This window comes from Rhodococcus sp. 320_ES (assembly GCF_059691855.1).
In genome coordinates, this window is record NZ_JCAWAG010000002.1 from 800799 (window position 1) to 858469 (window position 57671).

Genomic DNA, 57671 nt, shown 5'->3' on the forward strand with positions numbered 1-57671 from the left:
CGGCCCGTCGGCACATTCGACGGCTCCAGCGTCGGCGCTGCAGACGGTTTGGACTACGCGTCCATCTCGCTGAACGACGCCGGCGTGGCCGCCGGTCTCGACCGGCCGACGGTGCGCGGCGCGAACGGCGGGGCGCTGACCATCACCGGAACCGCGGAACCCGTTGTGGGCGCGCCGGTCTGCAAGTCGGGCCAGTCGTCGTCGTTCACGTGCGGCGTCGTCGTCGCCGACCGCGTCGAGACTCAGCTCTTGATGGAAGACGGGACGTCACGCACCATCGACGGCTTCGCCAGCACTGCGTGCACACTGTCCGGAGACAGCGGCGGCGCGATCGTCTCGGGGACACTGGCTTTGGGAATCACCAGTGGCTCCAACAGCGGTGGCGCCCCGAGCTGCTCGGAAGCCAATCTCGCACTCGCGCAGTACGGCGGAACCGCAAGTCTCGGAATTCCAGTGCAGCGAGTCGTGGACGCCACGGGTGCGACGGTCCGAACGGCGTTGTCGCCGGCCTGAGATTCACCGTCGGGAGCCGGGCTCGTGAACCGGACACAGCCCACCGTTGTCGGGTAAGGTTCCGCGTACGAGGTGGACGATCGGTTTGTTTTTGCCGCCTGAAACCTCTCATCGATCGGGTTTCGATACGTGACGTCGGAACCCTACGTACCTAGGAGATTCGCAATGGGCTCATCGTTGTTCGACTTGAGTTGGACCATCTTCCAGTACTCGTGGAACATCGGTCTGAACGCCGGAAAGCTTCTCGGCTACTCCTGACGTGAAGCCGAAGAAAGCCCCGATCCATTCACGATGGGTCGGGGCTTTCTTCTGTGCCGGCACAGCACTTCTCACAGACGAACGAAGCCGCCACCGAACGAGTTCGGTGGCGGCTTCGTTGGTTCGGGTGGAGCGTGTTATTTGGTGGCCCACTGGGTGGTGCCGGGTGCTGCGTTCAGGGTGTTGAGGTAGTCGATGCCGGCGATGACGAGCGTCGGGCCTCCGGCGATGATCGTGCCGAGCACGCCACCGACGCCTGCACCGGTCACCAGTCCGACGCCGGGGAAGACGACTCCGCCGACAACTGCGCCGATGATCGTTCCGGTCAGTCCACCGATCGCAGTGGCCAAGCCGAGCTGCGAGGTGAACGCCTGCTGCGCCTTGAGGTTCTCGTCAGGCGACGCAACCTTGGTCTCGGCCGGCGCGATGGACGGCGCTGCCATGTTGGGGAACAGCGTGACGGTGCGTCCCTCGTTGGTGATCGTGGTCTCGAACGGGAACTCGATACCGTTCAGGTTGAGCGACACCGGGAGAACGAGAACCGTGTTGTCCTTGTTGTCGAGGAGCTCGACCGACTTGCCGTCGTCGGCCACCTTGAAGATGCCCGCGTCAACGGTGGTGACAACGCCTGCACCCTCGACCTTGGTGCTGTAGTTGATGTTGCTCGGGCCGTCGGTGGCCGCGGGCGGTGTCGGGTCTGCATAAGCAGTTCCCGTGTAGACGCCCAGGGAGGCAATCACCAGGGCAGAGGTCGCAACGAGTCGCCGCAGATTCATTCGGGTGTTTCTCATTTCTTCGTTTGTGCAAGCCGTCCCGACTCTGCAGACACAGTATCGGTGCGGTCACGTACTAACAACACGGAGGTTTCGATCCGAAACACATGCTCGTATTGGATGTGGAATCGGTATCCGCGTCCGTTTCGAGAGGTCTCGAGTCTGGCGAACGATAGCAGCAAAGACCGACCACGCGCGCTGTTCTGTCGGCCGGCGTTCCGTGAAGTTAGGAATACCTGCACTGAGGGTGTGTCGTACCCACCACATACCGTGTGCACATTGCCCGGTTCGGTTCGCTTGATTCCGTCGTCCGACCTGGGCAGCACGTCCGTCGAGTGTTATGTTACTGATGAGTAATCGTCCGTTTGTTACTGGTCGGTAACTTTGGTTGGCTTTCGACCACTCGAGGCCGACCCCAGGCGACGCCCGTCGCCAGAACGAAAGGCGACCACATGAATGCGCTGACGATCTCGTTGGGCACGTTCGGTGCCCTGCTGAGCCTCGTGTGCTGGGCGTACTTCTTCCGCGGAGTAGTCACGATCCTGCGGAGCATTGCGTTGGGTCAACCCGACCGCACCCGCATGGGTCCGTTCGTGCCGCGCTTCAAGCAGATGTGCATCGAGTTCGCTGCGCACACGCGCATGAACAAGTTCCGCAGCGTCGGCTGGGCTCACTGGCTCGTCATGGTCGGCTTCATGCTCGGCGCGATCCTGTGGTTCGAGGCGTACGGCCAGACGTTCAACCCAGAGTTCCACTGGCCGATCTTCGGCGATTGGGCGATCTACCACCTGATGGACGAGATCCTCGGCATCGGCACCGTCGTAGGCATCGTGACCTTGATGGTCATCCGTCAGCGGAACCATCCGCGCAACCCGGAGCGCCTCTCGCGGTTCAGTGGTTCCAACTTCCGCGCCGCGTACTTCGTCGAGTTCGTCGTTCTGCTCGAGGGTCTGGGCATGATCTTCGTGAAGGCCGGGAAGATCGCGACCTACGGCCACTCGAACCCGTGGACCGACTTCTTCACCATGAACCTGGCGAAGCTGCTCCCCGCCAGCGTCACCATGGTGTCGATCTTCGCCTTCATCAAGCTCATGTCCGGCATGGTGTGGCTGCTGATCGTCGGGCGCAACATCACGTGGGGCGTCGCCTGGCACCGGTTCAGCGCGTTCTTCAACATCTACTTCAAGCGTGAGGCCGACGGCGGCGTCGCCCTGGGCGCAGCCAAGCCGATGATGTCCGGCGGCAAGGTCCTCGTGATGGAGGACGCCGACCCCGACGTCGACGCCTTCGGCGCCGGCAAGATCGAGGACTTCTCCTGGAAGGGCTGGCTCGACTTCACCACGTGCACCGAGTGCGGCCGCTGCCAGTCGCAGTGCCCCGCGTGGAACACCGGAAAACCGTTGTCCCCCAAGCTCCTCATCACCTCACTGCGCGACCACGCGAACGCCAAGGCGCCGTACCTTCTGGCCGGTGGTCGTAAGGACATGGCGGGCGACGAGATCGGACTCGTCGACACCGACGGCAAGCCGGACGAAGCCAAGCTCGCCAAGATCTCTCAAGCCGCCCGTGACGAAGCCGAGCGTCAGCTCGTCGGTGAGACCACGCTCGAAGGTCTCGGCGGCATCATCGATCCCGAAGTTCTGTGGAGCTGCACCAACTGCGGTGCGTGCGTCGAGCAGTGCCCCGTCGACATCGAGCACGTCGACCACATTCTCGACATGCGTCGCTACCAGGTTCTGATCGAGTCGGAGTTCCCGTCCGAGCTCGCCGGCCTGTTCAAGAACCTCGAGAACAAGGGCAACCCGTGGGGCCAGAACGCCAAGGACCGTCTCAACTGGATCAACGAGATGGAGTTCGACATTCCGGTCTTCGGACAGGACGCCGACAGCTTCGAGGACTACGAGTACCTCTTCTGGGTCGGCTGCGCGGGTGCGTACGAGGATCGCGCGAAGCGGACCACGAAAGCAGTCGCCGAATTGTTGGCCACTGCAGGTGTGAAGTTCATGGTTCTCGGCGCCGAGGAAACCTGCACCGGTGACTCCGCTCGCCGCGCCGGCAACGAATTCCTCTTCCAGCAACTGGCGATGCAGAACGTCGAGACCCTGAACGCCGTGTTCGAGGGCACGCCCGAGAACAAGCGCAAGATCGTCGTGACCTGTGCCCACTGCTTCAACGCACTGGGCAACGAGTACCCACAGGTCGGCGGCCGCTACGAAGTTGTTCACCACACCCAGCTGTTGAACCGTCTCGTGCGGGCGAAGAAGCTGATTCCCGTTGCGTCCGTGCAGGAAGACGTCACGTACCACGATCCGTGCTTCCTCGGCCGCCACAACAAGGTGTACGACGCTCCGCGTGAACTCATGGCCGCGTCGGGCTCCAACCTCAAGGAAATGCCGCGTCACGGCGAGCGATCCATGTGCTGTGGTGCCGGTGGCGCTCGCATGTGGATGGAAGAGAAGATCGGCAAGCGGATCAACATCGACCGCGTCGACGAGGCACTGTCCACGTCGCCGAAGAAGATTGCGACCGGCTGCCCCTTCTGCCGCGTGATGCTCAGCGACGGCGTCACGGCTCGACAAGAAGCCGACGCTCCGGACGCGGTCGAGGTCATCGACGTCTCGCAGCTGCTTCTGGGGTCGATCTCGCGTGTCGACGCCGCCCAGCTCGGACAGAACATCAAGGTGATCCCGCGCGAGAAGCCGGCCGCGGACAGCACGGTGACGACAGTCGACGCGGAAGAGCCCGTGGGCAACACCGCGACGGCGTCTGTCGCCACGGAGGACAAGGCCGCCGAGCGTGAGGCAAGCCGTGTCGCTCCCGTCGAGGAGCCGGCCGACTCGTCGGCAGACGTCGCCAAGGCGGCGCCTGCCAAGGGTCTGAAGATGAAGGGGCTCGCCAAGGCTCCCGGCGCGAAGGCACCGGGCGCGAAGGCTGCCCCCGCGGAGGCCACGGCGTCCACCGGGGCCGAGGCACCGACCGATACTCCGGCACCGAAGGCCGGCGGACTCAAGATGGCCGGCGGCGCAAAAGCTCCGGGCGCCAAGGGATTGCAGGTCAAGGGCAAGGCTCCGGGCGCAAAGCCCGCTGCTGCTCCGGCTTCGGACGCCGCTGAGGCACCGTCGTCGGAGGCTTCGGCGTCGAATGCTCCTTCGACGGCTTCTGCCTCGACGGCTTCTGCACAGTCTGACGCCACCGAGGTCACCCCCACCGTCAAGCCCAAGGGCCTGGCGGTGAAGTCGGGCTTCAAGAAGCCGGGCGCGAAGGCACCGGGTAAGCCTGCGGCTTCGACCGAGCCTGCTGCGGAAGCTCCTACGTCTGAGGCACCTGCAGAGAAGGCTCCTGCACCTGAGGCTCCCTCGGCTGAGTCCGCTACGACCGAGGCCCCTGCATCCGAGGTCGCTGCGTCCGAGGTCAAGCCCACGGTCAAGGCCAAGGGCCTCGCGGTCAAGTCCGGGTTCAAGAAGCCGGGCGCCAAGGCTCCGGGTGCTGCCGCGCCCATAGCCCCGGCCGAGCCGGCCAAGGCTGACGAAGCTCCTGCTACTGACACGAGCAGCCCGGAGCCTGAGTCCAACGGAGCCGCAGCCGCAGGCGCCGAGTCCAACGGGGCCGAGTCCAACGGCTCGGCGGCTGCCGAACCGGCGAAGGCGGACTCCCCCGCTCCCCCGAAGCCCAAGGCAGGCGGGCTCGGCTTCAAGTCGGGCGCGAAAGCACCGGGCAAGCGAAACTAGACACAGCTACTGCTCAACACCCCTGCCGGTTCACCGGCGGGGGTGTTCTGCTTTCTGCGGCCCTACCCGCTACGCCCCCACCAAACTCGCCCACCACGACCGCTTCGCCACCGGCGCGAACGGAACCGAACAGGCAAGTGCGACGGCCCCTTTCGCGACCACATCAGCCGGCTGGGCCGCGACCAGAACGGGAGTGCGCGTCGTGATGGCCATGATCGATGTGACCGACGGGATCGTCGCGGCGTTACCGTGCACCATGATTCGTTCGGGCCGAGTGTCGAGCCCCGCCACCGAGGCTGCGACGCGCGACGCCATGCGGTTCACGTCGCCGGCGATGAGGTCCTCGTACTCGTCACGGGTCACACGCACCTGATGACCGGGACAGACGCCGACCACCGTGGACGTGCTGACCGTCAAACGATGCCGCGCGCGGACGCAGGAGACCGTGAGGTCGCGTAGCGCGCACCAGTTGGGGTCGTAACTCGGGTCGACGCGGCGCACTTCGGAGACAAGATGGTCGAGCAACAGGCGATCCGCACACGCTGCCCCGAACTCGTCTGCGCCCAGCTCGGCGTTGGATCCGCCCGCCGACACCACGGTGCCGGCGAAATCGATGTCCACGATCACCGTCGGCCCGTCGATCTGCCCACTGCGGCGCAACCACACGTCCGCCGCTTCTGCACGCGAGATCACGGTGGGCTTTCCCGGCACTCCTGCGTCGGACAAGGCCTCGACGAGGGCGCGACGCGGCCACCGCGTGGGGTGGACGGCCACGATGTGGTCGTAGTGTCGCGCCCGGTCGGTTGCCAGCGCGGCGATAGCTCCTGCGGCGTCGCGCGAGCTGATGGACCGCCCGCGGTGCCCGAGCCTGGGGTCGTCACCCACGGGGATGACGGTCAGCGACGTCGACGCGTCGATGGAGGGCACGGAGGAGTCGGAGGATCGGTAGGTGGCGACCGTGAGGGCGTCGGAGCCGATCAAGAAACCGAGTATGTGTCGCATGGCGGATCTCCTTGGTCGAGCGCCGTCGGTGCGCCCGTACCAAGACATTCCACAACTCGGGCTTTCGGTGCTCCTGAAAAACTCCTGGCAAGCTCCTGTCAAAGGTATTGGTTGTAGAACGCCAGTTCCGATTCGCGTGCATCGATGATGGTCTCGACCCGCCGAAAACCGTGGGCCTCACCGGGGTACGCGATGTATCGGTGCGGGATGCCCTTCTTCACCAGTGCGTCGCGGAATCGCTCGGCCTGCGCAGGGGGAACGATGGGATCGTCCAGCCCCTGCAGAAGTAGGACCGGGCAGCTGAGGCCGTCCACGTTGTTCAGTGGCGCCCGACTTCGGTACAGCTCTGCCGCTTCGGGAACGGGTCCGATCAATCCGTCGATGTATCGCGATTCGAAATCGTGGGTCTCCTCGACGAACTTCTCCAGTTCGGCAACCCCGTAATACGAAGCACCGCAGGCGAACACGTCGGACGACGTGAGCGCGGCGAGTACGGTCCATCCGCCTGCCGAGCCTCCTTCGACAGCGAGTCGAGAACCGTCGGCCACGCCTTGTTCGGCCAGACCGCGAACGGCGGCCACCGTGTCCTCGACGTCGACGACTCCCCACTGCCCGCGCAGGCGATTGCGGTACTCCCGCCCGTAACCGCTGGACCCTCCGTAGTTGACGTCCACGACCCCGTATCCGCGGGAGGTGAAGAACGCGTGCACGGCGTCGAGTCGCGGCGCTACATGGGCGGTCGGTCCACCGTGTACGAACGCGATGAACGGTGGCAGCGTCCCGTCCGGCCCGGTGAACTCGGGGTTGCGGGGCGGGTAGACGACGGTGTGCACCTCCCGATGCGGTCCCTGAAACGTCATCTGTTGCGCCACAGGCAGATACGCGACGTCCGGAACCTCGTCGAGAGCAATCCTGATCTCGGTGAGTTCCATCGTCGGCAGGTCGAGAACTCGAATGCCCGACGGTATCGCAGCGCCGCCGGTCCGCAGCAGGACGCGCGTGCCGTCCACCTCGAGCAGATCGATGCTGGTGTGTCCGCCGAGATCGACGTCGGTGAACTCGCCGGTGGCGGGATCGAGAAACGCGAGAGTGTCGGTGCCGAGTGTTCGGACGGTGAGCAGCCGCTCGCCGGCCGGTGCGTACCAGCGAGATCCTAACTGCCACAACGGTGCACCGATGTCGGCATCGACGATCCCGACCGGGGTGCGATGCCCACCGTCGACCTCGTAGCGGTAGAGGTTCCACCACCCGCTGGTGTCGCTGATGGCGTACAGGTGGTCGTCGTCGATCCAGTCCGGCTGGAGCAAGGACTCCTCGACGCCTCCGGTGAGTACTGTCCAATCGCCGGCAGCACTGTCTGTACCGAGGGGGGCGCACCGCAGTTCGGTTCCGTCCCAGGGCATCTGCGGGTGGTCCCAGGCGATCCAGGCGAGGCGTCGGCCGTCGGGAGAAACGCGAGGGTAGGCCAGAAAGCGGGATCCGGAGACCACCGACCGCGCCGGTGAACCGTCCGTCGGAATGACACAAATGTCACGACGAATCCGACCGTTGAGGCTCACAGCCTCACGTACGCACCAGATTTCGTCGCCTCGCGTCGACAAGTCGCCGTAGCGCACCCGGCGGCCGGTGTCGGGCGTCAGAGGCGTCGGAACTCCGTCGTTCACCACGTACACGCGCTGATCAGAGAACTCGCTGAACACCAGGCGACCGTCGTCGGTGACGGTCCAGGACCCACCGCCGTATTCGTGAACGCGGGTGCGCGCGTCCCACGGCGGCGGCAGCACGTCGACGGGACCGGGGCGTCTGATGGCGGTTCGGCCACCTTCGGTCGGACGCGATTCCGCCCACCACACCTCGTCACCGACGAACCGCGCGCCGAACACGGGGTGTCCGCTGGATGCGAGGTCGGCGGCGGTGATCGGTGATGTCCAGGTTCCGTAGGGCGCAGTGGTCACACGGCGAGACTAGCGAAAGTCGGTCGCGTCGAACGTGACGCGAATGCGGGTGATCTTGCCCGGCCGAGCCGTGTTTCGATGTGTTCGAGTGCCGTTTACAGGCTCGATTGCCCTACAGGGCTCGCGAACACGCAGAAGGCTCTCGAACAACCTCACACCGGCGCCAACAACTCCGGCCCGTTGTTGCGCACGCTGTTCACCGCGCTGCTCACCTCGTACGGCTCGAGGGTGGGCTCGGGGATGGAGCGCAACAACTCCTCTGCATCCGGCAGTGTCGGATCGAGCCACTGCGTCCGCAGATCGGCAGGAACGATCACCGGGGAGCGGTCGTGAATGTGACCGAGCGAGTCGGTGGCCGACGTCGTCAGCACCGTGCACGACACCACCCACTCACCCGACGCCGAGTCGCGCCAGAACTCGTACAGCCCCGCCATGGCGAGCACATCGTCGTCGCCGTGCAGGAAGTACGGCACCTTGGCGCCGTCTCGCTTCTCCCACTCGTAGTAGCCGTCCGCGGGCACGATGCACCGCCGCGACGTCGCGGCCTTCTTGAACGCGGGCTTCTCGGTCACGGACTCGGACCGGGCATTGATCATGCGCGCCCCGATCTTCCGATCCTTGGCCCACGACGGGATCAAACCCCAACGCGCCGTTCGTAATTGGCGAACAGGAGGGTCGTCTGGGTGATCCTTCAGGACACGGTCGAGCACGATCCGCACCGGGTTCGTCGGAGCCACGTTGTAGTTGGGCGGCAGTTCGTCGTCGAGCGCCAACGCTATGTCGAACATCGACGTCAGGTCGGCGTCGGATCGGGTGTTGGCGTAGCGACCGCACATGGGATCCATTATGACTCGTTTGCCCGTCGCCTCTTCGGGTATCCGAGCCGTATGACCCAGGACGGACCAGCACAGCAGGCACGACAGGACATCGCGGAAAAGGTCAAGGGGCGCGCCAAGGAGGTGTTCGGCGCGATCACCGGCAAGGACAACTTGGCCGAAGAGGGACGAGCCCAGCAGGCAGAAGTGACGTTGCGCCGCGAGGCCGAAGCCGAGGAAACCGCAGCGGCCGTGCAGGCAGAGGAAGCAAATCAGAATCTCGCGGAAGCGGAGAAGGACGCCGAGGACGCCAGGCAGTCGGTCGAGGACATCACCGACGCCAACGAGGCTGCCGCGCAGAACGACCGGCTCGAACAGAAGCGTGCCGCCGAGGCGCGGGCCATGCAGTCCGCCGAACTCGGCCGCGTCGCCGCGGAGAATGCGAGCGTCCGCAAGATGGAAGAAGCAGTCGTGGATCGACACGACGAGGAACTGAGCGCGTCCGAGGAGATCGACGCTGCCACCAAGGACTACGCGGACGCGAAGGCAAAGGCCGACGCACTCGAACGTCGCGCCGAGGAAGCCCGAAAGAACGCCGAAGAGAAGATCGAAGGAACCGAATGAGCGCGCTGAGCCTCCCCCGTCGCATCCTGCGGCTGCAGTACACCATCGTCCGCCTCCCGTGGGAGGTACTCGAGGCCAAGGTCATCAGGCAGATGGACTCCGAGAACCCCGCACGGGTGGGATACGAGCAGGTCGCGGGCACCGTGGACGGCGTGGTCGGAGCAGTGCTGGGCGACGCCGATCTGAGCAAGCGCGGCGAAGCGATGCGCAGCGCCGCGCGAGATCGCGCACGGGCCGTCGCGCTCGACCTGGAGGCACAGCGACTTCGCGCACAGGCCAAGGCGGACAAGGAGCAAACCGAAGCCGCCGCGAAGGCAAAGGCCGAGAAGGCTCGCAAGGACGCGGCCGACAAGATCGCCAAGGCGGCCGACGACGAGATCGCGGACAAGATCGACGCCGGGCGCAAGGCGACCGAGAAGATGGAAGCCGAGCAGGATCGGGCCGACAAGATCGCCGACGCACGCATCGACGCAGCAGAAGCCGAGCGTGAGGCACTGCTGGACGAGGTCGAGCGCGAGAAACAGGACCGCGAAGAACCGCAGAAAAAGGTTCTGAAGAAAGCCGCTGCCAAGGCCGAGGAGGCCGACGACAAGCGTGACGACGCCGAGCGGCTGTCCGACGTCGTGGAGGCCAACGAGTAAACCGGTGGACAGCGGGTGGAATCATGGGTCGCGTGAGCACAGAGACGACAGACACCGAGACTGCCAACTCCGGGACGGCGAACTCCGGGACAGCGAACTCCGGGGTGGCGCATCCTCACCACCGCGTCCCCCGCGTCTTCGAGCAGTCCGAGAAGCTCCAGAACGTTCTGTACGAAATTCGTGGCCCGGTGCACGCTCACGCCGCCCGGCTCGAGGCCGAGGGCCATCGGATTCTCAAGCTCAATATCGGTAACCCTGCGCCGTTCGGCTTCGAGGCACCCGACGTCATCGTTCGGGACATGATCGCGTCGCTGCCGTTCGCGCAGGGCTACTCCGAATCCAAGGGGATCATCTCCGCTCGTCGCGCCGTGGTCACCCGGTACGAGCTGGTCCCGAACTTCCCCGAATTCGACGTCGACGACGTGTATCTGGGTAACGGCGTCTCCGAGCTCATCACGATGACGATGCAGGCCCTGCTCAACGACGGCGACGAGGTGCTCATCCCCGCGCCGGATTACCCTCTGTGGACGGCGATGACGACCCTCGCCGGCGGCAAGGCGGTGCACTACCTGTGTGACGAGGGGAACGACTGGAACCCCGACATCGACGACATCGAATCGAAGATCACCGACCGGACGAAAGCCCTCGTCGTGATCAACCCGAACAACCCGACGGGCGCGGTGTACTCGAAGGACGTGCTGACCCGTCTCGTCGCCCTGGCCCGCAAGCATCAGTTGCTCCTGTTGGCGGACGAAATCTACGACAAAATTCTCTACGACGACGCCGAGCACATCTCGCTGGCCACGCTCGCGCCGGACCTGCTGTGCCTGACGTTCAACGGTCTCTCCAAGGCGTATCGCGTTGCCGGCTACCGGTCGGGCTGGCTCGTCATCACCGGCCCGACCGATCACGCGGCGGGGTTCATCGAGGGCATCAACCTGATGGCGTCGACTCGTCTGTGCCCCAATGTTCCTGCGCAGCACGCGATTCAGGTGGCACTGGGCGGTCACCAGAGCATCGAGGACCTGATTCTTCCCGGCGGCCGCCTGCTCGAACAGCGTGACGTCGCATGGTCGAAGCTCAACGAGATCCCGGGCGTCTCCTGCGTGAAACCGCGTGGCGCGCTGTATGCCTTTCCCCGCCTCGACCCCGAGGTGCACGAGATCCACAACGACGAGAAACTCGTCCAGGACCTGCTGCTGCAGGAGAAGATCCTCGTGGTGCAGGGCACGGGCTTCAACTGGCCCGACCACGATCATCTACGCATCGTGACGCTCCCGTGGGCTCGTGACCTCGCCACCGCCATCGAGCGGTTCGGCAACTTCCTCTCCTCGTACTCGCAGTGAACGACGCCGAATTCGTCGCGGCCCTGCCGAAAGTCGAACTTCACGTTCACCTCGAGGGGTCCATGTGGCCCAGTACGCTTCGCGCGCTGGTGGACAAGCACGGCCTGGAGGGTTTTCCGGTCGACGAAGCCGGTCTGCGTGAGTGGTTCGAGTTCCGGGATTTTCCGCATTTCATCGAGGTCTACCTGAAATCGATCACGACCCTGATCGACGAGGACGACTTCTCACGGCTCGCGTACGACAGCATCACCGCGCTGGCGACGCACAACACGCGCTACGCCGAGATGCACGTGTCGCTCTTCGGTCACCTGATGCGCGGTGTCGACGCCTCCGTGGTGTTCGACGGTATCGAGGACGGCCGAATCAGGGCCGAGCGCGACAGCGGCGTCGTCGTCCGCTGGATTCCCGACTTTCCGGGTGACTTCGGACTGGACGCGGCGAACCGCACGCTCGACGCGGTGCTCGCCGACCGCCGCGACTCCGTCGTCGCCTTCGGTATCGGGGGCATCGAGGTGCCCCGCGATCCGTTCGGCCCCGTGTTCCGTCGCGCGATCGACGCCGGCCTGCACAGCGTTCCTCACGCCGGCGAAACCGAAGGTCCGGACCGGGTGTGGTCGGCCATCCGCGACCTCGGCGCGGAGCGGATCGGACACGGGATAGCCGTGATGCAGGACCCCGCGTTGGTGGATCATGTTCGCGAACACCGTATTCCGATCGACGTGTCACCCACGTCGAACGTCCGGACCCGCATGGTTCGAGACATCAGGGACCATCCCCTGCCCGCCATGATCGACGCCGGACTGCTCGTCACCCTCAACAGCGACGACCCGTCGATGTTCGGAACGGACCTCACTCGCGAATATCGGGCGGCTCTGGAGATGGGCCTCGACCGACGCACCGTGGCCACTTTGGCGATGAATGCCGTCGACGCGTCGTTCATCGATCCCGATCTCGGGGGCTCGATTCGCGCCGAAATTCAGCAATTCATGTGACTCCACACATACCGCGACCGTAGTCCTGGGGTCCGATACAAAAAAATCGGCTCGAGAGGAGTACCTTCGTACCTAGCACCACGCGTGCTCGAAAGCACCGACCGCGACGCCACCCCCCGGCGGCGCGTTCGGAAGGTGGCGGGGGACACCCCCCCTGCTTCCCCGCCACCGCCTTTCGCACATATCTTCTGGCTCCCACTACTCTCGACGCCGTGGACCACAGCCATTCCCACGGAACCGGGCCAATCCCCGTCGGTCCTGTCGCCTCCCGCATCGTTGTCGGAATCCTCACCGTCGTCGGCATCGCGGCGATCGTCGGAGTTGCGTTGTTGTGGCCCGCGAAGCAGGACATCGCCGTCCCCCTCCCGTTCCAGACGCAGAGCGGTGGCGTCGCCGCGACGGAGAGCGGAACCGTCACCCTCCAGGACCTCGGAGCATGCGGAAGCCCCTCGGCCGGAAAGGTTTTCACGGGCAACCCGACTCCACCGGTGGATGCGGCGTACGAGTGCCAGCGCAGCATCGTGCGCATCGACACCGGCACGAACGCGGGCACATCGACGCTTCTCGAGATCTCCCCCGGCCCCGGTGCGCCCGACCTGCGTGTGGGCGACGAAATTCGACTGGTGCGCGGCGAGGACTCGTCGGGTAGCCCGCAGTATGCGTTCGACGATTACACCCGCGGCACGCCGCTTCTCGTCGTCGGTCTGATCTTCGCCGTGGTGATCGTCGCGGTCGCGCGATGGCGGGGACTGCGTGCGCTCCTGGGCATCGGCGTCGCCCTCGCGGTGCTGGTCGGTTTCATGTTGCCGGCGATTCTCGCCGGGTCGTCGGCGCTGCTCGTCGCGCTCATCGGCGGCACGGTGATCCTCTACTGCGTCCTCTACCTGGCCCACGGAGTGAACCTGCGCACCAGCTCCGCCCTGCTGGGCACGATCGTGTCGATGGGACTGGCCGCGCTGCTGTCCGACCTCGCGATCAGAGCCACCAGGGTGACCGGGTTCTCCGAGGAGCAGAACACCAACGTCCAGGCCTACATCGGTCAGGTGAGCATCACCGGGCTCCTGCTGGCCGGTTTCATCATCGGGTCGTTGGGCGTGCTCAACGACGTCACGATCACTCAGGCGTCCGCCGCCTTCGAGCTGGCGGCGCTCGACGAGGACGCCTCGCGGCGGTCCATCTTCGGTTCCGCGATGCGCGTGGGCCGCGATCACATCGCCAGCACGGTGTACACGCTGGTCCTGGCCTATGCCGGTGGCGCGCTGCCGCTGCTGCTTCTGTTCAGCGTCGCGGGGCGATCGATCGGCACCGTGCTCACCGGAGACGCCGTCGCGATCGAGATCGTGCGGTCCTGTGTGGGCGGCGTTGCGCTCGCGTTGTCGGTGCCGTTGACCACGGGCATCGCGGTGCTTCTGGCGCGGCCTCTGGGCGGCGGCAGGGCGAAATCGTCAGGTGGACGGCACTCGGTGTGAGATCCGTAACGAACATCGACTGGGCCACGAAGTAACAGACGAACGGACCGATGTAGCTTCGCAAAACAAACTTGTGTAATGTTTGGAACGGGTCCGGGGACCATGTAAACGCGTGACCTGTTCAGGATCGGTCGGTGGTCATTGCCGCCACGGCCTCGTCCAGTCAACGCGCCACACACCTGGAGGGCACCTAGATGAACACCCTGACCGCCGACGACGTCGATCGCATCCGAGAGGTCATCGGCAAGTACGGAAAGCTGTCGGTTGCCACCATCGGCGACGAGGACGATCTCTACGACCAGGGCCTCACATCTCACGCGAGCGTGAACGTGATGATCGCCCTCGAGGACGAATTCGACATCGAGTTCCCCGATCGTCTGCTGCAGAAGGCCACCTTCGCCAGCATCTCCGCAATCGCCGACGCCGTCGCGCAGCTGGCGTGATCGACATGAGCATTCTCGACAACACGATCGACGCCACAGCCTCGATCGCCGAAACCGCTGTCGCCGCCTCCCTCGACGAGGTCTTGGCCGTCGTACGAAGCAACGCCGAACTCGTCGATCGGGAAGCCCGCTTCCCAGCCGAGTCCGTCCAGGCACTGCGCTCCGCGGGTCTGCTGGCCGCGTCGGTTCCCGCGTCCTACGGCGGCGGCAACATGACGCTCACCGAGCTCACCAACATCGCACGGGCGCTGGGCGCAGAGTGCGCATCGACCGCGATGATCTTCGCGATGCACCACATTCAGGTGCTGAGCCTCGTTCGGCACGGCCAGTCCCACGCCGCCGTGCGCGACTTTTTGCACGAGATGGTGCAGACCCAGCCCCTCGTCGCATCGGCGACCACCGAGATCAACATCGGCGGGGACGTTCGTTCGAGCGGCTGCGCTGTCGAATACGACGGTGACCGCTTCACGCTGACCAAGAACGCACCGGTGATCTCGTACGGCGAGTACGCCGACGCCATCCTGGCCACCGCGCGTCGCAACGTCGACAGTGCACCGAGCGATCAGGTCCTGGTGGTCTGCCGCCGCGAGGACATCACTCTGCAGAAGACCGGCACGTGGGACACCATGGGCTTCCGCGGCACCTGCAGCCCCGGCTTCATGCTGCGGGCATCGGGTGATCGTGACTGCGTGCTCAGCGACAGCTACAGCGACATCTCCGCTCGCACCATGCTTCCCACCGCTCACGTCATGTGGGGCGGTGCCTGGCTCGGTATCGCCGACGCCGCAGTTCGCAAGGCGCGCAAGTCGGTTCAGAAGCTGGCTCGCAAGAACCCGGGCACCACACCGCCCTCGGCAGCCCGTCTTGCCGAGCTGCTCGTCGTGCACCAGCAGCTCTCGGACACCGTGTTCACCGCGGCCCACAAGTTCGATTCGATCGCCGACGATCCCGATCAGCTCAACTCCATCGGGTTCGCGCTCTCGATCAACAACGTCAAGGTCACGGCGTCGGATCTACTGATCGACATCGTCGGTCGGGCGCTGCTCATCTGCGGCATCGCCGGTTACCGCGAAGACAGCGAACTGCGTATGAGCCGCCATCTGCGTGACTCTCACGGGTCGGCCATCATGGTGAGCAACGAGCGAATCCTAGGCCACAACGCCCAGCTCGCCCTGGTCTACAAGGGGATCTGATGTCCGTCACCGACGCTCGGCCGGTGACCGATCTCGACACCGCCCGCGCAGACTTCCAAGCACAGCTTGTCGACGCCGGACTGCTCGTCCCCAGCTCGATCGACGGACTCTACGGCCGCTCCGGCGAGTTCGAGGACGTCATCGAACTGATCGACACTCGCGTACGCGCAGCTGGTCAGGCGGCTCACGGAAAGTCGTTGCGACGCTTCCGCTTTCCGCCCGTCTTTCCTCGCGAGTCGTTCGAGAAGACCGACTACATCGCGTCGTTCCCGAACCTCACCGGTGCGATCAACACGTTCGGCGGCGACAACAAGGCGCACGCGTCGCTGTTGGCCGACCGGTCGGAGGGCAAGGACTGGGATCACCACCTCGAGTCCGCCGGGACCATGCTCGTCTCGGCCGCGTGCCACCCGTCGTACTCGATGCTCACCGGAACGCTCCCCGACGGGGGCGTCACCATGGACATCTACGGGTACTGCTTCCGGCACGAACCGGCCATCGATCCCGCTCGCATGCAGGCGTTCCGGATGCACGAGTTCGTGCAGGTCGGCACCCCGGATCAGGCGGTGTCGCATCGTGAATCGTGGATCGAGCGCGGCATGTCGGTCCTGACCGACCTCGGCTTGGACGCAACACCCGTCATCGCGAACGACCCGTTCTTCGGTCGGGCCGGCCGGATGCTCGCCGCCAATCAGCGCAACGAGAACCTCAAGACCGAACTCGTGGTGCGCCTGTACGGAGATCTGGACGAGGGCACTGCCGTCGTGTCGTGCAACTGCCACCGCGACCACTTCGGGCACACGTTCGGTATTTCGACGCCCGACGGCGAGGAGGCGCACAGCGCCTGTGTCGGGTTCGGCATGGAGCGCATCGCGCTCGCGCTGTTCCGCACCCACGGGCTCGACACCGGCAAGTGGCCGGCAAGCCTTCGGGTCTAGTTTTCGACGGTCACTCGGCCACGTGCAACCGCATTGAGCGCGCGCACGTGGCCGCTCGGCTTTCTACCGGCGCTCACTGGGTTTAACCGCACCGTTTGAGTCGCACCGGGCGCGAGATGGAACCACGAGTCGGAGGGCACGAACCCGTCGATGTCGACACAGACGTACTGCGCGGTGTACTCCGCTCCCACGTCGAGGGTCCACATCCCGTCGGCCTCTCGGGCGACTGCGGTGAGGCCGACTGTGTTCTGACGGGGCAGCGCGGGACCGCCCACCACCCGAACATCGTGTGCGACAACCTGTCCGTCGACGACGAGTGTGGTCTCGACGGCGTCGAAGGTACGAGCGCCGAAGCGGTGCGCATGCGACAGGTCGGTGAAGCGGCCGATCACCGCGTCCGCCGTCGTCGCCACCGTCGAGCGGGCAGCGACAGTCACGGGGGTGGATCCTTCCGCTGCCGCCACACCGGCGCCGGTGAACGCCCGCACGTGCAGTTCGCCCACCAAGTCGCGCGCCGTGTCGTTGACCGCGTCGATCCGGTAGCCGTCCATGCCGCCGTCGGTGACCAGAAGAGCGACCGGTGCGCTCGCACGCGCGAGGGCGAACCACGGCGCCTTGGGCGATCCTGCCGAATCCGAAAACCCCCATCCTGCACCGGGTTCGAGATCACGCAACGTCAGGACCAGAGCACCCGCACAGTGCGAGCGTGACCCTCGCCAGTGCCCGTACGACTCGGTGACCGCCTCGCAGATCACGGCGCGCCCGAGATCGAGGTAGTACTCCGGATCGTCTCGGCGCACCGAACTCGGCTCCACCTCGAACACCGTGCGCACGTAGTGGTCCCGGACGTCCTCGAAGTCCCACGACGATCCGCGATCGCGTGGCACCGCCGCCTTCCAGCCCGGAGTGTGGCCGGCTGCGGCCGCCGACCCGAACCAGCTGTCGACGGCCCTGCGCTCGGGCGGGACGGCGAACGCCAACGATTCGGCGGCGAAGCGCACGCCGGCGCTGCGGACGTCGGACAGCGGCCGCAGGTACCCGCCGATCCCGAAGTAGTGGGCGACTCCGGATCCGACGTGCGTGTGCAGGTCACCGCCGGACGGCGAGGACGGAACGTACGGCAACCCCGGCGCCAGCTCGGCCGCGACGGCTGGAATGTCGGCGTCCAGCAACGTAATTCGAGACGAGTCGGCGTCGAGGCCCAGCATCGTCGGCTGTTGATAGGTCTCGCTGCCCCCGCTCAGAACCGCGAGACACGGCTCGTTGACCCTGCTGCGCAGCAGATGTCGTACCTCGTCGAGGGTGTCGGCGACGAACACCGGGTCGTCGGGTGGGTCGACGGTCGCGAACATCACGTCCTGCCACACCAGAATGCCCAGCGCCGAACAGGCGGCGAAGAAGGCGTCGTCCTCGTAGATCATCGTGCCGGTCAGGCGAATCATGTTCAGCCCAGCGTCCCGCACAGCCACCAGGGCCGCTCGCAGCGCGGTCGGATCGTTCTGCACGCTCACCGGATCGAGCGGAACCCAGCAACCACCGCGGCAGAAGACCGGATCGCCGTTGACGGACACGGTCCCCGACGCCGGGTCGAGCGCGACGGACCGGAACCCGACCGTGGTCGAAATACCGTCGACATCAACCGAATACACGACGGGCTCACCGTGCGTGTGCGGCCACCACGGACGCGCGCTGTCGACGACGAACTCGTGATTCACCCGACCGTCGTCTGCGACCGGGACATCGAACACGGTCCCGTCGACCGTGACGGACACGGGCGACGACGCCTCGCCGGCGACGTGAAGTACAGCGGTGCCGTCCGCCCACTCCCCCCACACGCGAACATCGTTGGTTTGGCGACGAACGAGACGCACCGGGCGGAACGGCCCGACGATCGCAGGCGCACCGGAAAACACGGGAGCGCGCCCGAGCATGGAGGTACGCACCCATCGCAACCCCTGCCGATCGGTCATCGACGACCGCCACCGGCCGCGGGGTCTGCGCTTGGACAGGTGCGCATCGAGCGAGCGGAACGCGATGTCGACCGTGATCTCGCCCGCCGGCACGTCGATGCGAACCGGTACGAACATGGACGTCGAGGCGGCGACCGGTTTGCCGTCGAGATAGACTTCGGAAAGTGTTGCCAGCCCGTCGAATTGGAGCTGCCAACTCCCCTCCGGCACCGTCAGTCGACCGCGGTACCAGAAGTCGAGCGCGTCGAGGTCGTCGGTCGACACGTCGAGCGAACTCGACGCGACCGTTCCGGGCACGGTCGCGTCCGACCATTGCGTCGCGACGTCGGACGGGACAGTTGAGGCACCCGCCGGCGTTGCGGTAACGGACCAGGAGCCGAACGGGGTTGTCACACCGCAGATGCTATGACAGCCATTCCGTCGGCCCATGCGGAAGCCATCGAATCGAGGGACTCGTCGACGGACACGGCGCGACCCCGCGCTGCGCGTGCCATCTTGAACTGAACCGACTTGGCACCGGTGGCCACCTCGCGGAACGCGTCCTGAGCGGCCCCGGCTCCGTGCACGCCTCGCGCCTCCAGATACGCGGCCACGTCGGCGGCGAGTTCGGCGGTTGCTCCGCACTGACGCAGGGTTCCGAAGGACCACAGATGGAACTGCTCCGGACCGGCCTGACGCACCCACTCGACGTCGCCTCGAATTCGTTCACCCAGTCGGGCAACGGGATTCGATGTCGGTCGGCGTCGGACGTGCGACCGGATGACGTCGAGGTCGCGGTCGTCGTCGGTTGCCCCCCGTCCCAGCCGATCACGGTCGATGCGAATGCGTTCGATGTAGGGAGGAAGCGAGTTTCGCTCGACGTCCCCGATCGCGAGGGCGCCGCGGAAGTCCTCGCCCTCGAGCCCGTAGTAACCGCTGTTGTGGAAGTACTCCATGCGCTCCCCGGCGGCGTCGAGCACGATCGGGACGACGGTGGTCTTCGTGTGCTCGTTGCGGTAGCTGGTGCCCTCGGTGTCGGGGAGATAGAACCCGTCCACCTCGACGGTCGACATGACACCGTCGTCCAGATTTTCCGCTACCTGATCGGCGAACGGCTTCCAGATGTTCTGCTCGGCCACGTCGACGCCGTAGAGGACCCGCAGATCCTCCGGCTGGAACTTCACGAAGTCCCACTGCCGCCCGTCGAAATCGGCACTGAGAACGAAGGCGGTGGCTGGAACCGGATCCGCTCCGAGCGCATGGAGCACCTCGATCCACAGATCCACGTAGCAGTTCGTCTCGGACCAGATTCGCTCCGACCGATGAATCGGGTGCGGTTCGAACCGATCCGTCCGGGGCACCCTGACCAGCGGAACATGTCCGCTTCGGTCTGCATCCAACGGTGGTGACGTCACGAGTGCCTCCTGATGTAGTGGGGCCGATTGTTTTGCCTCGTCGCACGACTGTCAAGCGCGCCGAACGTTCCCGACCGGGGGCCCGTCCGCAACGGTCCAGTCGGTTCGCGATGTCCGGATTGACCGTAAAACCATACCTGTAGTATGTTATGTACGTTCTAATCGGACTTTGTGCGTTGTCGTTGTCACCACGGCGTCACGCGCTCATGTCTACGCCGTCGGGGCAGTTCCAGGGGAGGATCCCGTGACAGATTTCGCCACCGGCAGGCGCGGCGTCACCTACTTGCGCCCGGTCTTGTCGACCCACCGCACAGCCGAGTTCGCCAACGAACCGGCACACCCCAGCTCCGACCAAGCGGTCACCACGTTCGAAACGTGGTTCGGCTCCACCGACGCGCCGCTGTTCGGCAGCGTTCACGTTCCGGCCTCGGGTCGAGCGCGCGGCGCCGCAGTCCTCTGCGCCCCACTCGGCAAGGAGCACATCACCACGTATCGCGGCATGCGGCAGCTCGCCGAGCGGCTGGCGGCGGCCGGTCTGATGGTTCTTCGGTTCGACTACCGCGGCCAGGGCGACTCGTCCGGCGACCAGCTCGACCCCGAGGCCGTCGCCGGCTGGACAAGCAGCATCGCGCAGGCCGTCGACTACGTCCGCGCCGCCGGCGCCGACCGCGTCTCCCTGGTCGGCCTTCGGGCCGGCGCCCTCCTCGCCTCGCAGGTTGCGGCGTCCGTCGGCCACCTCGAATCGGTCGTGCTGTGGGATCCCGTTCTGTCCGGCCGCAGTTACATGCGCGAGCAGCGCGCTCTCTACAAGATGACGATCGGCGACGACGACCCCTCCGACGAGTCCGTCTCGATTCTCGGCGCGGTGTTCGACCCGACCAGCGCCGCGCACTTGGAGTCCCTGCGCATCGCAGCGGACGACATCGCCACCGCTGCAGCGCCTGTCCTCTGTCTCGTCCGTCCCGAGGAACTGGACTCACGACCGGTCCGCAAGTTGGTGGAGGCGACGAACGCCGAACTCGACGTTGCGCCGAGCCAGAACGCATTCGTCAATCCCCCGAGCTTCGTCTTCTCGGTGCCGACCGGAACGGTCGATCACCTCGCGCGGTGGATCTCGAAGCATCAGGGCGCCGGAACGTCGGACGTCACCCCACGTCGGTGGGACACCGCCCGCGTGCACGTCCGTCCGGACGGTGTCGAGGTGTACGAGTCCATCGAGTATCGAGGCCCCGAACAACTTCTCGCGATCAGCACTCATGTCGAGTCGCGCAGCGATTGCGATGCGCAGGTCGTCATGCACGGCACTGCCAGCGAACACCGGATCGGGCCGGTTCGGCTGTGGGTGGAGTCCGCTCGTCGGATCGCCACCACGAGCGTCGGAGCGATCCGATTCGACCGTCGTGGCACAGGCGACAGCGAGACGGTCGCGCACAACGAGAGCACCTCACCGATGTCGGTCAAGGCGCGCGAGGACGTGGCCGGCATCGTGGGCTCCCTCGACGTGCCCGCCACCCGCACCCTCCACGTCGGCATGTGCTCCGGATCGTGGCATTCGGCGTACGCGGCGGATCGGTTCGGGGCTGCCGCGGTGGTTTTGGTCAACACCGTCGCCTGGTCGCTCAAGCGCAAGCGTCTGCCGGTCAAGGCGGCCAACGTGACCGCCATGAATTCCAAGGTGGCCTCCGGGCTGTTCGTCGTCGCCAAGCGGGTGCGCAACGCAGGTCGCACCGCGGCGAAGAAGATTCCGTACCCGGTGTGGCGCGCGATGGGTTCTGCGGGCGTCATCGAGGTGCCCGAGACGATGCTCGACTCGTTGCTGTCCAAGGACATTCGGGTCGAGGTCATGTTGTCGCCGGAAGACGTCGACCATTTTCGGATTCAGCGGGGAGAGTCCGGGCTGCGCCGCCTGCGCGCACGCGGATCCGATCCCCATGTCGACGTCTACGCCGAGGGCGATCACTCGCTGTACCACCGCGACCTGCGCGGCACCGTGGCGAGCCGAATCCTCACGACTGTGGCCGAGGTGTTCGACGCCGAGGTGGACGTGCCGCAGCCGGCGGTTTCGATCCCCGCTCATGCGCTTTGACAGCGCAGTTCGCCTGCAGTCCTCGATCCAGCGTCCTGCACTAGCGTGAGCGACGTGCATACGACTCCAGCCCGTCGCTCGCTCGCCGGCTTCACCGGCGCCGGATACGACAAGGGCCGAGGAAAACTGACTCAGGCGCTGTGGATGCTGATCTCCGGCCTCGTCGTGACCCGGTGGTGGTGCCCCCTGGCGCTACGCGTGGCGATACTTCGTGCCTTCGGCGCAACGATCGGCGACAACGCCCTCATTCGTCACCGAGTGCGTATCCACTGGCCGTGGAAGTTGACGGTCGGAGCAGACTCGTGGATCGGCGAGGACGTCTGGATTCTCAACCTCGAACCCGTCACCATCGGTTCCGACGTGTGCGTGTCGCAGGCGGCTCTCCTCTGCACCGGGAGCCACGACCGCCGCTCACCGACGTTCGAGTTCGACAACGCACCGATCGTCGTGGACGACGGAGCGTGGATTGCTGTGCGCGCCACGGTCTTACGCGGTGTCACCGTCGGCGCGGACGCCGTCGTCGGCGCCAACGCGCTGGTGACTCGGGACGTGGCGCCGGGCGCGACGGTCCTCGCGCCGACAGCAGACAAGAGACCATGAGAATTCTTCAGGTGGTCACCCTGGTGACTCCGGCGGGTTCGTTCGGCGGTCCGGTTCGCGTCGCGATCAACCAGTCACGCGCACTCGCCGAACTCGGCCACGACGTCACCGTCGTCGCCGGCACCTCCGGGTACCGGCAGCCTCCCACCGAGCAGGACGGGGTGCCGCTTCGGTTGTTCCCCGCGCGGCAGGTCATCCCCAAGACCGGTTTCGCCGGGTTGAGCAGTCCCGCGATGGTTCGCTGGTTCCTGTCCCACCGGAAGAATTTCGACGTGGTTCACGTCCATCTGGCCCGCGATCTGGTGACCATGCCGATGGCGCGGCTGGCGTCGATGCTGGGACTCGGCCTCGTGGTGCAGACCCACGGGATGATCGATGCCACGGACAAACTGCTGGCCCGCCCGCTCGACGCGTTCCTGACCAGACCGGTTCTCCACCGCGCTGCGGCCGGGTTGTACCTCACCGAGCGCGAACACACCGACCTCGTATCGGTTGCGCAAGAAGATCGTTCGATCCTGCACTGGGTGAGGAACGGCGTACCGGAGAACACCGTGGATCCCACTCTGCGCACCACGCCGCCGGAGGTGCTGTTCCTCGCGCGTCTGCAGGAGCGCAAACGGCCCCTGATGTTCGTGGCCATGGCGCGCGAGTTGCTCGATCAGGGCGTGAATGCTCGTTTCACCCTGGTCGGACCGGACGAAGGCGAAGGCGGCGCCGTACGCGATGCCATCGACGCGAGCGGACACTCCGAGTCGATCTCGTGGGAGGGCGCCGCGTCCCCGGACGAAACGCTCGCTCGGATGCGACGGGCGTCGGTGTACGTGCTTCCGTCGGTGGACGAGCCATATCCCATGTCTGTGCTCGAGGCGATGTCCGTCGGGCTCCCCGTTGTCGTGACGGACAGCTGCGGCCTGGCGCCCGAAATCTCGCGCACCGGGAGCGGAATCGTCGTCGACGATTCCCAGCGCGCCCTCGTGGAGGCAGTGCGAGAACTTGTCACCGACGACACCCAGCGTGACCGATTCGGCGCCCGAGCGTATGACACCATCGGACGTGATTTCGGCATGGCCACCGTAGCAACACAATTGGAGCAGATTTACCGAGATGCATTCACCTACCGCGATGACTGAACCCACCGCCGACAAACCGAAGAAGAAGAAGCGTCGCGTACTGCGAGCGTTCAAGATCGTCGTCTTGACCCTCGTCGTCGCCATGGTCGCGTTCATCGGGATCGGTTGGTCCACGTACGTCGACCCGGACGAGGACACCCCGGAAAAGGCCGACGCCATCTTCGTTCTCGGTGGATCCCACGACGGCCGGGAAGAATTCGCCCTGTCGTTGGCCGAGCAGGGGTACGCACCGCAGGTCGTCTTCTCCAACCCCTACGAGGACGGGCACTACGCGCGCTACGGATTCGACAACGACGGATACATGGACCGCCTGTGCAACGGCACCTACACCTTCGTCGTCAGCTGCTTCAATCCCAAGCCCGCCACCACCCGAGGCGAAGGTCGCGAACTGGCACGCCGCGCGACCGCAGAACACTGGAAGAAGGTCATCGTGGTGACCTTCACCCCGCACATCGCGCGCGCACGCTTCGTGATCGACAAATGCTGGCCGGGTGAGATCCTCTACGTGGCAAGCCCCACGGAGTTGTCCAACGTCGGATGGGCGTGGAACTTCGTCTACCAGTCGGGCGGCTTCGTCCGCGCACTCTTCGAGGACTGCTGACCCGTCAGAAGCCGGGCACATAAATCCTGGGTATCGGCAACCGCAACGGCGGAATCTGGAACGGGACCGAGATGTCCAGGGACGGGTTCGGCCGCGGCGGCGCCACCCCGCCGGTCGGGACGGAACCGTCGACGTTGTCGTTGGTCGGGTACGTGTAGGGCGAGCGGGTGCGAGTCGGCGCGACGGGTTCGTTTTGCGGACTCGCCGCGGCGACAGTCGATCCCGGGACGCTCGTGGGAGCGACTGCCGTAACGATCGGCGTCGAAGACGCAGAGGGCACTTCGGCCTCTGTGGTCGATCCGCCGACCGACGTGGACGACGGCGATCCCTGGGTCTGCTCCGGCTGTCGGAGCAGCGACTGCCCCGCGGCCCAGAGTCCCACGAGCGCGATGACGACGAACGTCGCGACCACACCCGCGCCGGTGGGTATCCGGTCGAGCAGACGCTCGAGCCAGGACCGAGTACTCGTAGGAACCGTCGCCACCGCGGTGCCGGTGTCCACAGCGGTGCCGGTGTCCACAGCGGTGCCGGTGTCCACAGCGGTGCCGGTGTCCACAGCGGCGGGGACGGCGACGGCGTAGAGAGTCGATCCCGATGCATCCCCGCTGTCGGCGACGAGAGCGGTGGTGATTCCGGGCGCAGTGTCGACGGCCGCAGTGTCGACGGCGGCGGAGTCGACGGGCGCAGAGTCGACCGCGGCGCCGCCGGCCCCTGCCATTGCGCGCGCAGGAGCCGCCACGCGTTCTGCGGCCATCAGAGCGGCGCCCTGCGCGACGACCATCTCGGGGTCGTCCGGGACCAGGACGGGAATGCTGAGCCATCTCGCGAGAATCGTTGTGACGACCGGTATGTGCGCGCCGCCCCCGATCACCACGACGGCTTGCGCTGTTCTGCGGCACCGCAAGCCCAGCTCGCTGACGATCTTGGCGGTCTCTTCGATCGGCAGATACACGGCTTGCTCGAACTGGTTGCGCGACATCAACAGCGTGCCGCCGCCGGGTGTCTGAGCCAGCAGCGACCTCGACAGCGATTCCTTGACGCCTCGGCAGAAGCCGGTGATCTCGGCCTGCTGTTCGGCCGTGGTGGGTTGGGAGAGAACGCCGTTGGAGATCAGGTGCTGCTCGACCTCGCGATCGAAGAGATCGCCACTGGCCAACGTTGATCGGGCCGCTCCGAGTTCGGTACCGCGCTCGGTGTCGACGAGTGACACCGAGAGACCGGTGGCGCCGAGATCGTAGATGGCGACGGTGTCGTACGGCGCGGCAATCTCGCTGTGCACGATCGAGCGAAGGGCGGCGCGTGACTCCGCGGCGATCAGAACCCCGTCGAGGCGTTCGGCTATTCGCTCGTCCGACGTGCGTCGCAGTTCCGGCCTGACGACGGCAGCACCGATCGGCGCATCGGGGCCGCTCTCGGCGCGAATGGTGGCCACCGACTCGGCTGCCGCGTCGAGCAAGGTGTCGTCGCCGCGGGGAGCGGTACGCGTGGAGTATGTCCATCGGGCATCGGGCTGCAGGGAGTCATCGGCAAGCAGGCCGTCGGCGCGGGCCACGCGGATCGACGTGGAACCGATCGAAAGTCCGAAAACAGCCGTCATCGAACCCGGGGCCTCCCGTCAGCGGTGAGGCGCTGGATACGCCTCTGGTACGTGTGCAGCTGGGAGCCCCTGCGGCGATCGCGGCGTGCTCGTCCCCCGCCGAACGGATCATCTCCGAACAACGAGCACACCGCGGCCGCCCCCGAGAGCACCCGGCTCACGGAGAGCGTGCAGAGGTCGGTCACAGACACTGCGACCGAACACCGCACGTTCCCCGCGGTCATCTCGGAAGAGGTTGTGCGAGGAAGGCATCCGCGCACGAACCGACGTTCCCCGCGACGCCGTGCCCGACGGACAAGCCGACCGGGTGACAGAAAGATAGCACACAAACAGACTGAAAGACTGTTTAGTCCTGGGCCGATCAGAGACCCGGAATCACCGGCAGAGGCGGCAGCACGATGTTGGGCAACGTGAACTGCGGCAGGCCCGGAATGACGGGGGCCGGGGCGGGTGCCGGCGCCGGCGCAGGTGCGTCGTTGCCCCCACCGCCGCCGGTGTCGCTCGACGCAGGCGGTGCGACCTCGGCCGGTGGGGGCGGCGGGGTCGTCGGTGGGATCGTCGAGGGCGCAGTCGTCGTCAGCGGCGGATTCGTCGTGGTCGGTGCCGTGGAGACCGCGGTGGGCGCATCGGTGGTCGCGGGAGTCTGCACGGCAGGGGCGCTGTCACGCGTTCCGCCGTAACCCAACGCAAGCCCGATCGCCGCGATCACGGCGAGAACCACAGCGGCGACGATGGGGACCCGCGACCGTTTCGGGGCAGTCTCGGCTCGGCCGTCCGGAGAGCCGGTCAACCACGACGGGGCGTTCGCCGCACGTGGATCCGACACCGGTCGAACATCGGGCTCGGCAGTCCGGTTCCGCGGTGTCGGCGCCGTGCTGGTCGACGCCGTAGTGGCCGACCCGGTGGATGCCGACCCCGTGGATGCCGACCCCGTGACTCGATCGGGTTGCGGACGCGGTTCGGGTTCGCTCGACGCAGCGGGGCGGAACTCGCTGCGGGGCGATCCGAGGGCGCCGTCGGCGGAATACGCCTGCGTCGACACCTCGGGGGACCCGAGCAAATCGGGGGACGCGAAGTACGCGGTATCGGGTTGCGCGACCTCGGAGTACGCGGTCGCCTCCGGCGGCAGCGGATCCTTCAGCGGGTCGTAGGGAGGCTTCTCGGCGGGAGATGTGTCTCGTACCGGCTGACCGTTGGTCGGCGCTGCGGCGTGGCCGTTGGTGGGAACAGCCGCGTGGCCGTTGGTGGGAACAGCCGCGTGGCCGTTGGTGGGAACAGCCACGTGGCCGTTGGTGGGAACAGCCACGTGGCCGTTGGTGGGAACAGCCGCGTGGCCGTTGGTGGGAACAGCGGCGTGTCCGTTGGTCGCGGGAGGCGTATGACCGTTGGTCGGCACATTCACATGCCCGTTCGACGGCACGACCGCCTGGCCGTTGGTGGGCACCGACGCAGCGCCGTTGGTTGCGTGTTCGACCGGTGTGGCGAGCAGCGCGGCACCCTTGGCTGCGACGAGTTCCGGCTCGTCCGGGGTGATGAGGCGCAGACCCGTCCACGACTCGAGGGTGTTGCGCACCAGCGGAATGTTCGACCCACCGCCTACCAGCACCAGCGCGTCCACCGTGCGCCCGCTCCGGTCGACGAGGTCTTTCACCATGCGCGCGGAGTTCTCGACCGGAACGGCGATCATCGCCTCGAACGCTTCACGGGAGAGGAGGATCAGGCCGCCCGAACCGGGCAGGCACACAGCACCGCTGTCGGAGAGCTGCTCTTTCGCGGTGCGGCACCGAATTTCGAAGTCACGAGCATCGACGTCCCCGAAGATGCCCTGCTGCCGTCCGAGTTGATTGTCGCGGATCAACGCGTCGAACATGTTTCCGCCGACGTCGAGGCTTCGCTCGCTCTCGACGATGTCGCCGGTACCGAGGTCGACGATGCTGACGCTCAGGCCTGAGCTGCCCAGGTCGTACAAAGCTACGGTTCGCAGTCCGGCGAGCTCACCCGCCGAGTGCAGGAACCGCAGCGCGGCGTGCACCTCGGGGATCAGGCGATAGTTCGCGATGTGCTGGCGTGCCATGGCCTGCGCCATCGCACCGGCCTGGACGTCGTCCCGATACGCGACACCCGTGGCCGCGATGTTGTTCCGGTCGGCGCCGTCGGACATCTCCACACCGATCGATTCGGCGGCGAGCTGCTCTGCTTCGTCGAAGGTGGTGTCGATGGCGCGGTGCTGGAAGACCGCGGCCGCTCCCGACCGAAGGTCAGCTTTCGGGCGCGCCAAACGTACGGCGCTGGTGCCCACCGACACTCCGAGAACCGAACTCATCCGCCGCCCTTAGCCATACCGAGAACATGTGCACGACCATCCCCGTATGGACGCCTCAACATTCATTGAGTGTAACCAAACGGTACAAAAGGAGCACGTCCGCTGGTCTCGCATCACAATAACCGACTTTTAACCGGTTTTGCGCTCGATTCCGTACGGGGTGCGTGCGGTCTCGGGGTCACCGTAGGTGATCGCACGCTCGCGTCGCGTTCCGGATGCGAGAGTAGCCGCCCAATTGAGTACTGTCCCGGTCCGATTCCGGAAACCGGCTAGAAACGCGATGTGGATGACGCCCCAGGAGACCCATCCGGCGAAGCCCCACATCTTCAAGGGACCGGCCTGCACCAGCGCATTCCTGCGTGCGATGTACGCCGCGGTGCCGAGGTCGCGGTACTTGAACGGGGTGCTCACGCGATGGCCGGTAGTGATGGACTCGGCGATCTGTGCGCCGGCGTGACGACCGCCCTGCATGGCCACTTCCGCGACACCCGCCAGCTTGTTCAGCGACATGATGTCGCCGACCACGAACACTTCGGGATGACCGGGAACGGACAGGTCCGGTTCGGTGGTGATGCGGCCGCCTCCGACCTGCTCCACGCCGAGCGCCTGCGCCAGCGCTCCCACGAACGGGACCGCCTCGACGCCGGCCGTCCACAGCACCGTCCGCGTCTCGAACACCTCGACGTCGTTCTTGTCCTTCTTGGACGTGATCTGAATCGACTTCTCGCACACGTCGGTGACGTGCACGCCGAGATGCGTTTCGACGCCCACCTTGTCCAGCGTCCGCTGTGCGTGCCCCGACAGCTTCGGGTTGAACGACTCCAGGACGCGATCGCCCCCGTCGATGAGCAGTACGCGGGCCTCGCTCGGGTCGACGGAGCGGAACTCCTTGTCCAGTGCCCGCGTCGCCAATTCGCGAATCTGGCCGGCGATCTCGACTCCGGTCGGGCCGCCGCCCGCGACTGCGAACGTGAGCCAGGGCCGCCGCTCCTCCGCGGTCGGAAGCGACTCGGCCATTTCGAAGGCATTGATGAGCTTGCGACGGATGGCGAGAGCATCGTCGACCGTCTTCATTCCCGGCGCCCACTGCGCGTACTCGTCGTGCCCGTGGTACGCCTGCCGCATGCCCGCCGCCACCACGAGATAGTCGTACGGGAGATCGAAGGTCGTGCCGTCGGCCCGCGTGGCGGTCAGGATGCGCGTCTCTGCGTCGACGCGGGTGGCCTCGCCGAGCACCACGTGCGTGTTCTTGTTCCGACGAAGTAGGTGCCGCAGGGGCGAGGTGATCTCGCCCTCGGACAGCAGGCCGGTAGCGCACTGGTACAGCAGCGGCTGGAAGACGTGTGACGTCCCGCGATCGAGAAGTGTCACGTCCGCGTCGACCTTCTTCAATCGACGAGCGGCGTGCATGCCGCCGAAACCGCCGCCGACGATGACCACCCTGGGGCGCGCTTGCTTCATGAACTCGATGGTGCCACGCATACACTTCCGCCATGCACGTGCTGTTCGTATGCACCGGAAACATCTGTCGATCACCTACCGCGGAGCGGTTGCTGCAGGCCTACGCGGCCGAGCGCGGCCTCGAGGTCACCGCGGAGAGCGCCGGAACACGGGCGGTGGTGGGCCACGGAGTCGAGGCGACCGCGTCCGAGGTTCTCTGCTCGCTCGGCGGAACGCCCGACGGATTCGTGGCGCGCAGGTTGACCGCGGACATCGCTGCGCGCGCCGACGTCATTCTGACGATGACCGCACGCCATCGTGATGCCGTGCTCGCCGTCGCGCCCCGCAACCTCCGCACCACGTTCACCCTCCTCGAGGCGTCCGAGTTGGCCGCCCGAACCGGATCGGGAGATCCCGCCGACTGGTACCGAGCTCGAGTCACCGCCCCGGTGACCAGGCTGGACATCGACGACCCGATCGGGCAGTCGGTGGTGGTGTTCGAGAGCATCGGCCAACAGATCGCCGACGCGTTGGGGCCGTTGCTCGAGGTGTGGAAGCAGGCCTGACACTCAGTCGCGAACGAACCAGCGCGAGAAGAACTCGTCGGTGAGCGCGATGGCGCCGGTGATCTGATCGTCGGGTCTGCGCAGGACGACGATCCACTCGCCGTCGTAGGCCTTGTGGTCCATGACGGACCCGGATGCGCCGGGAAGCCCGACCCAGACCGTGTGTTCGCCGGGTCCGCTGGACGTGAGGTCGTCGACCCCGAGTTCGCCGAGCCATGCGACCACGTCGGCAACGTTGGACGCAGTCAGCTGCGCCGCCTCGACCGGGCGACTGACGAACGTGTGGGACAGGGTCTGGGTTGCGCTCGTTGTGGTCATCACCAAAGTATCGCGCCCGAGCCCTGCCCTGGCAGTGCAGTTCACACAGGCTTCACGCGGCGGGAGTCGTTCTCCCCCAACGGCGTTCGGTTTCCGAACCCCGCGACACCGCGACGGTCCGAAATCGGACATTCGCCCCGTTTCTCCGGGTGCACACTGCCGGGTGGACTCCGAGCCAATACGGTGGGTGCGGACAGGTCACGGAACGGAGTACGTGGATGCGGGAGAAACAAGCGGCGGGCATCGCCGTTGCGCTGGCCGGGGTGGCTGTTGCAGCCGGCATCGTCTTCGCCTCGGCCGGCGGAGTGTTCGACGACGACGACGGATACGTCTCGCCGCCTGCGCTGAACTCGGGCGACCTGCAGAACGTCGCGTCGACGCGAACCAGCCCCACCATCTCGGTACCGCCGTCGCCGACGTGGCGGATGGCCGAACCCACGACCGAGCGGCCCACGACCACCGACCCGACCAGCACACGCGCGTCCTCGACCTCGCGCGAACCCACCACCACCCGGACTCGCCCGGGCCGCACCACGACCACCACGACGACGACGACCCCTGGCGGGTAAGAACGTGCACCAGAGCGCGGTGACGTCGAAGGTCCCCGCGGGACGCACAGCGCTGGCCGCATTCGGCGGCGCGATCGGGTCCGCCGCCCGTTACTGGTTCTGGCAGGAGGGTTCGGGTGTCTCGGGGGAACTGCGCGCGACGTTCGTGACGTCGGTCATCGGGTGCTTCGTCCTCGGGCTCGTTCTCGGGGCCACCCGCACATCGCAACCCTCGCGAGCGTTCGCGGTGGGCCTGTGCGGAGGTTTCGCCAGTTTCAGCGTGTACGCCGTCATGGGCGTCGCCTTCGCAACCCGATGGTTCGCCGTGGGATTCCTCGTCGTCACCCCGGTGGCCGCTCTCGGGGCGATGGGCGTGGGCGCGTTGCTCGCCGCCGCGGTGAGGCGTCGATGATCGCCTACCTTCTCGTCGCGATCGGTGGAGCCGCAGGAACGGGACTGCACTACGCCGCCACGAACTCCACGCGCTGGGCATCCGAGCGTGTGGTCGTGGTGGCCAATCTGACGGCCTCGGCTCTGCTCGGCGTGGTGATGGCGATCGGGCCACGGGAATCGGTCCTGGCCCTGGTGGGTCTCGGATTCTTGGCCGCCGCAGCACCTTTCACCGCACTGGGGATCGAAGCCGCGAAGACCGAAGGGCCGGGGCGGCTACGCCGAGTGGTGATGGGCGTCGGGTCCAACATCGTGGCCGGCGCGGCGGTGGCTCTGCTCGGCTACCTGTCCATCCGCTTCGGTGTCGTGCTGTATCGGAAGCTTCGCTAGCGCTGCCGCGGCACCCCCGACCCGGACCCAATGCGACGTTCGGTCCACATACGCGACCCAACGTCACATTGGGTCGGCTGGGTCGGCCACACACGACCCCGACCCCTGCACCGCAGCCTTGACGAAGCCCGCCAATTGGTAGAGATACGTGAACTCCCACTCGGCCAACGAGAAGTCGTAGGTTCGGGGCACGGCCCTCATCGTCACCGAGCCGTCGAAGCACTGGCCGAAGATGTAGCGGGCGCGCGGCAGGTGGTACTGCCAGCTGATCACCACCACGTGCTTCCACCCGTACTGCTGCGCAAGCCTCTGTGTGAAGATCGCCTCACCGCGGGTGGTCGACGGGACAGGTTTCTCGCAGATAACCCTGACCGTGTCGGAGCCGGACGCGCAGAAGGCTCGCATCTTCTTGTCGTAGGGCCCGTACGGGTTCGAGAGCACCACCGTGTCGGCGACGCCCTGCTCGGCGAGCGAAATCCCGTACGCTTCGCGGCCGTCGTGTTCACCGCCCAGCACGATGATGGCGTCGGCCTTGCCGATCGGGTCGATCTGGGCGCGGGTGAACAGCACGTACCCGATGGCGCCGAGCAGAACGGTGATGGCCACCGGGATGGCGACGATCACGATCATCGCGCGCCCCAACCGACCCATGTCTACGTACCGTGACCGGGGAGCAACGTGAACTGCACGACGTCGATTCGGCCGTCGCGGAACCGATCCGCGCACCCTGCGAGGTAATGGGCGTACTTGTCGTAGAGCTCCTGCGAGCCGATCGTGACGGCCTCGTCGCGGTGGGCCTCCAGGTTGGCCGCCCAGGTGTCGAGGGTGCGTGCGTAGTGCGGCCCGAGCGCCTGTTGTCGCTCGATGACGAATCCGGACGCCGACGCCTTCTGCGCCACCATCGACTTGTACGCCAGCTGTCCTCCGGGGAAGATCTCGCGCATCATGAAGCGGACGAAGTCCATGTCCGCGCGGCCGAACTCGATTCCCAACTTCTCCACGACGTCGAGATCCTCGATGACGATGGTGTGCAGCAACATTCGCCCGTCGGACGGCAGGAGCGCGAGGCACCGCTCGAAGAACGCCGGGTACCGATGGCGTTTGAAGTGTTCGAACGCTCCGATGCTGACGATCGCGTCGACGGGCTCGTCGAACTCTTCCCAGCCCTGCAGTCGGACCTCGGCCGTGCGCGGGGTGTCGAGGGTCGCCAGCATACGTCCCGCTGATTCGAACTGGTTGCGGCTCAACGTGAGTCCCACCACGTCGACGTCGTACTTCTCGACGGCCCGCCGAGCAACGGACCCCCACCCACACCCTATGTCGAGCAGCCTCTGGCCGGGCTTCAGGTTCAATTTGCCCAGCGCCAGATCGATTTTCGCGATCTGCGCCTCTTCCAGCGTCATGTCCTCGCGCTCGAAATAGGCGCAGCTGTAGGTCAGCGTGGGATCGAGGAACAGCGCGAAGAAGTCGTCCGATGCGTCGTAGTGCGCCTGCACCCCACTGAAATTGGGCTCCAGATGCGACGCGGAGTCGAGACCCGTCATGACATCACTCCTCGTGAGGATCGTCGTGCGTCGACGACCGCCTCCAGAATTCGGCCGATCGACGCCAATGCTTGGTGCTCACCGAGATGTTCGTGCTCGGCGTCGATGCGGTGCACCGACACGTCGCCCGTCACGAACCGTACCCACTGCCGCGACGCCGTGGACGCTCTGGCGGCGAAGAAGTCGACGCCCGCATCGACCACGGGCGGCGTGTACCGCTCGACCAGACCCGGCGCGTCCCGTACCGGAGCGAACATACGCCCCAGGTACTCCGGTGTGAGGAAGGACAATTCGCTGCGTTGCTCGTGTAAACGCGCCGAGATCGTGTCGAAATCCGTTGCGCCGGGAACGCCGAGCTGGTCGGCGAGATCGGCGACGGTGAACTCCGGTGCGCCGGGCGCGACGTCGAGGTGTGAATCGAGCAGTGCCAGCAGGGCAATTCGATCGCCGCCCTTCTCCAGCTGCGCGGCCACCGCGTGGGCGATGACGCCGCCAAGTGACCACCCGAGCAGGTGGTAGGGCCCCGTCGGCTGTACGCGTCGAATCTCGGCGACGTACCGGCCGGCGTAGCCCTCGATCGTCGATGGTGCACTCCCGTCTCCGTCCAGACCGGGGACCTGGAGACCGTAGATCGGGCGGTCGGGGTGAACGGTGGACGTGAGCCCGGTGTAGCTCCACGCGACTCCGATCGCGGGGTGGATGCAGAACAGGGGTGGCAGTTCTCCCGACGGGCGAATCGGAAGCAGCACAGCGAGTGCGGAGTCGACGGCCGAGGTGTCGCCCGAGTCGATGCGTGCGGCCAGGGCCGCCGGAGTGGGCTCGGAGAAGAGCCAGATCACCGGTATCGGCCGACCCATCACCTCGCGCAACGAATCCATGACACGCACCGCCGCCAGGGAGTGCCCCCCGAGTTCGAAGAAGTTGTCGTCGGCGCCGACTCGGGTGGTGTCGTCCTCGAACAGCACCCGGCCCATGACCGCCGCGACGACGTGCTCGGTCGGTGTGCTCGGCGCCCGGTAGGACGCGCCGCCGAACGTCGGCGACGGGAGCGATGCGGTGTCCACCTTTCCGGAGACCGTCAACGGCAACGACGTCACCGGCGTGATCGCGGCGGGAATCATGTACGGCGGCAGCGTTCGTGCGACCAGGTCACGAACCTCGGCGGGCGAGGCGGACCCGACGATGTAGGCAGCGAGCACCGGCGCCCCTCCCGCCGAGTGATCACCGGTCACGGTGACCTGGTCGACTCCGGGGTGACGCAGTAGGGCCGCCTCGACCTCGGCGAGTTCGACGCGGTGCCCACGGATCTTGATCTGACTGTCGGCACGACCGAGGAATTCGAGTGTCATGCCGGACCCGGCGTCACCGGTGTCGTTCCAGCGCACCATGTCTCCGGTGCGATACATCCTCTCCCCCGGCTCGCCCATCACGTGCGGCACCAAGCGCTCGGCCGTCGAGCGAGGCCGCGAGACATACCCTTCCGCCAAGGCGGGCCCGGCGAGGTACAGCTCTCCGACGACTCCGTTCGGCACCTGTCTCAGGCGAGAATCGAGGACCATCGCGTCCAGCCCGAGTGTCGGCGCTCCGATCGTCGCCGCGTCGCCGGTGTGCAGACGGGTCGAACACGTTGCCATGATGGTGGTTTCGGTCGGACCGTAGGCGTCGTAGACGTCGCGGCCGAGCGACCATCGGCCGACGAGGGCGGAGTTGCTCGGCTCGCCGGCCATGATGACCGTGCGCACCCCCGGCACGGCGGCCGGGTCGGTGGACTGCAGCACCGAGGGGGTGAGGCAGACGTGGGTGACGCCGTGCTCGACGAGGAGCGATTCCAGTTCGCGTCCGGCGTACACCCCGCCCGGAACCACCACCACGGCAGCGCCGGATCCGAACCCGAGCAGCATCTCGAACACCGACGCGTCGAAGCTGGGGGACGCGAACTGCAGCACCCGTGACGCGGGAGTCACTCCGAAGCGCTCGCGCTGCGCTGCAACCAGATTCGCCAGTCCGCGGTGAGTCACGCGAACGCCCTTCGGGGTGCCGGTGGACCCGGAGGTGTAGATGACGTAGGCAGCGTCATCGAGATGCGGCGGCGCGTAATAGGTGCTGTACGCGGCCTTGTCACCCGACCGATAGGCCGAATCCGGCAGAGCCGAACCGTAGTCGACCCAGGTTCCGATCGCTCCGACGAGCGGGAGGTTCAGCACGTCCGTGACACCCACCACGGGGTCGACCTCGGTGAGCATGTCGGTGATCCGACCGATCGGGTAGGACGGGTCGATCGGAAGGAATCCGGATCCGGCCTTCGCCGCCGCCCAGACCGCGACCACGTACTCGACAGACCGGGGCAACGCGATGGCGACGATGCGGCCGGGGCCCGCTCCGTACTCGATGAGCCTGCGCGAGAGTCGATCCGAGAGGACGTCGAGTTGGGCGTAGGTCAGCGTGCGGTGTTCGCCGATGACCGCGGTGGCGTGCGGTGCGATGGCCACCGCGCCGCGCAGCAACTCCCCGAGCGTGACGGCGGTGGCCGACGGCGCTCCCCCGCCGCCGCGGCTGACACCCCGTTCGGCCGAGGTCAGCACGTCCACGTCGCCGACGGCAATGGTGGGGTCCGCCGCGACCGTGCGCAGGACCCGACCGAAGCGGTCCGCCATCGATGTCACTGCCGCACGGGAGAACCGGCGAGAGGAGTACCCGATCATGCCGTCGATGCCCTGATCGGAATCGGTGAGCACGAATTCGAGGTCGAACTGAACGTCGTCCACATCGAGCTGATCGACGCGCACCTCGTACTCACCGAGCCTGAGGGTGGGAGCTTCGATGTTCTGAACGGCGAGCAGCACCTGGAAGAACGGGTGACTGTCCGCGGTGCGTGCCGGGTCCAACGCGTCGACGACATCCTCGAACGGAACGTTCTGGTGAGCGAACGCATCGAGGTCGCGGTCACGCACGTGCGCCACGAACTCCGTCCACGACATCGACGGAGTCACCTCGGTGCGCAGGGCAAGTGTTCCCACGAACATGCCGACCAGCGGATCGAACAGCGGATCGACCCGTCCTCCGACGGGCGTGCCGATCGCGATGTCGGTGGTTCCGCCGAGTTCGGCGAGCAGTATCGCCAGGGCCGCGTGGAGGACGACGAACTGCGTGGCGCCGTGCGTGTATGCGAACGTCTGCAGCGACGCCCGTGTGGCCGCGTCGATGTGGAAACGAACCGGAGACGTCTCGCCTCGAACGGGTTCGGGCCTGCCGGCGCCTCGCGGAGTCGGCGATCCGGTGGGCAGTTCGAGGTACTCGGGGAGACCTCTCAGCGCCTTCTTCCAGTACTCGAGCTGACCCGAGGACGTGGCCGAGACCACGGAGCGTTGCCACACCCGGTAGTCGCCGTAATCGACTGCGAGAGGTATGAACTCGGGTTCGCGCCCACGGGAGCGTGCTTCGAAGGCCGTTTCGATGTCGGCCGCGAACGGAGCGATCGACCCACCGTCGACGGCGATGTGATGGACGACCACCACCATCAGGTACTCGTCGTCGTCCCTTCCCGTCATCGACGACGAATCGAGGAGTTCGATACGCAACGGCACGTCGCGCGTCAGATCGAAACCAGTTCCGCTGATGTCGCGAATCGTGTTCTCGAGTGCGGACGCCGCCACGAAGCGCGGCCGGAGCAACGGCACCGCTGTGTGCGCCGAGACGTCGACGGCCACGGGACCGGAGCTCTGCGCCGGGTACACGGTCCGCAGTGGCCGGTGCCGGTCCACCACGTCGACGACGGCCTGACGCAGAACGGTGAGGTCGGTCGAGCGCGGCACATCCATGCGGAACGCCACGTTGTGCGCTCCCGAACCCGGATCGATGCGACTCTGCAGCCACATTCGGCGTTCCGCCGACGACAGCGGCATCGGACCGAATGTCGGTGTGTGCGTCACCGGCGGCAGCGGAACGAAGCGCTCCGACAGGCTCGAGGTTGCCGACGCCAGCGAGCGCGGCGTCGGGTTCTCGAACAGCAACCGCACCGGAACCGTCAGTCCCAGCGCCACACTCAGGCGCGACGCCGCCCGAGTGGCCGTCAACGAGTCCCCGCCGAGTTCGAAGAAGCTGCTGGTGGCGCCGACGGATTCGGTTCCGAGCACGTCCGCGAACACCGACGACACCACGTCCTCGCCGAGTGTGCGGGTGGGCTCGGTCGAGGACGGGAGCGCCGGGAGGGTGTCCGTCAGTGCGCGACGGTCGATCTTGCCGTTGGTCGTGGTGGGCAACGCGTCGAGCACCACCACGCGCGACGCGACCGCCCACGACGGCACGCGTCCGGCCTGCCATGCCCGCGCCTCGTCGGGGTCGACCGTGCCGGACACCCAGGCGACGACCTGGCCGTCCCGCACGTCCGCGGCCGCGTCGAGCACGTCGGGGTGTGCACGCAGGCTGGCCTCGACCTCACCCAGCTCCAGGCGCTGGCCACGCAGCTGTACCTGAAGGTCGTTGCGCCCCAGATAGATCAGCTGGCCGTCGGGGCGTAGCCGTACGCGGTCACCGGTTCGGTAACGGCGCACTCCGCCGTCCGCGGCCACGAAACGGGCCGCGGTTTCGCCGGCGAGGTCTCCGTAGCCACGAGCGAGCATCGGGCCTGCCAGATACAACTCGCCGATCGCGCCGACGGGAACCGGACGGAGGCGGTCGTCGAGAACGGTCGCGGACACCGAGTCGATCGCACGGCCGATCGTCACGGTCGCGCCCGCGGTCAGGGGGTCGGAGAGGGTCGACACCACGGTGGCCTCGGACAGTCCGTACGCGTTCAGCATGGTTCGCCCGGGTGACCAGGTCTCGACCACCGACGGCGGAAGCGCCTCTCCGCCCACCGCCACCGTCCGCACGCTCGCGACGGGCGGCACCGTGGCCAGGATCGCGGGCGTCGAGAGGTAGTGCGTCACAAGGTGTTCGGTGAGGAACGACGCCATGTCGTCGCCGCCGACCAACTCGGGCGGGGCGATCACCATCGTCGCCCCGGAGGCGAAGGCGAGAACGGTTTCGAGTACGGCGGCGTCGAAGTTCGGGGAATACCCGTGCAGGACACGGGACTTCTTCGTCACCCCGTACCGCGACGGCATCAGCCGTGCCAGCTCGGCAGCCGAACCGTGGGTCACCGTGACAGGTTTCGGGTCGCCGGTCGAGCCCGAGGTGTGCACCACGTATGCCGCGTTGTCCGGTCGCACGGGGTGCGGGCGATCGGCGTCGGTGAGCGCATAGGGGGCCAGCCCCCGGCCCGCGGAGGGGTCGAGCCATTCGATGCCCGCTTCGGGACCCGACCCGATGCCGATGCGGACGTCTGCCAGCATCGCTCGTCGACGCTCGGCGGGATGCCCCGGATCGACCGGCATGAAGGCACCACCGGACTTCACCACCGCCCACATCGCGACCATGTAGTCGACGGAGCGCGGGAGCGACAGCGCCACAACAGAATCGGCAACCACACCGCGGTCGATCAGCACGCGCGCCAACCGCGACGCGCGGCCGTCCAGGTCCGCGTAGGGGGTATCACCGAACTCGTCGACCATGGCGATACCGCCGCGATCGGTGAACACGTCGAGCAGCGTTCCCGTCACCGCGGCGGGGACGTTCGCGACCGCGGGTGGACCGAGGTCGATCAGGTCCACACCGACGTCCGGGTTCGCCGTAGCCGCCGTCAACACCCCGCGCACGAGGTCGGCGAAATTCTCGACGGTCCCGCGGTCGTACAGATCCGTGGCGTAGACGATGCGGCCCACGACGGTCCCCGCGTCGTCGGCGAATTCCAGCGCGAGGTCGTACTCGGTTGCGCCCGTGTCGAGCGGCGTCACGGTGAAGGGCAGCGATGCGGTGGCGGCGGGTGATCGAGGCGCGTTGTCGTACGCGATCATCACCTGGAACAGCGAGTGCCGGTCGCTGAGTCCGTCCTGGTTCAGCGCGGTCACGACTCGGTCGAAGGGCACGTCGGAATGTGCGACGGCGTCCAGGTCCGCCGACTTCACGCTCGACAGGAGGTCGGCGAACGAGGCGGATTCGTCGACGGTCACCGCGAGCGGAACCGTCCCGACGAACATACCCACCACATCGTCGAGGGCGACGTCACCGCGGCCGGCGACGGGTGTGCCGACGACGGTGCGCTCCTGCCCGCCGAGCCGTGCCAGCACAACTGCGACGGCAGCGTGCACGACCATGAAGGGGGTTGCGCCCGACGCGTGCGCCAGCGCGCGCACCTTGCGCCACAGGACGGGTTCGATTCCGAAATCGACGTGACCCGATGCCATCGACTGGGATCGGGGCCGCGGACGATCGGCGGGCAGCTCGGCGGGACCGCCGTACTCGGCGAGCGCGGCGGTCCAGTACGCGAGGCCGTCTTCGGCCCGAGCCTCGACACGCTCGCGATCCCACACCGCATACTGCGAATACGTCACCGGGAGCGCATTCCATTGCGGCGGTTTGCCTTCGAGCCGCGCGGTGTAGGCCGTCAGCAGATCGCGAGTGAGCGGACCGACCGACCATCCGTCGGCATTGATGTGGTGGGCCACGATCACCACGACCAGCTCGCCCGTCGTGACACCGAGAAGTCGGATCTTCAGCGGCACGGTCCGTGCGACGTCGAACCAGGAGGACGCCGCCGCCGAGAGAGCTGCATCGACGGCGTGCGGCGGAATGGTTTCGGTGCGCAGACGAGGCATGACCTCGTCGACGGTGCGCACCACCTGATGCGGACCGGTCTCGCTGTCCGGATAGTAGGTGCGCAGCGCGTCGTGTCGCCCGACGACATCACGCAGTGCGTCGACCAGAACGCCGGCGTCCGCCTGCGCACCCAACCGGACGGCGATGGGGAGGTTGTACGCCGCGGACGTGGTGTCGACCTGGTTGACGATCCACATGCGCTGCTGTCCGTAGGACAGTGGGACGGGTTCGGGCACAAAGACATCGGCGATCGACGACCGGTCGGAGCGGGGCGTTCCGGTGGTCCGCTCCGCCGTCTCGGCGAGGGCGGCGATCGTCGAGCCCTCGAACAGAGACGGCAGCGTGACGTCGGATTCCAGTTCGGCGTTGATCCGAGCGAGTACACGCGTCGCACTCAGCGAGTCGCCGCCCAATTCGAAGAAGTCGTTGGCGCGTCCCACCTTCTCGACACCGAGTACCTGCGACACGATCTCGGCCACGGTCCATTCCGCATCGGTCTGCGGCTCCTCGTAGGCGACGGCGGCCAGACGATCAGGTCGGGGCAGGGCCCTGCGATCGATCTTTCCGCCGGGCGTCAGCGGCATCGCGTCGAGGACCTGCAGGGACGTCGGAACCATCCACGCCGGCAATCGATCCCGAGTCGAGGCCAGAACCTCGGCGGGATCGACGGCTCCCACCACATATCCTGCGAGAACGCCGTCGCGGCGAACCACGACGGCGTCGCGAACCTCGGGGTGTGCGCGCAGGGCCGACTCGATCTCTCCGAGCTCGACCCGTCGACCGTTGATCTGAATCTGAAAATCCGTGCGCCCCAGATATTCCAGCGATCCGGAGCTCCATCGAACCAGGTCGCCGGACCGATAGAGTCGGGCGCCCGGAACGGCGGGGTCCGGCACGAAACGACTGGCACTCGCGCCCGGCGTACCCCGGTAGCCGCGGGCGACACCGTCGCCGCCGATGTACAGCTCGCCGATACCTCCCGCCGGAACGGGACGCAAACGGTGGTCGAGCACCAAGGCGCGGACGCCGCGCAGCGGAGACCCGATGACGACGGGCCGGTCCGGACTCATCGGCTCGGACAACGTTGCGAGAACGGTGGTTTCGGTCGGCCCGTACGCGTTCAGCATGATCCTGGCCGAGGAACTTTCCGACCGGCCTCCGGCTCTATCCGACCGGCCTCCGGCCTGCCCGGAGGCGAACCGGGCCACCAACTCTGGCGGACACGCCTCACCGCCGACGTCGAACACCTCGACACCGCCCAGATCGTGGGGCTCGAGCGTCGCGAGCACGGACGGTGCAGTGATCATGTGCGTGATGCGTTCTCGCACCAGGAAATCGCCGAGCGGTGGGCCCGCGCTGACGTCCGGCGGCGCCACCACCAGCCGGGCCCCGGCGACCACGGCGGCCAGCATCTCTTGCATCGCGGCGTCGAAAACCGGTGCGGCAAGCTGCAACACGCGAGACGAGGCGGTCACCCCGTACCGGCTCACGACCTCGTCGGCCAATGCGGCCAGTCCGCGATGAGTCACGCTGACGCCCTTGGGCGATCCCGTCGACCCGGAGGTGTGGACGACATACGCCTCGTTGTCGACGTACACCGGTCGGACGCGTTCGGCCGGCTCGATGGGACCGTCGGGTCGAGACGACACCGCCGACTCGGTGTCCGGGTCGTCGACGACGATCCATTCGATGTCGTTGTCGGACAGGGCATCGAGACCGCATCTGTCGATCAGGCCCACCGAGACGTTGGATTCGTCCAGCAGGTCCGCGCACCGCGGGTCGAGGGGATCGACGGGGACGAAGGACGCACCCGCGCCGGTCACGGCCCACATGGCGATCACCGATGCCGCCGATCTCGGCAAGGCCACGGCCACCCGATCCTCGGCACCGACGCCACGGTCGATCAGTTCTCGCGCAAGCTGATTGACCGGGGAGAACAGGTCGCACGGCGGAGCGTCGAGCAGAAGGTCGTACATGGTCTTCGGTTCGACTGCGGGGCTCGAATGCACCTCGAGCAGGTCGCGGCGTTCGGAGTCCGTGGTGATGTCGAGCTCCGTGATGGGGGTGCCCTCGGGAGCCGTGACCATCGAACGTAGGAGCTCGAGGAATCGCGCGTGATGGCCCGCCAACTCGTCCGTGGTGTACACGCCGGGGTTGCCGAGGAAGTCGACGCGGGTACTGCTGCCGGCCACACCGGGATACAGGTTGACCATGAGGTCGTCGATGGGCCCGCTGGAGAGAATGCGGTACTCGCCGATCACGTCGCCCAGCCGAATCTCGCTGTCGAACATCATGATGTTCACGGTCGGCCCGAACGCTCCACGTCCGCCGGAGGTGCTGCCCACGAACCCGGAGTCGAGCTCACGCTGCATGTCCTCGACGCGGAAACGCTGATGCCGCAGGGCACCGGTCAGTTCCACCTGAACCTGCGAGAGCAGGTCGGAGGTGGTGACGGCCGGATCGAGCGCGATGCGCAACGGAACGACGTTGGACATCATGCCGGAGGACTCGCGCAGCATGGTCGTCGTGCGACCGGACACAGGCAGCGACAACACCACGTCGTCGGAGTCGGTCATGCGCCCGAAGTACACCGCGAACGCGGCCAGCACAACCGGCACGTCGGACGAGTTGTGATGGCGCGCAACCTCGGCCATCGCGGCAGCGACGTCGGACGGCAGATCGGAACCGACCGTCAGCGCGGCCTGCGAGGGCGCGGTGACGGCGCCGGAGAGACGTCGCGGCTCGGGAAGATCGGCCAGGCGTCCGATCCAGTGCTCGCGGTCGTTCACGTATCGGGTGGACGACCGGTACGCCTCTTCGTATTCGTAGATCTTGCGTACCGAGAGTGCACGCGTCTTCGGTGGCTCCGTGTCGGTGGCCAGCGCGGTGTACACGCTGGCGGTGCGTTCCTGGACCGAGATGGCGCCCAATCCGTCCATCACCACGTGGTGTGCGCGGCTGTACCAGAACCAGCGCTCCTCCCCCACTCGAATGATCTCGCTGACGATCAACTGATCGTTGTTCATGTCGACGGGCCGGCGGTGCGAGGAATCCATGTACTCGCGCGCAGCTGCCACCGGGTCGGACTCGCCGCGAAAGTCGCGGTACTCCATCGCGTAGGGAACGTCCCAGTCGATCCACTGGTACGGCTGACCGTCCACCTCGGTCAGTCGTACGCCGGGCGACTCGAGTCGGCGGCACGCGATGTCGGTCGCGGCGATGAGGAGCTCGGGATCGAGGGGCCCGGTGATGTCGACGTACTGAGCGACGGTGAAGGGAACCGACGGCGCCAGCTTCTGCGCCACCCAGATACTGAGCTGGGCGGGCGACAGCGGGAAGGCAGTGGCGGGCACGGCGTTGTTCACCACCACCGACCTCCTCCGTCGACCGTGTTTCGCCACGGCCCAGCCCCCGAGCACCACTCCAGCACGAGTTTTCTATCTCTTTGCACTTACGCTAATGGTCCACGCCGTCGGTCTCCACTCGACGTCGAAGCACGGTTTGCGAAATGATCGCGTCAGAAGGCGAATATCGAGGGGGAGTGTCCGACGATGACCCAGAGCACCACCGGGAAACGCAGCAGGAAAAAGCCCGTGCTGATCGGAATCGGCGTACTGCTGATCCTGGTGATCGCATTTGTGGCGTGGTTGGGCTACAACGCCTATGCGGCCCAGAAAAGCCTGACCGCGACCCGCGATGCCGCCGAGGGCGCAAAGAATTCTCTCCTGAGCGGCGATATTCCGGCGGCGCAGCAGGCCGCGGCCGACGCCAAGAGCAATGCCGACGATGCCAAGAGCAACACGGACTCCATTCCGTTCGCCATTGCGTCGGCTATTCCCTTCCTGGGCAGTCCGTTCGACACCGTCTCGCAGATCACCGACGTGGTGAGTGGATTGGCCACGGACGTACTGGTTCCGGCCGCCGAGGCCGGGTCGGGCGTGTCCCCACGAGGCCTCGTCGACGGTTCCGGTCGGGTGAATCTGCAGCCACTGCGCGACGCCCAGCCCGTTCTCGAGCAAACATCGACGGCGGCAACCGATCTGGACCGGACCGCGCAGGGCATCGGCGAATCGTCGTACCTGTCGACGGTGAACGACGCCAGAACCAAGCTGCAGAACCAAACTCACGAATTGTCCGGGCTTCTCACCAATACTTATCTCGCGAGCAAGCTCCTTCCTTCGATGATGGGCGAGAACGGCAACAGAAGCTATTTTCTGGCCTTTCAAACAAATGCCGAAGCTCGTGGAACGGGTGGATTGCTCGGCGCTTTCGGAATCGTCGACGCGAACAACGGCGCGGTCTCGGTCCGCGACCTCGGTCCGAACAGTGATCTCGACTACGGACGAGCGCCGGTCGATCTGGGACCGGAATACGCCGCTCTCTGGGGCGCCCGAAACACGACGACGGATTTCCGTAACTCCAACGCGAGCCCCAACTTTCCCTACGCCGGGCAGATCTGGTCCGATCTCTGGCGCCAGCAGACCGGAGAACAGCTCAGCGGCACCATCGGAACCGACCCGATCGCATTGAGCTACATACTCGGCGCCACCGGGCCCGTCACGCTGCCCGGCGGAGAGTCGATCACCGCGGACAATGTCGTGGAGATCACTCTCTCGACGTCCTACACGCGGTTCGCCGACGACAACACGGCACGAAAGGCCTACCTGCAGAGCATCGCCGAGGCAGTGGTCACCAAGATGACCACGTCAGCGTCGTCGAACCCGCAGAAGCTCGCCGAAGCGGTGGGTAAGGCCGCCAGCGAGGGCCGGCTGTCGGTGTGGAGTGCAGACCCCACCGAGCAGGGCATTCTGAGCGGAACCAAGGTCGGTCATGTGTTGCCTGCCGAGCCGGGTCCGTTCGCCGACGTGGTGGTCAACAACGCCGGTGGCAACAAGCTCGACTACTACCTGAAGCGCAGCATCGACTATTCGGCCGAGGCCTGCACAGGGCCCACCCGCAAGAGCACCGTGACGGCGAAGCTCACCAATGCGGTGGATCCGAACGGGTTACCGCCGTACGTCGCCAGCACCTTTCGGGCCGACACCCCGTACGGCACCAACGAGTCGATCGTCTACCTCTATGCGGCGGAGGGCGCCAAGATCGGCAAGGTCACCGTCGACGGGCAGCTCGGGTTCACCGTGCAGAGCGGAACCGAACTCGGTCATCCCGTCAACGCGATCTACCTGACCATTCCGCCGGGTGAAACGCAGACGGTGACGTGGGAGGTCGAGGAGCCGGCCGTGCCGGGAGAAGCCGTCGTGCCGGTTCAGCCGCTGGTCGACACACCCACCGTGACGGTGAACGTCCCGCAGTGCTGACGAGGGTCAGCTGGCTCGCGTCGAGATGTCCGGGCGCGAGCCGCTGACCAGGAAGACGACCCGCCGACCGATGTCGACGGCCTGCGCGGCGTAGCGCTGGTAGAACCGGCACAGCAGGGCGACGTCCACAGCCTTCTGGACGTCGTTCCCGCGGCTTTCGTCGGTGATGGACTCGATGACAGCGTCGTGCAGTCGGTCGACCCGGGCGTCGAGGTCGTCCAGATCGGCAACGGGCTCGACCGCGATCTCGCCGACAGCGCGTCGCACCCGGTCGGCCATCTCGAGGCACAGATTGCCCATCTCCTCGAACTTCGGTTCCAGGTAGTCCGGGACGATCTCGTCGGGAAAGCGGCGTCGTACGGCCTCGGCGATGTGCACTGCCAAACCACCCATACGGGCCAGGTCGGCGCTGATGCGCATCGTGGAGAAGACCTGCCGTAGGTCGGTTCCCACGGGAGCCTGGCGCGCGAGGAGGAGAACGGCCCGGTCCTCGCACTTCGTTCCCAGCTCGGCCAGCGACCCGCTGCGGGCGATGCATGCCTCTGCCCGATGAATGTCGCGCTCGAGCAGAGACGCCGACGCGTCGACCATTGCCTCGCGGGCGGTGGCGGCGAGGGTGCACAGGTCGTTGTTGAGTTCGTTGAGCTCTATCGTGTACGCGTTTCGCATTTTTCAGTCCCCGCTCGGTCGCTTGAGACTACCCGGTATCGAACGGTTCAAGCGGGCGATCTGTCACGCTCCAGGAAACCCCATCGCGTGCAAGTCGAGCATGTCCGGCACCTGCTCGGCCGGAACGGGCCGCGACCACAGATACCCCTGCGCGTGTGTGCAGCCGAGCTCGAGAGCCTTCTCGGACTGGATCGGCGTCTCGCACCCCTCGATGATGAGTTTCTGTTCGGTGTCGGCCGCCAAACCCGCGAGTGCACGAATCATGGAGTCGCCGGTGCGGGTACCCAACTTCGCCGCGATTGCCGTGTCGATCTTGAAACCGTCGACGGGCAGGTTCAGCAGCCGTTCCAGTGACGACCAACCGATCCCGATGTCGTCCAACATGATGGAGAAACCATTGCCGCGCAACGCCTCCACGAAATCGCCGATGTGGTCCATGTCGGTGTGCGCCTGAGTTTCGGTCAGCTCGAACACCACGCAGTCGGGCGACGTGCCCGATGCGCCGACGATCGAGGCCAGCTGCTCGAGCCGATCTCGACGACCGAGATGGCGAGCGGACAGGTTCGAGTTCAGCTGCAGACCGGGCACCCTCCGCTGCCACTCGGATAGGTGTTCGAGGGCTTGCTGCAACACGCTGTGATCGACGTCGACGATGAGGTCCGAGTCCGTGATGGCCGGCATGAAAGCGTTGGGGCCGTACACGTCTCCGGTGGTGCACTCCCATCTCGCCAGCGTTTCCAGGGCGACAATTTCACCGGACCCGAGATCGACGATCGGTTGGAACCACGGAACGATCTCGCGGTTGTCCAGAGCAGCGGCGATCCGGCTCACCGGAGCGTGTCCGACCCGGCGACCGTGCCCACGCATCACCTCGAGCTGGTTCTCGACGACGATCGCGAATCTGCGCAACGTCTCGACGGCGTACTCACCGAGTGGGTGAGGTTCGTAGTCCAGAACGCACAGCGAGCCGATCGGCACGCCTTCGCGCCCGAACAGGGCCACGCCCAGGAAGGACGCGACGCCGATGTCGGCCATACGCCGCGCAGTGGCAGCTTCGAGGCTGTGCCCGTCCTTGGGGTGCGACGCACTGTCCTCGATGCCGATGACGTCAGCACTCTGGACCACGAACCGGCAGTGCGACAAGCCGCTCGGGCTCACCGAGCTGTAGTCGTCGGGCAAACCCACCTCTGCAAGGGTGTACATGGTCGTGCCGTCGAGAATGTTCACCATCGCCATGGAAAAACCCAAGGTTGACGCGGCCAGCGACACGATGGTGTCGAGAGCCGGAGTCGGCACCGAGTAGTCCACGTAATTTCTGGCGGACTCGGTCTGGCGTTGCCCGATCGTTCGGTACATGCGCACTCCTCGCGTCCGCCGGCGCGCTTGACTACACGCCGTGCTTTGTGACATTCGGACCTGAAAAACAGAAAGATTGGTCTGATCACACATGTTTTGCCTCGCCTGACAGCTCAGACGGTTGGTTTTGGCCCCCATCCGCCCCATTACACTGTGGGCGACCCGAACAGGAGATGCCCTCACCATGGCCGCAGACACCGTCCCATCCGACGCCGACGCATTCGAAGTCACGATCAGCCACCATGGCGACACCGTGCTGATGTCGGTCTCCGGTGAAGTGGACCTGCTCACCGCACCCCAGTTGGGTGAGTCGCTCGACGCAGTCATGACCGAGAACCCGACGCGCGTCGTCATCGATCTGTCGGAGGTGGCGTTCCTGGCCTCGTCGGGCATGTCCGTGCTCATCGATGCGAGCACTCGCATGGGCAGCGCCGCCCACTTCGGAGTCGTGGCTGCCGGCCCCAACACCGCGCGCCCCCTCGAACTTGTGGGTCTGGGCAGAACGTTCACGATCTACACCACGCTCGACGCCGCCCTCGCTGCGGCAACGCCCGCCGACGACCTCTCGTAGACACCGTGCGGGGCGTGGAAAACGAGGGCGCTCCGGTCGAGATCGACGCGTTCGTCGTTCTCGACATCTGCGCTGATGCCGCGCACCTCACCCCGGTGCGCCGCGACCTGCTGTCGTGGCTGCGTGGCGCAGGGGTGCCCGATCGGAAAAGCCACGACATCACCTTGGCCGCGTACGAAGCTCTCGCGAACAGTGTCGAACATGCTTACGGCGACGGTGACATTCATGTGGCGGCCGACGCGACGATCGGAATTCGGGTCACGCGCCGCCTCGACTCGGGGGTCGTCGAGGTTCGCGTCTGGGACCAGGGAGTGTGGAACACCACCGACGGTGGACGGACCCGGGGACGGGGACTTCCGCTCATTCACGCACTCGCCGATCACGTCACGATCACGTCCGACGGTGGCACCACCATCGAGATGCGATTCGACGGCGACCAGGCCTCGGGGACGAGCAGTTAAGCGCCGGACAGGTTCCTGCGCAGCGAGGCCTCCGAGTGCTTCACCGCTTCGGCGACGAACGGCGTGACCACCGCGCCCAGCATCTTTCCCGCGATACCGCCGGGCAGGGTGTAGTCGAAGACCACGCTCAGCTCGGTCGTCCCGTCTCCGAGATCGACGAATTCCCACCGTGATGCGTTGGTGAGACCGTCCTCCGATTCGAGGACGATGAGCCGGTTCTTTTCCCATTCGCTGCAGACGACGGTGGAATGCAACGTCTTGGGACCCACGCGCATCGACGCCGCGTAGCGGGACCCGACACCGCGGCCGACGCTGCCGATCGGTTCGAACCGGCTGACGCCGAACATCCAGTCGGGAACCGTGTTCGGGTCGTCGACGTAGTCGAACACCACGTCCACCGGAGCCTCTGCGATACCGCTGTGCCGAACCGTGCCCATATGACCTCCGATTTATGTGGTACCGGAGGTTAACAGCAACCTGTCGTCAGCGTTTCGTGATCCCCGATTTGGCGTGCGAGCCATTGGACGATGCCTGAGGCGCCGCGCTCGACGCCGCCGGCACGGGAACCGCGGGCGTGAGCGACGCCTGCTTGGGTACGGACTTGTCCGTCTCGTAGTAGTACCGGTAGTCGTAGTCCCGCTTGCCCCGTGTGGGTGCCATCGTGAGAATCATTCCGAGGATCGGCGCGCCGACCTGCGTGAGATTGCCGATGGCACGGGTCAGTTCGTCGCGCTTGGTGTGTCCGTGCCGCACCACCACGATGGCGCCGTCGGCGAACGCGGTCATGACCGCGGCGTCGGTGACGGGCAGCACCGGCGGCGCGTCGATGACGACGTAATCGAACGTGTCACGCAGTTGACCGATGACGGTGCGTGCCGATTCGGAACCGAGGAGCTCCGACGGGTTCGGCGGGAGCGGGCCGGAAGCGAGGACGTCGACACCCGCAAAGGCGGTGGGCTGCAGCACTTCCGACACCGATGCCTGACCGGACAGCACGGTGCTGAGTCCGACCGAACCGACGAGGCCGAGGTACTTGCTCACGCGGGGACGGCGAAGGTCACCTTCGACCAGCGCCACTCGGTGACCCGCCTCGGCGAGCACGAGCGCGAGGTTGATTGCCGTCGTCGTCTTGCCCTCGCCGGGAATTCCCGACGTGACGACGAGGACGCGCGGAGGCGAATCCACTTCCAGGAACTGGAGATTGGTGCGCAGTTCGCGAAACGCCTCGGCCGATCCCGACGACGAGTCGGCGAAGGAGATGGTCGACTCCTCCTTGAGCGTCTTGTCGTAGGGCACCACGCCCACCACTGGGGAGCCCGAGAGGTCTTCGAGCCCCTTGCGGTCCTTGACCGTGTTGTCGAGACGGTCGCGCAGAACGGCGAGCGCGATACCGAGCAGAAGGCCGACCGCCACGCCGAGAGCGAGGTTGCGCTTGGTCTTGGGCGAGATCGGCGTGGACGGAGTCTGCGCCGGTTCCACGACGGTGACCTTGGCCAGCGCCGCACCGCCGCCGGGCGGGGTCTCGAGCTCGGAGACGAAGTCGACGAACGTGTCGCCGATGCCGTTCGCGAGGTCGCGTGCCGTACCGGGATTGGTGTCGTCGACGGAGACGTCGATGAGCACGGTGTCGGGTGACGACGTCGCCTTGACCTTGGACGCGAGGGCCGAAGCCGACATCGAGAGTCCGAGGGACTCGATGGTTCGGCGGGCGATCGACTCACCGGTCAGCAGCTGGGTGTACGACGCCACCTTCTGCTGAGAGGCAAGTCCGCCCTGGTATTCCTCCTGAACCGACGAGGACGACGAGCCCGACGTGGACACGTAGAGGCGCGTCGACGCCTCGTACACCGGCGTCGAGACGAGCGAGAACACGAGCGATGCGACCGCGGCGACGACGACGGTCACCAGAATGACGATCCACCGAGCGCGCAACACCCTCACATAATCCGAAATCTCCACCAACAACTCCTCGAGATACGGGCCCCCGACGGCACACACGATCAAAGCGGACAACCAACAGTGGACTTACCCTATCGGGCAGTGGGAGATACGGCACCTCAACCGGAAAGCCACGCCGTCCAGGTATTGATGCGCAGTGGAAATCGGGACGCCTTCGGGCTGTCGAATTGCAATTCGAATTGTTTACCAAAATGGGTGCAGGGCCGGGTTTTTGCCGATCGACAAAACGACGAAACGAAGATTGCGCCCCGAAACGAGCACTCAACGCGCAATGAATCGCGAATTGCCGCCACGTGACTTGGCCGTGTACATAGCCGAGTCGGCTTTCTCCACGAGATCGGTGATGGCGCGAATATCCGCGCGGCGTACGTCCGGGGAATAGGCGATGCCCAGACTCACCGTGATCGGAGTCTCGTCGTCCGGGCGCGACACCACGCCGAGCAACGTGTCGGCGAGAGCGCCCGCCTCAACTTCGTCCGCACGGATGACGATGGCGAACTCTTCACCACCGGTGCGCGCCACGACCGCCGCTTCGCCACAGATGAGGGCGATGCGGTCGGCCATGAGTCGCAGCACCGCGTCGCCGCGCGCATGGCCGTAGGTGTCGTTGATCGACTTGAAATCGTCGATGTCGAGGACGAGAACCGACAGATGGGCGTCGTCGGCAGGCACATCCATCAGATCGACGGCCGCGGCGTGCAGGCCGCGACGATTGCGCAACCCGGTCAGCGGATCCCGATACGACCCGATCGCGTCGTGATGAAGGTTCGCCAGCAGTCCGCGCAGCAGCAGCGGAACCGCCAACACGACCGGGTAGACGCAGAACAGCCGCGACGTGGCGGTGAAGACGTCGGCTTCGCCCTGCACCACCACCACGAGGAACATCGTGGCCGCGGCGGTGGTGGCAATGCCGATGTGAGCCGTGATGAGGCGCGGGCCGTGGAACGCGGTCACGTACACGCCGGTCACCGCATACAACGCCAGGCCCGGCATGGACTCGTACGCAACCGGGACCGACAGCATCACCGCGGCGACGCCGACGTCGGCGAACAGCACGAAAACTGTGGACACTCGCTGACTGGGCCACGGTCCTCGAACCCACGCCGCGGCGATTCCGCAACACGCAACCGCGATCGCGCCCACGACGGCATTGCGCACGAACGATCCGGCCGGGGCCACGGCGCCGGGCAGCGCGGTCAGTGCGGCGATCCCGTCCGCGAGCGCCCAGAGGGCCACGATGTAGCGATAGCGGGTCAGCGATCGCCGGTCGTGCAGATACCGAACGGCCCACTCGTAATCGAAAGGCTGATTCAGCCATTCGCGAAAGCTCGCCACCATGAATTCCCCGCCGATCGTGCTTTCACCGAGTGAAAGGGTGGGCCTTGGACGCTCCCCCGCGTCTCCCACCGTCCGACCACGAGCATTACACAGACTCGAACTTCGGTCAGCACTGTCGCGCTCGGTTTCGAAAACGGGTAATTCGCCCGGTACCGGAGTGGGGCCGAACAAGACAGCAGCTAATCTCGAGTTCATGACTCGACGGCTCGTCCCTCTGCTGGCTGCGTGCGCGCTCTTCGTGACGGTATCGGCGTGCTCGTCCGAGCCCCAGGCCCCTGCAGCGCCCACCCCCGAGCCGCTCCCCACGATCTCCGACGCGGCACTGGCTGCGCGAGGCACCGTGGTCTCGTCGTCACCGCTCGACCTGGCGCCGGAAGTTGCGGCCCGGATCGGATCGGCCGAGCGGGTCGTCTACAACTCGGTGTCTCCGGAGGACGGTGCGACGACCGAGGTGTCCGGCACCGTGTTCCTTCCGAAGGGCACGCCGCCCGACGGTGGGTGGCCGATGCTATCCTACGGACACCCGACCACCGGCACGGAGGTCAGCTGCGGAGCGTCGCTCTACCAGAACCTACTGGGCAGCGCGGAGACCATCGCGGCGATCGTGGAGTCGGGAACCGCCGTGGCGATGACCGACTACGAAGGCCTGGGTCAGCCGGGGCGGGCACATCCCTACCTCGAACCGCGCGCGGCCGCGTTCAACATGATCGACGCGGTCCGGGCGTTGAAGAACACCTTCCCCACCGTGTCCAACCGCTGGTTGGCCCTCGGTGGCTCGCAGGGTGGGTCGGCTGCGTGGGCCGCGAGCGAGTACGCCGGCGACTACGGGTCCGGACTCGATTTCATCGGCGCTGTCGCGGTCTCGCCACCGGCCGAGATCACCGGATTGGCGCAGGAAGCCAAGGACGGCACTCTGACCCCTGCTCAGGTCCAGATCATGCCGCTGGTGATCGCCGGCTTGAAGGCCATTCATCCGGAACTCGTGCTGAGCGACTACCTCTCCGGCGTCGCGCTGAGTCAACTCTCGGTTCTCGGCGGATGCGATCCGGCGCAGGCGGAGGCCAAATCGAGCGCCAACGCGGCCCTCGACGGCACCCAGGTCGTCCCGGTGTCGCAGGAAGCGACCGATCAGTTGAAGACCTGGCTGGGCGAGTTCACACTGCCCAAGCGCCAGGCGGCCGGGCCGCTGCTGGTCATCAACGGCGGTAAGGACGATCTGGTGCTTCAGGACTGGGTCGCATCCGCCGTTCAGCGTGCGTGCAGCTTCGGAGACCAGATTTTGCACCGCGTCAACGCAGACCAGGGACATTCGGACGCCAACGGCGGCGACGAGATGTACAAGTGGATCCTCGACCGGCTCACCGACAAGCGTGCGCCGTCGAACTGTGCGTGAGGACCGCTACATGATCGATTCGACGGCAGCCAGCGAAGCCTTGGGCGTGTAGTCCGTTCGGACCAACCCGAAGTTGTAGTCCTGGGTCGCGCTGCCCGTCGCCACGTCACGGAAGTCGAACAGGAACAGGCCGGCGCAGTACGGGAGCGAGCGCAGGTAAGCAATGCCGTCGACCAGGTACTGCGCCTGCTGAACCTCGGAAAGGTTCGTCGGTCCGCCGGTCGGCACTCCGAATTCGGTGAACCAGATGTCCTTGTCCTCGTCGCCCGCGGCCACCATCTGATCGCGCACGAGGGCGATGTCCGACGCCGATTCGCCGACCTCGGCGGCGGTACTGAGCGGAATGAAGCTGTAGGGGTGCATGGCGATGCCGTCGAACGACCCTCCCGCGCCGAGGCGGTAGAGCTCGCGTACGAAGCTCGCCGGGCTCAGGTCGGTCGCGTTGTCGGCCGTCGGTGACGTGCCGCCTGTGAGCACGGTGAGCGACGGGTCGACGGCTTTGATGCGCCGGTACGACTGGATGAGCATCTGCGAGTAGAGGTCCACGTTCACCTTGGGCCCGAACGCCGCTCCGACGTTGGGCTCGTTCCACACCTCCCAGGTCGAGATTCGTCCGGAGAAGTGCTGGGCTGCTTCGGCCGCGAACTGCGCGAATGCAGCCGGGTCCGCCGGGGCGGGATTGCGTACGAGCTGATTCTCGACGGGAACGGCGAAAGTAGGGGCCCAGGTGACGACGCCGAGCACGCGGACGCCCTTGGCGATGAAGGTGTCGATCTGCGCGTCGATCCACGACCAGTCGAAGACGCCGGGTGAGGTCTCGATGCGCGGCCATTCGATGGGAATGCGCACCGAAGAAAATCCGATTGCCGAAATGTCACCACTCTGACGATCCAACGACTCGCGTGAATCACCGACCGTCACAGCGGTGACTCCGAGCGACCCGTCGCCGCATCCGGTTGAGACCGTTTCAGCACCTCGAGCAGGAACGATGGCCGATTCTCCCAGCTGACCGGGCGCCGTCAACGCCGCAGCGACCGTGGCGAGCGCCAGGCCGGCGATAGCGAGACGTCTCGAAATGGTCACAACTTCAGCATAAACGGTCGAATTGACCGCTAGTCGTTTGCCGACCACGCGAGCATCAAATACGGTGTGAACCGAACGCGTTCCCGGTTTCGTGTAACGAAGCGGGTCGTAGGTTCGAACTAGTCGGGGAGACTGGTAATCGAGTCACACCACAGCGAGTTATGTGAACACGGAGTAGTACATGATTTTCGCGAGATCTGCCCCGACCACGCCTGTTCGGTCTGCGCTGGCACTTGCCACGCGCTCTTTCGAGGGTTCCAAGCCGTCCAAGGGCGTGGACATCCACGTCACGCCGCGCACCACACCTCCGCGCAAGCGCATCGCTCAGCGCGACGACTGGAAGCGCGCGTACCGCAGCAAGTTGCTGGCGACGGACATCGTCGTCGTCGTCTTCGCGGCTCTGTTCGCGCAGTTCGCACGCTTCGGCACTCTGGATTCCAACGTGCAGGTGGGCGGGGCCATCGCGTCCAACCTCACCTTCTCGATCATCGTGGCGCTCTTCTGGATCGTCCTGCTCAGCGTGGCCGGCTCACGTGATCCGGGGCTGGTCGGACACGGAGCCGACGAGTACCGCCGCGTGGTCACCGCGACCTTCTGGCTGTTCGGTGGTATCGCGGTCCTCGGGCTGCTGCTGCAGGCCGGATTCGCGCGTAGCTACCTCGCCATCGCCCTGCCGGTCGGCCTTCTCGGCCTGCTGATCGGGCGTCGGTTCTGGCGCGGTCGTCTCGCGATCGCCCGGGCACACGGCATGTACACCAACGACGTCGTGGTGATCGGCAGCATCGACTCCGTGCGGTCCATCAGCACGAGCTTCGATCGTGCCGCCGACGCCGGATACCGGGTCGTCGGAGCCTGCATCCCGTCTCATACCGGTGACGTCGACGCCATCCGCGCCGGAGCACGCGTCATCCCGGTGATCGGTGACGAGACGGCGATCGACGCCGTCATGGACATGCCGTCGGTCACCACTGTCGCGGTCGCCGCCGTCGAGCACCTCGGATACGAGCGGATGCGCGACCTCGCCTGGACCCTCGACACACACGCCGTCGATCTGGTCGTCGCCCCCGGCTTCGCCGACGTCGCCGGACCTCGTCTCAAGATCTGCCCGATCGACAACCTTCCGCTCCTGCAGGTCGACCGGCCGAACCGCGACGGCGCCGCAAGTATGGGCAAGACCGTGTTCGACAAGGTCAGCGCGGCATTCGCTCTGATCCTGCTGTCCCCGATCCTGTTGGCGGCCGCCGTCGCCATCAAGCTCGAGGACGGTGGACCGGTGTTCTTCCGTCAGGTGCGTGTGGGACGCGGTGGCCGTCTGTTCCGGATCTGGAAACTGCGCACCATGATCACCGGGCCGGCCAACTCGGCAACGGCAGCGCGCGAACAGGCGGGCCAGTCCAGCTCGGTCTTCTACAAGTCCGCCAACGACTCACGCATCACCCGCATCGGCCGCTTCCTGCGTCGAACCAGCATCGACGAACTCCCCCAGCTCATCAACGTCCTTCAGGGCAACATGAGCCTCGTGGGCCCTCGCCCGCTGCTGCCCGGTGAGGGAGCACAGATCCTCAACTTCATCGAGCGGCGTTCGCTGGTCAAGCCCGGACTCACCGGCCTGTGGCAGGTGTCCGGACGATCGGACGCCTCCGAGGAGGAGCGCATCCGTCTGGACCACTACTATGTCGACAACTGGTCTGCCGTGCAGGATCTCGTCATCATCTGGCGCACGGTGGCCGCCGTGTTGACCTCGAAGGGCGCTTACTGACCGTGCAGCAGACCGACCTGACGGGATTGACCGTCTGTGTCGTCGCCTGTCACTACCAGCCCGAGACCACCGGCAGCGCTCCCTACAACACCGCGCTGATCAACGCCCTGTCGGACGCAGGCGCGGATGTTCATGCAGTAGTGGGGATTCCGCACTACCCGCAGTGGTCGGTCCAGGACCCGAAGTACGTACGCGGTATCCGGTGGCGCGAGCAGCACGGCGCCGTCCGGGTGACGCGGGTTCGGCACGCGGTGCCCGCCACCGCGAACCTGGCCGGTCGCGCCCGGATGGAATCGAGCTTCGCGGCCCTGGCCGCACCGCACGTACTGGCGTCGCGTAGCGACATCGTCATTGCGGTGACGCCGCTCCTGGGCGCGCTGCTGGCCGCGGTGACCGGTCGGCGCTCGCGCCCTCTCGGTGTGGTCGTGCACGATCTGAGCGGCAATGCGGCGCAGCAATCGGGTACCACCGGGGGCCGGGCGGCGACGGCAGTCAGCTCCGCCGAGTACCGCCTGGCGAGATCGGCCGATCTGATCGGCATCATCACCCCGCGGTTCCGAGACGTTCTGGTGAGCGCAGGCGGAGTCGATACGTCCAAGATCGTCGATCTGCCGATCTTTTCGCACGTCGGCACCGCCGACCTGTCCGCACACGACGCCCGAGTGAAGCTGGGATGGCCCGAGCGCGATCGCTTCACCGTGGTCCACACCGGCAACATGGGCATGAAGCAGGGTCTCGAATCCGTGGTCGAGGCGGCACGCCTGGCGGAATCATCCGGCGTTCCAATCGATTTCGTTCTCGTCGGCGACGGCAATCAGAAGCAGGCCCTCGTCGACGAGGGACACTCGATCGCGAATCTGCGCTTCGTCGACCCGGTGGACGAAGACGATTACCCGACGGTGCTCGCCGCCGCGGACGCACTGCTGCTCAACGAGCGGGCCGGCGTTCACGAGATGTCGTTGCCCAGCAAGGTCACGTCCTACGTGACGGCCAGGCGGCCCATCATTGCCGCTACGGAGCCGGGCGGAATCACGTCTTCGGTGCTCGAGAAGTACGACGCCGCGCTTCTGTGTGCGCCGGGTAACGGTGCCGAACTACTGGGCGCTGCAGTCGGATTGGCTCAGGACGCCGCCGAGCAGACCGCTCTGACCGCGCGCGCGGCGGAGATGGGCAGTGCCGAGTTCAGCGAGGCGGCCGGGGTTGCGGGATTCGCGCGCTTTGCACGGTCCGTGGCGCAGGCGCGCTGACCCGCTTGGGTGCCGGTTCGGCCGGCCTCGACGGCGGAGCGTCGACCGACTCGGGTACCCGACGTTTGATCATGGCCGGCACGCGGACGAAGTCGGGAACGATCTGTGCGACCAACACGGCGGCCGCAGCCGCCAGAACCACGCCCACGGCGCCGTATTCGGGCGCCGCGTAGATCCCGAGGCCGACACTGGACACGCCCATGACGACGATGCAGTAGGCCTGCCAACGCATTT

Annotated in this window: 44 protein-coding genes (2 of these 44 cut by a window edge); 24 read left to right on the top strand and 20 right to left on the bottom strand. The window is 66.3% G+C overall.

From position 1 onward, the window contains the following. A protein-coding gene (locus tag AC59JP_RS10390) for a S1 family peptidase (RefSeq protein ID WP_497325657.1) crosses the window boundary here: on the top strand, positions 1-513 show its 3' end. Its footprint begins 828 nt before the window's first position; 513 of the gene's 1341 nt are visible here — the last part of the coding sequence; its start codon lies beyond the left edge, outside the window; it ends in the stop codon at positions 511-513. A 395-nt stretch (positions 514-908) separates the two neighbouring features. Here AC59JP_RS10390 and AC59JP_RS10395 read toward each other — a convergent pair whose 3' ends face one another. Next, entirely contained in the window at positions 909-1562 is a 654-nt protein-coding gene (locus AC59JP_RS10395; RefSeq protein ID WP_497325658.1) for a DUF8020 domain-containing protein, read from the bottom strand. A gap of 434 nt (positions 1563-1996) precedes the next feature. Here AC59JP_RS10395 and AC59JP_RS10400 point away from each other — a divergent pair, with 434 nt between their 5' ends. Then, positions 1997-5272, top strand: a complete 3276-nt coding sequence (locus AC59JP_RS10400; protein ID WP_497325659.1) for a (Fe-S)-binding protein — start codon at positions 1997-1999, stop codon at positions 5270-5272. Positions 5273-5341: 69 nt separating this feature from the next. Here AC59JP_RS10400 and AC59JP_RS10405 read toward each other — a convergent pair whose 3' ends face one another. From AC59JP_RS10405 to AC59JP_RS10415, 3 genes are all read right to left on the bottom strand, one after another. After that, positions 5342-6274 (bottom strand): hypothetical protein, encoded by a 933-nt coding sequence (locus AC59JP_RS10405; protein ID WP_497325660.1) that lies wholly within the window; start codon positions 6272-6274, stop codon positions 5342-5344. Positions 6275-6372: 98 nt separating this feature from the next. After that, positions 6373-8229 carry a dipeptidyl-peptidase 5 gene (locus AC59JP_RS10410; RefSeq protein WP_497325661.1) on the bottom strand — a complete coding sequence of 619 codons (1857 nt, stop codon included), beginning with the start codon at positions 8227-8229 and terminating at the stop codon, positions 6373-6375. 152 nt (positions 8230-8381) lie between these two features. After that, on the bottom strand, positions 8382-9065 hold the full coding sequence (locus AC59JP_RS10415) for an SOS response-associated peptidase (protein WP_497325756.1): 684 nt from the start codon (positions 9063-9065) through the stop codon (positions 8382-8384). A 51-nt stretch (positions 9066-9116) separates the two neighbouring features. Between AC59JP_RS10415 and AC59JP_RS10420 the strand changes: the two genes are divergently transcribed. From AC59JP_RS10420 to AC59JP_RS10455, 8 genes are all read left to right on the top strand, one after another. Next, a complete protein-coding gene (locus AC59JP_RS10420; protein WP_497325662.1) occupies positions 9117-9668 on the top strand; it encodes a hypothetical protein in 552 nt (183 codons plus the stop codon). After that, positions 9665-10309, top strand: coding sequence for a hypothetical protein (locus AC59JP_RS10425; protein WP_497325663.1), 645 nt, complete (start codon positions 9665-9667; stop codon positions 10307-10309). The genes AC59JP_RS10420 and AC59JP_RS10425 overlap by 4 nt, the downstream gene beginning before the upstream one ends. 104 nt (positions 10310-10413) lie before the next feature. Beyond that, entirely contained in the window at positions 10414-11655 is a 1242-nt protein-coding gene (locus AC59JP_RS10430) for a pyridoxal phosphate-dependent aminotransferase (RefSeq protein ID WP_497325757.1), read from the top strand. Continuing rightward, the gene (add, locus tag AC59JP_RS10435) at positions 11652-12647 is read left to right on the top strand and encodes an adenosine deaminase (RefSeq protein ID WP_497325664.1); all 996 of its coding nucleotides are present in this window, start codon (positions 11652-11654) and stop codon (positions 12645-12647) included. Before AC59JP_RS10430 ends, add begins: the two co-directional genes overlap by 4 nt. Positions 12648-12859: 212 nt before the next feature. Beyond that, positions 12860-14116: a YibE/F family protein gene (locus AC59JP_RS10440; protein WP_497325665.1), complete on the top strand. Its 1257-nt coding sequence runs from the start codon at positions 12860-12862 to the stop codon at positions 14114-14116. A gap of 194 nt (positions 14117-14310) precedes the next feature. Next, a complete protein-coding gene (locus tag AC59JP_RS10445; RefSeq protein WP_497325666.1) occupies positions 14311-14559 on the top strand; it encodes an acyl carrier protein in 249 nt (82 codons plus the stop codon). A gap of 5 nt (positions 14560-14564) precedes the next feature. After that, on the top strand, positions 14565-15752 hold the full coding sequence (locus AC59JP_RS10450; protein ID WP_497325667.1) for an acyl-CoA dehydrogenase family protein: 1188 nt from the start codon (positions 14565-14567) through the stop codon (positions 15750-15752). Next, a complete protein-coding gene (locus AC59JP_RS10455) occupies positions 15752-16690 on the top strand; it encodes an amino acid--[acyl-carrier-protein] ligase (protein ID WP_497325668.1) in 939 nt (312 codons plus the stop codon). Before AC59JP_RS10450 ends, AC59JP_RS10455 begins: the two co-directional genes overlap by 1 nt. Here AC59JP_RS10455 and AC59JP_RS10460 read toward each other — a convergent pair. Together AC59JP_RS10460 and AC59JP_RS10465 are read right to left on the bottom strand one after the other, a co-directional pair. Beyond that, a complete protein-coding gene (locus AC59JP_RS10460) occupies positions 16687-19053 on the bottom strand; it encodes a glycosyl hydrolase 2 galactose-binding domain-containing protein (RefSeq protein ID WP_497325669.1) in 2367 nt (788 codons plus the stop codon). The two genes, AC59JP_RS10455 and AC59JP_RS10460, sit on opposite strands and share 4 nt — an antisense overlap. Next, positions 19050-20009 (bottom strand): DUF1839 family protein, encoded by a 960-nt coding sequence (locus tag AC59JP_RS10465; protein ID WP_497325758.1) that lies wholly within the window; start codon positions 20007-20009, stop codon positions 19050-19052. The genes AC59JP_RS10460 and AC59JP_RS10465 overlap by 4 nt, the downstream gene beginning before the upstream one ends. Positions 20010-20298: 289 nt before the next feature. Here AC59JP_RS10465 and AC59JP_RS10470 point away from each other — a divergent pair, with 289 nt between their 5' ends. From AC59JP_RS10470 to AC59JP_RS10485, 4 genes are read left to right on the top strand one after another with little or no spacing between them, the layout of a single operon-like run. Then, positions 20299-22140 carry a serine aminopeptidase domain-containing protein gene (locus AC59JP_RS10470; RefSeq protein ID WP_497325670.1) on the top strand — a complete coding sequence of 614 codons (1842 nt, stop codon included), beginning with the start codon at positions 20299-20301 and terminating at the stop codon, positions 22138-22140. A 54-nt stretch (positions 22141-22194) separates the two neighbouring features. Beyond that, positions 22195-22740 carry an LbetaH domain-containing protein gene (locus AC59JP_RS10475; protein WP_497325671.1) on the top strand — a complete coding sequence of 182 codons (546 nt, stop codon included), beginning with the start codon at positions 22195-22197 and terminating at the stop codon, positions 22738-22740. Beyond that, positions 22737-23870: a glycosyltransferase gene (locus AC59JP_RS10480; protein WP_497325672.1), complete on the top strand. Its 1134-nt coding sequence runs from the start codon at positions 22737-22739 to the stop codon at positions 23868-23870. The genes AC59JP_RS10475 and AC59JP_RS10480 overlap by 4 nt, the downstream gene beginning before the upstream one ends. Beyond that, complete coding sequence (locus AC59JP_RS10485; RefSeq protein WP_497325673.1) at positions 23863-24471, top strand: YdcF family protein; 609 nt, start codon at positions 23863-23865, stop codon at positions 24469-24471. The genes AC59JP_RS10480 and AC59JP_RS10485 overlap by 8 nt, the downstream gene beginning before the upstream one ends. A 4-nt stretch (positions 24472-24475) precedes the next feature. On the opposite strand, the gene AC59JP_RS10490 is transcribed toward AC59JP_RS10485, so the two are convergent. The 3 genes from AC59JP_RS10490 to AC59JP_RS10500 all read right to left on the bottom strand — a co-directional run bounded on the left by AC59JP_RS10490 (position 24476) and on the right by AC59JP_RS10500 (position 29852). Then, entirely contained in the window at positions 24476-26068 is a 1593-nt protein-coding gene (locus tag AC59JP_RS10490) for a DUF7159 family protein (RefSeq protein ID WP_497325674.1), read from the bottom strand. A gap of 361 nt (positions 26069-26429) precedes the next feature. Then, on the bottom strand, positions 26430-28391 hold the full coding sequence (locus AC59JP_RS10495) for a DUF7159 family protein (protein WP_497325675.1): 1962 nt from the start codon (positions 28389-28391) through the stop codon (positions 26430-26432). A gap of 129 nt (positions 28392-28520) precedes the next feature. Beyond that, complete coding sequence (locus AC59JP_RS10500; protein WP_497325676.1) at positions 28521-29852, bottom strand: NAD(P)/FAD-dependent oxidoreductase; 1332 nt, start codon at positions 29850-29852, stop codon at positions 28521-28523. Between the two features lie 32 nt (positions 29853-29884). Between AC59JP_RS10500 and AC59JP_RS10505 the strand changes: the two genes are divergently transcribed. Continuing rightward, on the top strand, positions 29885-30397 hold the full coding sequence (locus AC59JP_RS10505) for an arsenate reductase/protein-tyrosine-phosphatase family protein (protein ID WP_497325677.1): 513 nt from the start codon (positions 29885-29887) through the stop codon (positions 30395-30397). Positions 30398-30400: 3 nt separating this feature from the next. Here the strand turns inward: AC59JP_RS10505 and AC59JP_RS10510 are convergent, their stop codons facing one another. Beyond that, on the bottom strand, positions 30401-30715 hold the full coding sequence (locus tag AC59JP_RS10510) for a hypothetical protein (RefSeq protein ID WP_497325678.1): 315 nt from the start codon (positions 30713-30715) through the stop codon (positions 30401-30403). Positions 30716-30933: 218 nt separating this feature from the next. On the opposite strand from AC59JP_RS10510, the gene AC59JP_RS10515 reads away from it, so the two are divergent. The 3 genes from AC59JP_RS10515 to AC59JP_RS10525 are packed head-to-tail and all read left to right on the top strand — an operon-like array spanning position 30934 to position 32043. Beyond that, on the top strand, positions 30934-31284 hold the full coding sequence (locus AC59JP_RS10515; RefSeq protein ID WP_497325679.1) for a hypothetical protein: 351 nt from the start codon (positions 30934-30936) through the stop codon (positions 31282-31284). A 19-nt stretch (positions 31285-31303) separates the two neighbouring features. Continuing rightward, a complete protein-coding gene (locus AC59JP_RS10520; protein WP_497325680.1) occupies positions 31304-31675 on the top strand; it encodes a CrcB family protein in 372 nt (123 codons plus the stop codon). Continuing rightward, a complete protein-coding gene (locus tag AC59JP_RS10525) occupies positions 31672-32043 on the top strand; it encodes a CrcB family protein (protein ID WP_497325681.1) in 372 nt (123 codons plus the stop codon). The genes AC59JP_RS10520 and AC59JP_RS10525 overlap by 4 nt, the downstream gene beginning before the upstream one ends. A 63-nt stretch (positions 32044-32106) precedes the next feature. On the opposite strand, the gene AC59JP_RS10530 is transcribed toward AC59JP_RS10525, so the two are convergent. The 3 genes from AC59JP_RS10530 to AC59JP_RS10540 are packed head-to-tail and all read right to left on the bottom strand — an operon-like array spanning position 32107 to position 43651. Continuing rightward, the gene (locus AC59JP_RS10530; protein WP_497325682.1) at positions 32107-32694 is read right to left on the bottom strand and encodes a YdcF family protein; all 588 of its coding nucleotides are present in this window, start codon (positions 32692-32694) and stop codon (positions 32107-32109) included. Between the two features lie 2 nt (positions 32695-32696). Beyond that, positions 32697-33587: a cyclopropane mycolic acid synthase family methyltransferase gene (locus AC59JP_RS10535; RefSeq protein WP_497325683.1), complete on the bottom strand. Its 891-nt coding sequence runs from the start codon at positions 33585-33587 to the stop codon at positions 32697-32699. Continuing rightward, positions 33584-43651 carry a non-ribosomal peptide synthetase gene (locus AC59JP_RS10540; protein WP_497325684.1) on the bottom strand — a complete coding sequence of 3356 codons (10068 nt, stop codon included), beginning with the start codon at positions 43649-43651 and terminating at the stop codon, positions 33584-33586. The genes AC59JP_RS10535 and AC59JP_RS10540 overlap by 4 nt, the downstream gene beginning before the upstream one ends. 183 nt (positions 43652-43834) lie before the next feature. Here AC59JP_RS10540 and AC59JP_RS10545 point away from each other — a divergent pair, with 183 nt between their 5' ends. Beyond that, positions 43835-45601 (top strand): DUF4012 domain-containing protein, encoded by a 1767-nt coding sequence (locus AC59JP_RS10545; protein WP_497325685.1) that lies wholly within the window; start codon positions 43835-43837, stop codon positions 45599-45601. Between the two features lie 6 nt (positions 45602-45607). Here AC59JP_RS10545 and AC59JP_RS10550 read toward each other — a convergent pair whose 3' ends face one another. Together AC59JP_RS10550 and AC59JP_RS10555 are read right to left on the bottom strand one after the other, a co-directional pair. Further along, on the bottom strand, positions 45608-46270 hold the full coding sequence (locus AC59JP_RS10550; RefSeq protein ID WP_497325686.1) for a phosphate signaling complex PhoU family protein: 663 nt from the start codon (positions 46268-46270) through the stop codon (positions 45608-45610). Positions 46271-46333: 63 nt separating this feature from the next. Continuing rightward, positions 46334-47626 (bottom strand): sensor domain-containing phosphodiesterase, encoded by a 1293-nt coding sequence (locus AC59JP_RS10555; RefSeq protein ID WP_497325687.1) that lies wholly within the window; start codon positions 47624-47626, stop codon positions 46334-46336. 184 nt (positions 47627-47810) lie between these two features. On the opposite strand from AC59JP_RS10555, the gene AC59JP_RS10560 reads away from it, so the two are divergent. Both AC59JP_RS10560 and AC59JP_RS10565 read left to right on the top strand, forming a co-directional pair. Then, positions 47811-48197 carry an STAS domain-containing protein gene (locus AC59JP_RS10560; protein ID WP_497325688.1) on the top strand — a complete coding sequence of 129 codons (387 nt, stop codon included), beginning with the start codon at positions 47811-47813 and terminating at the stop codon, positions 48195-48197. Positions 48198-48211: 14 nt separating this feature from the next. Continuing rightward, the gene (locus tag AC59JP_RS10565; RefSeq protein ID WP_497325689.1) at positions 48212-48658 is read left to right on the top strand and encodes an ATP-binding protein; all 447 of its coding nucleotides are present in this window, start codon (positions 48212-48214) and stop codon (positions 48656-48658) included. Here AC59JP_RS10565 and AC59JP_RS10570 read toward each other — a convergent pair. From AC59JP_RS10570 to AC59JP_RS10580, 3 genes are all read right to left on the bottom strand, one after another. Beyond that, positions 48655-49095 carry an SRPBCC family protein gene (locus AC59JP_RS10570; protein WP_497325690.1) on the bottom strand — a complete coding sequence of 147 codons (441 nt, stop codon included), beginning with the start codon at positions 49093-49095 and terminating at the stop codon, positions 48655-48657. The two genes, AC59JP_RS10565 and AC59JP_RS10570, sit on opposite strands and share 4 nt — an antisense overlap. Positions 49096-49141: 46 nt before the next feature. Then, complete coding sequence (locus tag AC59JP_RS10575; RefSeq protein ID WP_497325691.1) at positions 49142-50617, bottom strand: tyrosine-protein kinase domain-containing protein; 1476 nt, start codon at positions 50615-50617, stop codon at positions 49142-49144. A 261-nt stretch (positions 50618-50878) separates the two neighbouring features. Further along, positions 50879-51955 carry a sensor domain-containing diguanylate cyclase gene (locus AC59JP_RS10580; protein WP_497325692.1) on the bottom strand — a complete coding sequence of 359 codons (1077 nt, stop codon included), beginning with the start codon at positions 51953-51955 and terminating at the stop codon, positions 50879-50881. Between the two features lie 193 nt (positions 51956-52148). On the opposite strand from AC59JP_RS10580, the gene AC59JP_RS10585 reads away from it, so the two are divergent. Then, the gene (locus tag AC59JP_RS10585) at positions 52149-53348 is read left to right on the top strand and encodes a lipase family protein (RefSeq protein ID WP_497325693.1); all 1200 of its coding nucleotides are present in this window, start codon (positions 52149-52151) and stop codon (positions 53346-53348) included. Between the two features lie 6 nt (positions 53349-53354). Here AC59JP_RS10585 and AC59JP_RS10590 read toward each other — a convergent pair whose 3' ends face one another. Further along, positions 53355-54431, bottom strand: a complete 1077-nt coding sequence (locus AC59JP_RS10590; RefSeq protein WP_497325694.1) for a glycosyl hydrolase — start codon at positions 54429-54431, stop codon at positions 53355-53357. A 181-nt stretch (positions 54432-54612) separates the two neighbouring features. Between AC59JP_RS10590 and AC59JP_RS10595 the strand changes: the two genes are divergently transcribed. Together AC59JP_RS10595 and AC59JP_RS10600 are read left to right on the top strand one after the other, a co-directional pair. Continuing rightward, positions 54613-56190: a sugar transferase gene (locus tag AC59JP_RS10595; RefSeq protein WP_497325695.1), complete on the top strand. Its 1578-nt coding sequence runs from the start codon at positions 54613-54615 to the stop codon at positions 56188-56190. Positions 56191-56192: 2 nt separating this feature from the next. Next, positions 56193-57437, top strand: a complete 1245-nt coding sequence (locus AC59JP_RS10600; RefSeq protein WP_497325696.1) for a glycosyltransferase family 4 protein — start codon at positions 56193-56195, stop codon at positions 57435-57437. On the opposite strand, the gene AC59JP_RS10605 is transcribed toward AC59JP_RS10600, so the two are convergent. After that, positions 57373-57671, bottom strand: partial view of a lipopolysaccharide biosynthesis protein gene (locus AC59JP_RS10605; RefSeq protein ID WP_497325697.1) — the 3' end only. The gene runs 1465 nt beyond the window's last position; only the last 299 of its 1764 coding nucleotides appear in the window; its start codon lies off the right edge, out of view — the gene reads right to left on this strand; its stop codon occupies positions 57373-57375. The two genes, AC59JP_RS10600 and AC59JP_RS10605, sit on opposite strands and share 65 nt — an antisense overlap.

Bases quoted from the DNA above. Each gene is read 5' to 3' on its own strand.
- AC59JP_RS10395 (WP_497325658.1), bottom strand. From the start codon at position 1,562: ATGAGAAACACCCGAATGAATCTGCGGCGACTCGTTGCGACCTCTGCC.
- AC59JP_RS10400 (WP_497325659.1), top strand. From the start codon at position 1,997: ATGAATGCGCTGACGATCTCGTTGGGCACGTTCGGTGCCCTGCTGAGC.
- AC59JP_RS10405 (WP_497325660.1), bottom strand. From the start codon at position 6,274: ATGCGACACATACTCGGTTTCTTGATCGGCTCCGACGCCCTCACGGTC.
- AC59JP_RS10415 (WP_497325756.1), bottom strand. From the start codon at position 9,065: ATGTGCGGTCGCTACGCCAACACCCGATCCGACGCCGACCTGACGTCG.
- AC59JP_RS10420 (WP_497325662.1), top strand. From the start codon at position 9,117: ATGACCCAGGACGGACCAGCACAGCAGGCACGACAGGACATCGCGGAA.
- AC59JP_RS10425 (WP_497325663.1), top strand. From the start codon at position 9,665: ATGAGCGCGCTGAGCCTCCCCCGTCGCATCCTGCGGCTGCAGTACACC.
- AC59JP_RS10445 (WP_497325666.1), top strand. From the start codon at position 14,311: ATGAACACCCTGACCGCCGACGACGTCGATCGCATCCGAGAGGTCATC.
- AC59JP_RS10450 (WP_497325667.1), top strand. From the start codon at position 14,565: ATGAGCATTCTCGACAACACGATCGACGCCACAGCCTCGATCGCCGAA.
- AC59JP_RS10455 (WP_497325668.1), top strand. From the start codon at position 15,752: ATGTCCGTCACCGACGCTCGGCCGGTGACCGATCTCGACACCGCCCGC.
- AC59JP_RS10480 (WP_497325672.1), top strand. From the start codon at position 22,737: ATGAGAATTCTTCAGGTGGTCACCCTGGTGACTCCGGCGGGTTCGTTC.
- AC59JP_RS10485 (WP_497325673.1), top strand. From the start codon at position 23,863: ATGACTGAACCCACCGCCGACAAACCGAAGAAGAAGAAGCGTCGCGTA.
- AC59JP_RS10490 (WP_497325674.1), bottom strand. From the start codon at position 26,068: ATGACGGCTGTTTTCGGACTTTCGATCGGTTCCACGTCGATCCGCGTG.
- AC59JP_RS10495 (WP_497325675.1), bottom strand. From the start codon at position 28,391: ATGAGTTCGGTTCTCGGAGTGTCGGTGGGCACCAGCGCCGTACGTTTG.
- AC59JP_RS10500 (WP_497325676.1), bottom strand. From the start codon at position 29,852: ATGAAGCAAGCGCGCCCCAGGGTGGTCATCGTCGGCGGCGGTTTCGGC.
- AC59JP_RS10505 (WP_497325677.1), top strand. From the start codon at position 29,885: ATGCACGTGCTGTTCGTATGCACCGGAAACATCTGTCGATCACCTACC.
- AC59JP_RS10510 (WP_497325678.1), bottom strand. From the start codon at position 30,715: ATGACCACAACGAGCGCAACCCAGACCCTGTCCCACACGTTCGTCAGT.
- AC59JP_RS10515 (WP_497325679.1), top strand. From the start codon at position 30,934: ATGCGGGAGAAACAAGCGGCGGGCATCGCCGTTGCGCTGGCCGGGGTG.
- AC59JP_RS10525 (WP_497325681.1), top strand. From the start codon at position 31,672: ATGATCGCCTACCTTCTCGTCGCGATCGGTGGAGCCGCAGGAACGGGA.
- AC59JP_RS10530 (WP_497325682.1), bottom strand. From the start codon at position 32,694: ATGGGTCGGTTGGGGCGCGCGATGATCGTGATCGTCGCCATCCCGGTG.
- AC59JP_RS10535 (WP_497325683.1), bottom strand. From the start codon at position 33,587: ATGACGGGTCTCGACTCCGCGTCGCATCTGGAGCCCAATTTCAGTGGG.
- AC59JP_RS10545 (WP_497325685.1), top strand. From the start codon at position 43,835: ATGACCCAGAGCACCACCGGGAAACGCAGCAGGAAAAAGCCCGTGCTG.
- AC59JP_RS10550 (WP_497325686.1), bottom strand. From the start codon at position 46,270: ATGCGAAACGCGTACACGATAGAGCTCAACGAACTCAACAACGACCTG.
- AC59JP_RS10555 (WP_497325687.1), bottom strand. From the start codon at position 47,626: ATGTACCGAACGATCGGGCAACGCCAGACCGAGTCCGCCAGAAATTAC.
- AC59JP_RS10560 (WP_497325688.1), top strand. From the start codon at position 47,811: ATGGCCGCAGACACCGTCCCATCCGACGCCGACGCATTCGAAGTCACG.
- AC59JP_RS10570 (WP_497325690.1), bottom strand. From the start codon at position 49,095: ATGGGCACGGTTCGGCACAGCGGTATCGCAGAGGCTCCGGTGGACGTG.
- AC59JP_RS10580 (WP_497325692.1), bottom strand. From the start codon at position 51,955: ATGGTGGCGAGCTTTCGCGAATGGCTGAATCAGCCTTTCGATTACGAG.
- AC59JP_RS10585 (WP_497325693.1), top strand. From the start codon at position 52,149: ATGACTCGACGGCTCGTCCCTCTGCTGGCTGCGTGCGCGCTCTTCGTG.
- AC59JP_RS10595 (WP_497325695.1), top strand. From the start codon at position 54,613: ATGATTTTCGCGAGATCTGCCCCGACCACGCCTGTTCGGTCTGCGCTG.